62 protein-coding genes, 2 pseudogenes and 1 riboswitch (1 of these 65 running past the window's edge) are annotated in these 55,226 nt (G+C 69.1%); of the genes and pseudogenes, 34 read left to right on the plus strand and 30 right to left on the minus strand.

The window, feature by feature from the left end; all coding sequences use genetic code 11:
- Nucleotides 1-285: 285 nt before the first annotated feature.
- Both TN53_RS30295 and TN53_RS30300 read left to right on the plus strand, forming a co-directional pair.
- The gene (locus tag TN53_RS30295; RefSeq protein WP_046261915.1) at nt 286-1,347 is read left to right on the plus strand and encodes an adenosine deaminase; all 1,062 of its coding nucleotides are present in this window, start codon (nt 286-288) and stop codon (nt 1,345-1,347) included.
- A 41-nt stretch (nt 1,348-1,388) separates the two neighbouring features.
- Nucleotides 1,389-2,078, plus strand: a complete 690-nt coding sequence (locus TN53_RS30300) for a glycerophosphodiester phosphodiesterase (RefSeq protein ID WP_046261916.1) — start codon at nt 1,389-1,391, stop codon at nt 2,076-2,078.
- Nucleotides 2,079-2,270: 192 nt separating this feature from the next.
- Here the strand turns inward: TN53_RS30300 and TN53_RS30305 are convergent, their stop codons facing one another.
- Nucleotides 2,271-2,864 carry an NADPH-dependent F420 reductase gene (locus TN53_RS30305; protein WP_046261917.1) on the minus strand — a complete coding sequence of 198 codons (594 nt, stop codon included), beginning with the start codon at nt 2,862-2,864 and terminating at the stop codon, nt 2,271-2,273.
- Here TN53_RS30305 and TN53_RS30310 point away from each other — a divergent pair.
- Nucleotides 2,863-3,246: a winged helix-turn-helix transcriptional regulator gene (locus TN53_RS30310; protein WP_046261918.1), complete on the plus strand. Its 384-nt coding sequence runs from the start codon at nt 2,863-2,865 to the stop codon at nt 3,244-3,246. The two genes, TN53_RS30305 and TN53_RS30310, sit on opposite strands and share 2 nt — an antisense overlap.
- On the opposite strand, the gene TN53_RS30315 is transcribed toward TN53_RS30310, so the two are convergent.
- Nucleotides 3,228-4,877, minus strand: coding sequence for an RNA polymerase sigma factor (locus tag TN53_RS30315; RefSeq protein ID WP_046261964.1), 1,650 nt, complete (start codon nt 4,875-4,877; stop codon nt 3,228-3,230). The two genes, TN53_RS30310 and TN53_RS30315, sit on opposite strands and share 19 nt — an antisense overlap.
- Before the next feature lie 278 nt (nt 4,878-5,155).
- Between TN53_RS30315 and TN53_RS30320 the strand changes: the two are divergent.
- Nucleotides 5,156-6,304: pseudogene (locus TN53_RS30320) on the plus strand (serine hydrolase domain-containing protein).
- On the opposite strand, the gene TN53_RS30325 reads toward TN53_RS30320, so the two are convergent.
- From TN53_RS30325 to TN53_RS30360, 8 genes are all read right to left on the minus strand, one after another.
- Nucleotides 6,297-6,812 (minus strand): hypothetical protein, encoded by a 516-nt coding sequence (locus TN53_RS30325; protein ID WP_046261919.1) that lies wholly within the window; start codon nt 6,810-6,812, stop codon nt 6,297-6,299. The pseudogene TN53_RS30320 and the gene TN53_RS30325 sit on opposite strands and share 8 nt — an antisense overlap.
- Nucleotides 6,813-6,868: 56 nt before the next feature.
- The gene (locus TN53_RS30330; protein ID WP_046261920.1) at nt 6,869-7,303 is read right to left on the minus strand and encodes a hypothetical protein; all 435 of its coding nucleotides are present in this window, start codon (nt 7,301-7,303) and stop codon (nt 6,869-6,871) included.
- Nucleotides 7,287-7,778: an RNA polymerase sigma factor gene (locus TN53_RS30335; protein WP_046261921.1), complete on the minus strand. Its 492-nt coding sequence runs from the start codon at nt 7,776-7,778 to the stop codon at nt 7,287-7,289. The genes TN53_RS30330 and TN53_RS30335 overlap by 17 nt, the downstream gene beginning before the upstream one ends.
- Complete coding sequence (locus TN53_RS30340) at nt 7,775-8,386, minus strand: class F sortase (protein WP_046261922.1); 612 nt, start codon at nt 8,384-8,386, stop codon at nt 7,775-7,777. Before TN53_RS30340 ends, TN53_RS30335 begins: the two co-directional genes overlap by 4 nt.
- Nucleotides 8,383-8,739, minus strand: a complete 357-nt coding sequence (locus TN53_RS30345) for a hypothetical protein (RefSeq protein ID WP_046261923.1) — start codon at nt 8,737-8,739, stop codon at nt 8,383-8,385. The genes TN53_RS30340 and TN53_RS30345 overlap by 4 nt, the downstream gene beginning before the upstream one ends.
- A 111-nt stretch (nt 8,740-8,850) precedes the next feature.
- Nucleotides 8,851-10,041: a polyamine ABC transporter substrate-binding protein gene (locus TN53_RS30350; RefSeq protein WP_046261924.1), complete on the minus strand. Its 1,191-nt coding sequence runs from the start codon at nt 10,039-10,041 to the stop codon at nt 8,851-8,853.
- Between the two features lie 82 nt (nt 10,042-10,123).
- On the minus strand, nt 10,124-11,302 hold the full coding sequence (locus TN53_RS30355; protein WP_046261925.1) for a sensor histidine kinase: 1,179 nt from the start codon (nt 11,300-11,302) through the stop codon (nt 10,124-10,126).
- Nucleotides 11,302-11,955, minus strand: coding sequence for a response regulator transcription factor (locus TN53_RS30360; protein ID WP_046261926.1), 654 nt, complete (start codon nt 11,953-11,955; stop codon nt 11,302-11,304). The genes TN53_RS30355 and TN53_RS30360 overlap by 1 nt, the downstream gene beginning before the upstream one ends.
- A 119-nt stretch (nt 11,956-12,074) precedes the next feature.
- Between TN53_RS30360 and TN53_RS30365 the strand changes: the two genes are divergently transcribed.
- A complete protein-coding gene (locus TN53_RS30365; protein ID WP_052745335.1) occupies nt 12,075-12,566 on the plus strand; it encodes a hypothetical protein in 492 nt (163 codons plus the stop codon).
- 166 nt (nt 12,567-12,732) lie between these two features.
- On the opposite strand, the gene TN53_RS30370 is transcribed toward TN53_RS30365, so the two are convergent.
- Nucleotides 12,733-14,181 carry a gamma-aminobutyraldehyde dehydrogenase gene (locus TN53_RS30370; RefSeq protein ID WP_046261927.1) on the minus strand — a complete coding sequence of 483 codons (1,449 nt, stop codon included), beginning with the start codon at nt 14,179-14,181 and terminating at the stop codon, nt 12,733-12,735.
- 170 nt (nt 14,182-14,351) lie between these two features.
- Here TN53_RS30370 and TN53_RS30375 point away from each other — a divergent pair, with 170 nt between their 5' ends.
- The 7 genes from TN53_RS30375 to TN53_RS30405 all read left to right on the plus strand — a co-directional run bounded on the left by TN53_RS30375 (nt 14,352) and on the right by TN53_RS30405 (nt 21,065).
- Nucleotides 14,352-14,867 carry an Lrp/AsnC family transcriptional regulator gene (locus TN53_RS30375; RefSeq protein WP_046261928.1) on the plus strand — a complete coding sequence of 172 codons (516 nt, stop codon included), beginning with the start codon at nt 14,352-14,354 and terminating at the stop codon, nt 14,865-14,867.
- Between the two features lie 19 nt (nt 14,868-14,886).
- The gene (locus TN53_RS30380) at nt 14,887-16,251 is read left to right on the plus strand and encodes an aspartate aminotransferase family protein (RefSeq protein WP_046261929.1); all 1,365 of its coding nucleotides are present in this window, start codon (nt 14,887-14,889) and stop codon (nt 16,249-16,251) included.
- A 205-nt stretch (nt 16,252-16,456) separates the two neighbouring features.
- A complete protein-coding gene (locus tag TN53_RS30385; protein ID WP_046261930.1) occupies nt 16,457-17,197 on the plus strand; it encodes an ABC transporter ATP-binding protein in 741 nt (246 codons plus the stop codon).
- A complete protein-coding gene (locus TN53_RS30390; protein WP_046261931.1) occupies nt 17,179-18,516 on the plus strand; it encodes a hypothetical protein in 1,338 nt (445 codons plus the stop codon). Before TN53_RS30385 ends, TN53_RS30390 begins: the two co-directional genes overlap by 19 nt.
- Before the next feature lie 118 nt (nt 18,517-18,634).
- Nucleotides 18,635-19,054 (plus strand): VOC family protein, encoded by a 420-nt coding sequence (locus TN53_RS30395; RefSeq protein WP_046261932.1) that lies wholly within the window; start codon nt 18,635-18,637, stop codon nt 19,052-19,054.
- 34 nt (nt 19,055-19,088) lie between these two features.
- Nucleotides 19,089-20,210 carry an LOG family protein gene (locus tag TN53_RS30400; protein WP_046261933.1) on the plus strand — a complete coding sequence of 374 codons (1,122 nt, stop codon included), beginning with the start codon at nt 19,089-19,091 and terminating at the stop codon, nt 20,208-20,210.
- A gap of 147 nt (nt 20,211-20,357) precedes the next feature.
- Nucleotides 20,358-21,065: an LAETG motif-containing sortase-dependent surface protein gene (locus TN53_RS30405; RefSeq protein WP_046261934.1), complete on the plus strand. Its 708-nt coding sequence runs from the start codon at nt 20,358-20,360 to the stop codon at nt 21,063-21,065.
- Between the two features lie 70 nt (nt 21,066-21,135).
- Here TN53_RS30405 and TN53_RS49640 read toward each other — a convergent pair whose 3' ends face one another.
- From TN53_RS49640 to rlmN, 6 genes and pseudogenes are all read right to left on the minus strand, one after another.
- Nucleotides 21,136-21,453 carry a hypothetical protein gene (locus TN53_RS49640; RefSeq protein ID WP_420719140.1) on the minus strand — a complete coding sequence of 106 codons (318 nt, stop codon included), beginning with the start codon at nt 21,451-21,453 and terminating at the stop codon, nt 21,136-21,138.
- Nucleotides 21,393-21,932, minus strand: a pseudogene (locus tag TN53_RS30410) (maleylpyruvate isomerase N-terminal domain-containing protein). Before TN53_RS30410 ends, TN53_RS49640 begins: the two are co-directional and overlap by 61 nt.
- Before the next feature lie 25 nt (nt 21,933-21,957).
- Nucleotides 21,958-22,980, minus strand: a complete 1,023-nt coding sequence (locus TN53_RS30415; protein ID WP_046261935.1) for an ABC transporter ATP-binding protein — start codon at nt 22,978-22,980, stop codon at nt 21,958-21,960.
- Nucleotides 22,980-24,581 (minus strand): ABC transporter permease, encoded by a 1,602-nt coding sequence (locus TN53_RS30420; protein WP_046261966.1) that lies wholly within the window; start codon nt 24,579-24,581, stop codon nt 22,980-22,982. Before TN53_RS30420 ends, TN53_RS30415 begins: the two co-directional genes overlap by 1 nt.
- Before the next feature lie 44 nt (nt 24,582-24,625).
- Nucleotides 24,626-25,714 carry a thiamine ABC transporter substrate-binding protein gene (locus TN53_RS30425; protein ID WP_046261936.1) on the minus strand — a complete coding sequence of 363 codons (1,089 nt, stop codon included), beginning with the start codon at nt 25,712-25,714 and terminating at the stop codon, nt 24,626-24,628.
- A 78-nt stretch (nt 25,715-25,792) separates the two neighbouring features.
- Nucleotides 25,793-25,900: riboswitch (TPP riboswitch) on the minus strand.
- 23 nt (nt 25,901-25,923) lie between these two features.
- Entirely contained in the window at nt 25,924-27,030 is a 1,107-nt protein-coding gene (gene rlmN / locus TN53_RS30430; protein WP_046261937.1) for a 23S rRNA (adenine(2503)-C(2))-methyltransferase RlmN, read from the minus strand.
- A gap of 265 nt (nt 27,031-27,295) precedes the next feature.
- On the opposite strand from rlmN, the gene TN53_RS30435 reads away from it, so the two are divergent.
- The 3 genes from TN53_RS30435 (at nt 27,296) to TN53_RS30445 (ending at nt 29,604) form a co-directional block, all read left to right on the plus strand.
- The gene (locus tag TN53_RS30435) at nt 27,296-27,517 is read left to right on the plus strand and encodes a hypothetical protein (RefSeq protein ID WP_046261938.1); all 222 of its coding nucleotides are present in this window, start codon (nt 27,296-27,298) and stop codon (nt 27,515-27,517) included.
- 30 nt (nt 27,518-27,547) lie between these two features.
- Nucleotides 27,548-27,973 carry a DUF6233 domain-containing protein gene (locus tag TN53_RS48530; RefSeq protein WP_046261967.1) on the plus strand — a complete coding sequence of 142 codons (426 nt, stop codon included), beginning with the start codon at nt 27,548-27,550 and terminating at the stop codon, nt 27,971-27,973.
- Between the two features lie 377 nt (nt 27,974-28,350).
- Nucleotides 28,351-29,604: an IS701 family transposase gene (locus tag TN53_RS30445; RefSeq protein ID WP_046261939.1), complete on the plus strand. Its 1,254-nt coding sequence runs from the start codon at nt 28,351-28,353 to the stop codon at nt 29,602-29,604.
- A gap of 317 nt (nt 29,605-29,921) precedes the next feature.
- On the opposite strand, the gene TN53_RS45730 is transcribed toward TN53_RS30445, so the two are convergent.
- From TN53_RS45730 to TN53_RS45740, 4 genes are all read right to left on the minus strand, one after another.
- Nucleotides 29,922-31,046: a pentapeptide repeat-containing protein gene (locus TN53_RS45730; RefSeq protein ID WP_234441729.1), complete on the minus strand. Its 1,125-nt coding sequence runs from the start codon at nt 31,044-31,046 to the stop codon at nt 29,922-29,924.
- A gap of 458 nt (nt 31,047-31,504) precedes the next feature.
- Complete coding sequence (locus TN53_RS30450; RefSeq protein ID WP_046261940.1) at nt 31,505-31,858, minus strand: signal peptidase I; 354 nt, start codon at nt 31,856-31,858, stop codon at nt 31,505-31,507.
- A 3-nt stretch (nt 31,859-31,861) separates the two neighbouring features.
- Entirely contained in the window at nt 31,862-33,439 is a 1,578-nt protein-coding gene (locus tag TN53_RS45735; RefSeq protein ID WP_095046815.1) for a transcriptional regulator, read from the minus strand.
- Between the two features lie 142 nt (nt 33,440-33,581).
- Entirely contained in the window at nt 33,582-33,932 is a 351-nt protein-coding gene (locus TN53_RS45740; protein ID WP_095046816.1) for a GntR family transcriptional regulator, read from the minus strand.
- A 532-nt stretch (nt 33,933-34,464) separates the two neighbouring features.
- Here TN53_RS45740 and TN53_RS30455 point away from each other — a divergent pair.
- The 17 genes from TN53_RS30455 (at nt 34,465) to TN53_RS30535 (ending at nt 46,147) form a co-directional block, all read left to right on the plus strand.
- A complete protein-coding gene (locus tag TN53_RS30455; RefSeq protein WP_046261941.1) occupies nt 34,465-34,833 on the plus strand; it encodes a hypothetical protein in 369 nt (122 codons plus the stop codon).
- Nucleotides 34,834-34,922: 89 nt separating this feature from the next.
- Nucleotides 34,923-35,153, plus strand: coding sequence for a hypothetical protein (locus TN53_RS30460; protein ID WP_046261942.1), 231 nt, complete (start codon nt 34,923-34,925; stop codon nt 35,151-35,153).
- Nucleotides 35,154-35,158: 5 nt separating this feature from the next.
- The gene (locus tag TN53_RS30465; protein WP_046261968.1) at nt 35,159-35,608 is read left to right on the plus strand and encodes a DUF3307 domain-containing protein; all 450 of its coding nucleotides are present in this window, start codon (nt 35,159-35,161) and stop codon (nt 35,606-35,608) included.
- Nucleotides 35,609-35,709: 101 nt separating this feature from the next.
- Nucleotides 35,710-36,000 carry a hypothetical protein gene (locus TN53_RS30470; protein WP_046261969.1) on the plus strand — a complete coding sequence of 97 codons (291 nt, stop codon included), beginning with the start codon at nt 35,710-35,712 and terminating at the stop codon, nt 35,998-36,000.
- Complete coding sequence (locus TN53_RS30475) at nt 35,997-36,872, plus strand: hypothetical protein (protein ID WP_046261943.1); 876 nt, start codon at nt 35,997-35,999, stop codon at nt 36,870-36,872. The genes TN53_RS30470 and TN53_RS30475 overlap by 4 nt, the downstream gene beginning before the upstream one ends.
- Nucleotides 36,872-37,279 carry an RRQRL motif-containing zinc-binding protein gene (locus TN53_RS30480; protein WP_046261944.1) on the plus strand — a complete coding sequence of 136 codons (408 nt, stop codon included), beginning with the start codon at nt 36,872-36,874 and terminating at the stop codon, nt 37,277-37,279. Before TN53_RS30475 ends, TN53_RS30480 begins: the two co-directional genes overlap by 1 nt.
- Before the next feature lie 2 nt (nt 37,280-37,281).
- Complete coding sequence (locus tag TN53_RS30485; protein ID WP_046261945.1) at nt 37,282-37,605, plus strand: hypothetical protein; 324 nt, start codon at nt 37,282-37,284, stop codon at nt 37,603-37,605.
- Nucleotides 37,602-37,766 (plus strand): pRL2-8, encoded by a 165-nt coding sequence (locus TN53_RS30490; protein ID WP_234441730.1) that lies wholly within the window; start codon nt 37,602-37,604, stop codon nt 37,764-37,766. The genes TN53_RS30485 and TN53_RS30490 overlap by 4 nt, the downstream gene beginning before the upstream one ends.
- Nucleotides 37,763-38,068 (plus strand): hypothetical protein, encoded by a 306-nt coding sequence (locus TN53_RS30495; RefSeq protein WP_046261947.1) that lies wholly within the window; start codon nt 37,763-37,765, stop codon nt 38,066-38,068. Before TN53_RS30490 ends, TN53_RS30495 begins: the two co-directional genes overlap by 4 nt.
- 99 nt (nt 38,069-38,167) lie before the next feature.
- Nucleotides 38,168-40,285 carry an FtsK/SpoIIIE domain-containing protein gene (locus tag TN53_RS30500; protein ID WP_046261948.1) on the plus strand — a complete coding sequence of 706 codons (2,118 nt, stop codon included), beginning with the start codon at nt 38,168-38,170 and terminating at the stop codon, nt 40,283-40,285.
- Nucleotides 40,286-40,489: 204 nt separating this feature from the next.
- Nucleotides 40,490-40,966, plus strand: a complete 477-nt coding sequence (locus tag TN53_RS30505; protein ID WP_046261949.1) for a hypothetical protein — start codon at nt 40,490-40,492, stop codon at nt 40,964-40,966.
- Between the two features lie 95 nt (nt 40,967-41,061).
- Nucleotides 41,062-41,787: a DNA cytosine methyltransferase gene (locus TN53_RS30510; RefSeq protein WP_046261950.1), complete on the plus strand. Its 726-nt coding sequence runs from the start codon at nt 41,062-41,064 to the stop codon at nt 41,785-41,787.
- Complete coding sequence (locus tag TN53_RS30515; protein WP_234441731.1) at nt 41,784-42,689, plus strand: bifunctional DNA primase/polymerase; 906 nt, start codon at nt 41,784-41,786, stop codon at nt 42,687-42,689. Before TN53_RS30510 ends, TN53_RS30515 begins: the two co-directional genes overlap by 4 nt.
- Nucleotides 42,686-43,093: a hypothetical protein gene (locus TN53_RS30520; protein ID WP_234441732.1), complete on the plus strand. Its 408-nt coding sequence runs from the start codon at nt 42,686-42,688 to the stop codon at nt 43,091-43,093. The genes TN53_RS30515 and TN53_RS30520 overlap by 4 nt, the downstream gene beginning before the upstream one ends.
- A complete protein-coding gene (locus TN53_RS30525) occupies nt 43,090-44,529 on the plus strand; it encodes a DNA primase family protein (RefSeq protein WP_046261951.1) in 1,440 nt (479 codons plus the stop codon). The genes TN53_RS30520 and TN53_RS30525 overlap by 4 nt, the downstream gene beginning before the upstream one ends.
- 53 nt (nt 44,530-44,582) lie before the next feature.
- Nucleotides 44,583-44,828, plus strand: a complete 246-nt coding sequence (locus TN53_RS30530) for a helix-turn-helix domain-containing protein (RefSeq protein WP_046261952.1) — start codon at nt 44,583-44,585, stop codon at nt 44,826-44,828.
- Between the two features lie 86 nt (nt 44,829-44,914).
- On the plus strand, nt 44,915-46,147 hold the full coding sequence (locus TN53_RS30535; protein ID WP_046261953.1) for a tyrosine-type recombinase/integrase: 1,233 nt from the start codon (nt 44,915-44,917) through the stop codon (nt 46,145-46,147).
- 537 nt (nt 46,148-46,684) lie between these two features.
- On the opposite strand, the gene TN53_RS30540 is transcribed toward TN53_RS30535, so the two are convergent.
- Nucleotides 46,685-47,218, minus strand: a complete 534-nt coding sequence (locus tag TN53_RS30540) for an NUDIX domain-containing protein (RefSeq protein ID WP_046261954.1) — start codon at nt 47,216-47,218, stop codon at nt 46,685-46,687.
- An 84-nt stretch (nt 47,219-47,302) separates the two neighbouring features.
- Here TN53_RS30540 and TN53_RS30545 point away from each other — a divergent pair, with 84 nt between their 5' ends.
- The gene (locus tag TN53_RS30545) at nt 47,303-47,764 is read left to right on the plus strand and encodes a hypothetical protein (RefSeq protein ID WP_420719141.1); all 462 of its coding nucleotides are present in this window, start codon (nt 47,303-47,305) and stop codon (nt 47,762-47,764) included.
- A gap of 117 nt (nt 47,765-47,881) precedes the next feature.
- On the opposite strand, the gene TN53_RS30550 is transcribed toward TN53_RS30545, so the two are convergent.
- The 6 genes from TN53_RS30550 to rpsB form a co-directional block, all read right to left on the minus strand.
- On the minus strand, nt 47,882-48,331 hold the full coding sequence (locus TN53_RS30550; RefSeq protein WP_046261956.1) for an SRPBCC family protein: 450 nt from the start codon (nt 48,329-48,331) through the stop codon (nt 47,882-47,884).
- A 134-nt stretch (nt 48,332-48,465) separates the two neighbouring features.
- Nucleotides 48,466-49,599: a phosphatidate cytidylyltransferase gene (locus tag TN53_RS30555; protein WP_095046817.1), complete on the minus strand. Its 1,134-nt coding sequence runs from the start codon at nt 49,597-49,599 to the stop codon at nt 48,466-48,468.
- Nucleotides 49,599-50,156: a ribosome recycling factor gene (gene frr, locus TN53_RS30560; protein ID WP_046261972.1), complete on the minus strand. Its 558-nt coding sequence runs from the start codon at nt 50,154-50,156 to the stop codon at nt 49,599-49,601. Before frr ends, TN53_RS30555 begins: the two co-directional genes overlap by 1 nt.
- 170 nt (nt 50,157-50,326) lie before the next feature.
- Nucleotides 50,327-51,085, minus strand: coding sequence for a UMP kinase (gene pyrH / locus TN53_RS30565; protein ID WP_046261958.1), 759 nt, complete (start codon nt 51,083-51,085; stop codon nt 50,327-50,329).
- Nucleotides 51,086-51,265: 180 nt separating this feature from the next.
- Nucleotides 51,266-52,102, minus strand: coding sequence for a translation elongation factor Ts (tsf, locus tag TN53_RS30570; protein ID WP_046261959.1), 837 nt, complete (start codon nt 52,100-52,102; stop codon nt 51,266-51,268).
- A gap of 95 nt (nt 52,103-52,197) precedes the next feature.
- Nucleotides 52,198-53,148 carry a 30S ribosomal protein S2 gene (gene rpsB / locus TN53_RS30575; RefSeq protein ID WP_046261960.1) on the minus strand — a complete coding sequence of 317 codons (951 nt, stop codon included), beginning with the start codon at nt 53,146-53,148 and terminating at the stop codon, nt 52,198-52,200.
- A gap of 245 nt (nt 53,149-53,393) precedes the next feature.
- On the opposite strand from rpsB, the gene TN53_RS30580 reads away from it, so the two are divergent.
- Nucleotides 53,394-54,008, plus strand: a complete 615-nt coding sequence (locus tag TN53_RS30580) for a murein hydrolase activator EnvC family protein (protein ID WP_046261961.1) — start codon at nt 53,394-53,396, stop codon at nt 54,006-54,008.
- Here TN53_RS30580 and TN53_RS30585 read toward each other — a convergent pair.
- The gene (locus TN53_RS30585) at nt 53,980-54,537 is read right to left on the minus strand and encodes a TetR/AcrR family transcriptional regulator (protein ID WP_046261962.1); all 558 of its coding nucleotides are present in this window, start codon (nt 54,535-54,537) and stop codon (nt 53,980-53,982) included. The genes TN53_RS30580 and TN53_RS30585 overlap by 29 nt on opposite strands.
- 93 nt (nt 54,538-54,630) lie before the next feature.
- Nucleotides 54,631-55,226: the 3' portion of an RNA polymerase sigma factor WhiG gene (whiG, locus tag TN53_RS30590; RefSeq protein WP_046261963.1), read on the minus strand. 244 nt of this gene lie beyond the right edge of the window; only the last 596 of its 840 coding nucleotides appear in the window; its start codon lies off the right edge, out of view — the gene reads right to left on this strand; its stop codon occupies nt 54,631-54,633.

Raw genomic sequence — 55,226 nt, forward strand, 5'->3', positions numbered from 1 at the left:
GTCCAACCCCACCCGCGGAGCCGTCAGCCCGTCCCGCTCCCCCTCGGAAGCGACCGCCTCGCCCCGCTGCCCCCCGGAAGCCGACGGAGTCGACCCGTGCGCCTCGCCTGCCGGCTGCCGCGCCTCGTCGGACATGCTCGGGACCCCCTCCGTCGTATGCCCGTCATGCTACGACCAGCGTCCCTCCCCCCGCCCGGTCGGCCTACGATGATCCCCGAGTCATCGATCAGCCGATCACCCGCGCCCGCCGCACGCCGGCCGAGGGCGCCGTTCCGGGGAGGAACCTTGACCGAGCACCTCATCGACCCCAGCGTCCCGCGCGACCTGCACGCCTTCATCGCCTCGCTGCCCAAGGCCGAACTGCATGTCCACCACGTGGGCTCCGCCTCCCCCCGGATCGTCTCCGAACTGGCCGCCCGCCACGCCGACTCCAAGGTCCCGACCGACCCCGAGGCCCTGGTCGACTACTTCACCTTCACGGACTTCGCCCACTTCGTCGACGTGTACCTGTCCGTCGTCGACCTGATCCGCACACCGGAGGACGTACGTCTGCTGACGTACGAGGTGGCCCGCGACCTGGCCCGGCAGCAGGTGCGCTACGCCGAGCTGACCATCACCCCGTTCTCCTCGACCCGCCGCGGTATCGACGAGCGCGCCTTCATGGACGCGATCGAGGACGCCCGCAAGGCGGCGGAGGCCGAGTTCGGGACCGTGCTGCGCTGGTGCTTCGACATCCCCGGCGAGGCGGGCCTGGAAGCCGCCGAGGAGACCGTACGGCTCGCCACCGACGACCGCCTGCGCCCCGAGGGCCTCGTCTCCTTCGGGCTCGGCGGGCCCGAGATCGGCGTACCGCGGCCGCAGTTCAAGCCGTACTTCGACCGCGCGATCGCGGCCGGCCTGCGCTCGGTGCCGCACGCCGGTGAGACGACCGGCCCGGAGACGGTCTGGGACGCGCTGACCCATCTGCGCGCCGAGCGCATCGGACACGGCACCAGCTCGGCGCAGGACGAGAAGCTGCTCGCGCACCTCGCCCAGGAGCGGATCGCCCTGGAGGTGTGCCCGACCTCCAACATCGCCACGCGCGCGGTGCGCCACCTCGACGAGCACCCGATCAAGGAGTTCGTGAAGGCGGGCGTCCTCGTCACCATCAACTCCGACGACCCGCCCATGTTCGGCACCGACCTGAACAACGAGTACGCCGTCGCCGCCCGCCTCCTCGACCTCGACGAGCGCGGCCTGGCCGACCTCGCCAAGAACGCGGTCGAGGCGTCCTTCCTCGACGAGCCCGGCAAGGCCCGTATCAGGGGCGAGATCGACGCGTACACCACGGCGTGGCTCGCGCCCTGACCCCACCGCGAACCGGTACCGGCCACCAGCACAATGGGCCCATGCAGAAGCTGACGGCAGTGGCCCATCGCGGCGACCCCTACCGCGTCCGTGAGAACACGCTCGACTCCCTGCGTGCCGCGCTCGAACTGGGCGCGGACGCCGTCGAGATCGACGTACGCCTCACCCGGGACGGCGTCCCCGTGCTGCTGCACGACCGCACGCTGAAGCGGCTGTGGGAGCACGACCGGCCGCTCGTGTCCCTGTCGTCGGACGAGGTCCGCGGCCTCACGGACGGCAGGGTGCCGACGCTGGCCGAGGCGCTGGCGGCGGCCGAAGGGGCCCGGCTGATGCTCGATCTGCCGGGCACGCCGGACGTGAAGGCGGCCCGCCGGGTCGTCGACGTCGTACGGGAGGGCGGGGCCGAGGACCGCGTGTACTACTGCGCGGGCGCCCCCGCGATGCTCGCCGTGCGCGCCGCCGACCCGGCCGCCGAGATCGCCCTGACCTGGACGTCGCTGGCCCCGCCGCGCCCCGCGCTGCTGGAGGCGGTCCGCCCACGCTGGCTCAACTACCGCTTCGGGCTGGTCGACAAGGCCCTCGCCGAACGCGTCCACCGCGACGGCTGCCTCGTCTCCGTCTGGACCCCCGACACGGTCCGCTCGATGCGCCGTCTCATCGCGGCGGGCGTCGACTCGATCACCACGAACCGCGTCGACGCCCTCTGCGCCCTGCGCGACGAAGGGTCCTAGGGCCCTTCTGACGGATCAGCGTGGGCCGAGGAGCGGCGTCCGGTGCGTGCGATCGCCGTGCGGGGTGGAGGGTCATGTGGCGGAGCCACCTGGCCGTTCGCCCCGTGCGGCTGAGGGTCCCCCCACGCCCTTCAGGCAGTGGGGCAGTGCGTGCCGGGCGTCGCGACGCCGCGATGATCCGTCAGAAGGGCCCTAGGCCCACTGGAGCGGGGGCGCGATGGCCCGGGCGTCCGCTCCCTCCCCCACCCACAGGCCGATCAGCAGCGCCGCCGTCGCCTCCACCAGCCCGGCCCGTTCCAGCCCTCCGGCGTTCAACGGCTCACAACCGAGGTCGCGCACGAGTCGTCGTACGACATCCAGGGCCTCCTCGTCGTCCCCGCACAGCGGCACCGCGAGCGGGCGGCCGTCGAAGACCGGCGGGGTCAGGCGCCAGACGTCCTCGTGGCAGAGGTTGAAGGCCTTGACCACCCGAGAGGCCGGTGCGGCGGCCGCGATCCGTTCGGCGGCCGACGGGCCGCCCGCCGTGAGCAGCCTGAAGCCGGGATGGCCCACCGGATTGGTGCAGTCGATCAACACCCGTCCGCGCAGCACCCCTTCGAGTCCCGCGACGACGTCCACCGCCGCCTCGTAGGGCACCGCGAGCAGCACCGCGTCCGTCCCGAACCCGGCCGCTTCCCGCACCCCTCCCCGCGACCGGCTCCCGGCCACCACCTCGTGCCCCGCGCGCCGCCACTGCGTGCCCAGCGCGTCCGCCATTGCGCCCGTACCGAGAATCCCTATTCGCATGGGCAGGACTGTAGGGAGCCGCTCGGGCACCATTCGGTATGTGACGTACCTCGCCGACTGCCGCGCCCGCCTCGCCTTCGACCTCCTCTCCAACACCTGGAACGCCGTGGTGCTCTGGGCGCTGAGGGACGGTCCCGTGCGCCACGGGGAGCTGAAGGACCGCATCGGCGGCATCAGTCAGAAGGTGCTCACCGAGACGTTGCGGCGGCTGGAGTTCAACGGGCTGGTCCATCGCCGTGCGTCCGAGGGAGCCCGTGTCGCGTACGAACTCACCGGCCTGGGACGGACCTTGCTCGCCCCGATCGACGCCTTCGGCGCCTGGGCCTTCGAGCACGGCGACGAGGTGATGGAGGCGCAGGACCGCTACACGCGGGAGCGCTGAGCCACCGTCGCCGGATCGGCGGGGCTCTCGCGGGTGACGTACTGCGGTACCGGCGCCGTGTCCTTGCCGTTGTCGCGGACCAGGCCGTAGCGGATCGCGCCTTGCGGGGGGCCGTAGTTGACGTCCTTGTCCGCCGCCTCCCAGCTGGAGGGGAAGACGGTCAGGCCGTAGGAGGCGCCGCGTTCGTTCACGGTCAGGTCGACGCTGCCGTCGAGATAGAAGTACTCGTTCTGCCACATCTGCTGGGTGCCGTTCGGCAGCACCGTGTATCCGGTGTCCGGGCCGCCCATGCCGGTGGTGTCGGGGCCGGTGGCGTCGTCCATGCGGCGGCCGCCACCCGAGGCGACATGGAAGAGCCTGCCCTTGAGACCGGTCCAGGTGGGCATGGTCAGGCCGCCCGGCCGGTCCTGCGGGGCGATCTGCCAGCGCACCAGCACGTATCCCTGCCCGCTCAGCGTCACTGTCTCACCGCGGTGCTGCATGACGGCCTTCGCGCCCCAGGTGCTGGTGATGCCGGACTCGGGGCGGTGCGGCAGGGCGGCGGGCCGGGCGTCGGGGTCGGGGGCCCGGTCGACGGTGTCGACGACCGTGCCGTAGAGATCGACCTTCTTCGGTGTGGGGGACGGTGACAGTGACGGCGTCGCCGACGGGGAGATCGTCACCGGTGGGCGGGCCGTGCTCGCCGCCGTGGGACTGGCGACCACGCGCGGCGGCGGGCTGTCCGGGGCCTGCGTGACGACGTACGCACCGCCCGCCACGATCGTCGCCCCCGCCGTCACCGCGACGAAGGGCTGGGTGAGCGCGGCCATCGCCTTGGCGGACCAGCCCACGGAGGCGGCCCCCGCCGCCGCTGCCGCCGTCTTGCCGCCGAAGGCCAGGGAGAGGGTGAAGCCGACGGGGAGCGGGACGAGGGCGATACCGACGAGCAGGCGTTCCGCCGGTACGACGGCCTCGCGGGTGTCCCCGCAGTAGCCGCAACCCCGGATGTGCCGGGCCAGCCGCTTGCGCCAGACGGAGTCGGGCCGTCCGTTCCAGCGGCCGGTCAGTTCTCGCAGGTCCGGGCAGGCGCCGTCGAGGGCCCGCACGATGCCGCGCGCGGTCTCCACGCGCTCCTTGAGCCGCTGGACGCGCACCGCGGCGTGCTGTCTGCTGATACCGGCGGCGGCCGCCAGGTCGCGCCGGGTCAGCTCGCCCGCGACCTCCAGCCACCACAGCGACAGCAGCTGCCGGTCCTCGTCGTCGAGCCAGCGCACCGCCTCCGCGACCTCGCGCCGCTGGCCCTCCAGCTGGAGCCTGAGGACGGTGAGTTCGGCGAAGTCGGCGGCGTCGCTCGCGGTGGCCTCCGCCAGCGGGGCGGGGGCCGTGCGGCGCCGGGCCCGGTCCCGTATCTGGCGCATGGCGATGGCCACCAGCCAGGACCGGAAGCTGTCCGGGTCGCGCAGCGCACCGAGGTTGTCGACGGCCCGCAGCATGGTCTCCTGGACGACGTCGTCGACGTCGGCGTGACCGTTCAGGGCGCGGCCGACGATGTTGTAGACCAGCGGCAGCCAGCCCGCGACGAGGTCGTCCAGCGCATGCCGGTCACCGGCCTGCGCGGCCGCGATGGTGTCGCGCCATTGCCGCGTGTCCACGTCGTTCCGTCCCTCGGTTCGGTTCTGCACGCACCCTCTCAGGCGGCCCCGGGGTCCTGGCTATGCCGGAGATCACAGCGTGGAGACGGAGTGAAGGCTTCCGGGATAACAGTTTTTCGCGCGCCGGGGCCTCCCTTAGGGGCGAGCCCGCACAACCCCCTTACTGAGCAAGGAAGTTGCTCAGGGTTCCGCCAGGGTGCGGTGCCCTCCTCGCCGACGATCCCGGCGGGCGTGAACCGGCAGACGATGATCACCACACCGATCGCTTGGAGCATCAGATGCGCACCCGTACGTCTGTCGTCACCCTCTCCCTGGCTCTCGCCCTCGCGGCCGGACCCCTCGCGGCCCCCGCCTTCGCCGCGGCGCCGGCCGCCTCCGAGTGCGCCTCGGACGCGCCGGACGCCAAGGCCCTGAGCGCCGCGCTCACCGGGCTCCCGAACACGGACGCGACCGCCGCGCTCGTCCGGGTCGGCGGGTGCGGCGGCAGCTGGCGCGGCAGCTCGGGCGTGCACGACCTGGCCAGCGGCCGGGCGGCGGACCCGGACGCGCGGTTCCGGGCCGGGTCGACGACCAAGGTGGTGACGGCGGCGGCCGTGCTGCGCCTGGCGGCCGAGGGACGGATCCACCTGGACAAGCCGGTTCAGCACTACCTGCCCGGCCTGCTGGGCAGGCAGTTCCGGCCCATCACCGTACGGCGGCTGCTCGACCACACCAGCGGCATCCCGGCCGGCGACGGCCTCGGCGACACGTTCGAGGAGGTGTACGCCCACCGCTTCGACACGCTCGCCCCGCAGCGGGTCGCCGCGTCGGCGGGCGCGAAGGAGCCGGAGTTCTGCCCGGGGTAGCAGCAGCACTACCTCAACATCAACTACACGTTCCTCGGTCTGCTGATCGAGAGGGTGACCGGGCGCCCGTACGCCTCCGAGGCCACCCGACTGGTGCTCGCGCCGGCCGGAATGCGGGACACCTACTTCCCGGGTACCGACCCCCGCATACGCGGCCCGCACAACCTCGGCTACCAGAGGGTGGAGCGGGCGGACGGGACCACCGGGTTCCTGGACGTCACGGAGTGGAACCAGGCGGACCGGTTCGCGGCCGGGGACATGATCTCCACGACCGCGGACCTGGAACGGCTGATCACCGCGCTCTTCCAGGGGCGGATCGTGCCGAAGTCCCGGATGAAGGAGGTGTTCGCGGTCCCGACGGACGTCACCGGCGCGAGCTACAGCGCGGGCGGCCTCCAGCGCTTCGAGACCGAGGGGACGGTCTACTGGGTCAAGTCCGGCGGCCGGTACGGCTACAGCTCGGCGATCGCCGCCACCAAGGACCTCAGCCGCACCGTCGCCTACTCGGTCAACGCCACCGACGCGAAGAGCGCGGACGCGAACCCGGTCGTCACCGGGATCATCATGGCCGCGGTCAAGTAGCGGGCACGGCCCGGGCGTTGCCCGGGGTGAGCGCCTCCAGCCGCTTGATCTTCCCGCGGACGACGTACAGGGGGATCACCCCGAACACCCCGAACGACATGTCGATCACGCTCCACCAGAACGGGATCCCCCGGATCGGCCCGCAGATCAGCGCGAGCGGAATGATCCCGGCGCAGGCGATCATCCCGAACTCGACGACCCAGATGTTGCGGACGGGGTCGCGGTAGGCGCCGTAGAAGGCGACCGCGATGACGAGGTGCGCGAAGGCCAGCCAGTCGGTGCCGTAGAGGAGGAAGGGGTAGTCGGTGTCGGCGGTGTCGAGGCCCTGGCGGACCCGCACGATCCAGTCCATCAGGGGGTCGGGGGTGGGCAGGTGCCGCAACAGGTCCTCGGTCCAGCGCAGTTCGTGGACGAGAGGGAAGGCGGTGGCGCCGCTGAGCACGAGGCACACGACGAACAGGACCAACCAGGCGCGAATGCCCTTGAGCAGGGCGGCTCTGTCGCTCATGGCAGGAGCGTACGCCTGGAATTGAACATGTTCAAAACATCTTTCGGCGGCCGCTTCTACGGGTGCTCCGTGGGCGTCGGCTCAGCGGTGGCGGTGGGCGCCGCGGACGGCGAGGCCGAGGGGGTGCCGGGGTTGACGGGTACCGACGTCGCCGGCGAAGACGGCACGGCCGACGGCTGCCCGTCCGAAGGGGGCAGGGTCGAGGGCGGCGCAGTCGGGGAACTGCTCGCGGGTGGCGGTGCGAGCGGGACCGTCGGGGACGCGGGGGCCTCGGACGTCGACAGCCTGAGCGGCAGCAGGACGGCGGCGGCGAGACCGCAGACCACGGCGGTTCCGGCCGCCGCGCGCAGCAGCTTGCGCCGGGTCGCGCCGCGGCGGATCGCCTCGTAGCGGCCGAGGGGCGGGCCGAGGTGGTCGGCGGGGGGCCGCAGCAGGATGGTGAGCGGGTCGTCCGGGTCGAGGTCCGGGTCGTCGTCAGGGCGCGTGATCAAGGCTTCTCCTCAGGTGGGCGCGGAGCAGTTCGCGGGCCGCGTGGAGGTCGGCCTTGACGGTTCCTTCCTTGCGTCCGGTCAGCACGGACACCTCTCGGATCGGCATGTCAGCGTAGTAGTGGAGCAGGATCGGGACGCGCAGTCGCTCGGGCAGGGACTGGACGAGCAGTCGTACGGCGGGGTCGGCCTGCTCGTTGTACGGGCTCACCGCGGCCTCGTTGCCGGCCCGGCGCACGGCCCGGCGCTCGCGCTCCAGCTTGCGCCAGTGATCACGGACGAGGTTCGCCGCAGTGACGTAGAGGAACCCGCGCGGTTCCTCCACGGCCGTCCAGCGTGCCCACAGCCGGGTGAAGGCCTCCGAGGCGATCTCGTGGGCCGTCTCGTCGTCGTCGACGAGCCGGCGGCACCAGCCGGCGAGGCGTGGGTAGAGGGCGGCGAACAGCTCGGACGCCGCCCTCTCTCGGGACCGTTTCAACGTTCTCCTGCAGAGATGGACGCGGCGAAGACGATCACGTTGTCGCGGTACCCGGCACCGGTCCGGGGTCCGCCGCAGGTGATGAGACGCAACTCGGGCCGGTCGACGTTCCCGTACACGGCCCCGGCCGGGAAATCGGCCTTGTCGACCGTACGGACCTCGGTGACGGCGAAGGCCGCCGTGCCGCCGTTCTCCAGGCGCGCCTCGACGCGGTCACCCCGGCGCAGTTCCCCCAGCCGCCGGAAGACCCCGTCCCCGTACGAGCCGACCGTGACATGGCCGAGGAGCACCGACGGCCCGGTCTGCCCCGGCGTCGGCGAGTGCTCGTACCAGCCGGCCCGGTCGTGCGCGGTGACAGGGGGCACCTGCACCGTGCCGTCCGGGGTCAGCCCCAGCCGCATGACAGGGGTGTCGACCCCGATCTCCGGTATCCGCAGCCGCACCGGAACCGAACGGCCCAGCGGAGTGGCTGCCTTGGTGGACGACGGCGTACGGGAGGCGCGGCCCTCTGTCGTGGTCTTCCCGCTCGTGGCCCCCGGGCCGCCGCACCCCGAGAGCAGCGTGGTCAGCGCCGCCGCGGTGAACGCGCGCCTGGAGAGCGGGCTCATGCGCCGGTCGCCCGCCGACGTCGTACGAGGAGGACGGCCCCGCCGCCCAGGACGACGGCCGAGGCGGCGCCCCCGCCGACCAGCGCGCCCGTGCCGCCGGACCCGGACGAGGCCACGCCGGTGTCGGGCGCCCCGCTGGGCACGACGGAGACCTGGTCCGAGGCCGGCGCCTCGGTCGGAGCGGCAGTCGGTTCGGCACTGGGGTCGGTGGACCCGCTCGGCGCCGCGCTCGGAGCGGTCGTGGCGCTGGGGACGGCGCTTGGGGTCGCGGTCTCGTCGGCGAACGCGGGCACCGCGCCCGCCAGTACGGCGGCGCACGCGAGGGCCAGGGCACTGAGGCCGGTTCGGCGCATCAATCGCTCTCTTTCGTCGGTCCGCCCGCGGGGTGCGGGACGGATCGAGCGGAGAGACGAGGCAGCGACCGAGGAGGTTGTAAAGAGATGGCAAAGCCGTGGAGGGGCGGCCTACAACCCCACGATGGCGTTCCACCGCTTCGCGAACCCCACCCGCTCCTCCGCCGTGATGTCCCTTGCGATCACGAGCCGTTCACGCATCTCGTCGTCGGGGAAGATCAGCGGGTTCCCGGCGAGTTCCGCGGTGTCCTTGTCGTCGGACGCGGCAAGGATCTCCCGGGCCGCCGGGACCGGGCAGACGTAGTTGACCCACGCGGCGAGCTCGGCGGCGACCTCGGGCTCGTAGTAGTAGTCGATCAGCCGCTCGGCATTCGCCTTGTGCAGGGCGCGGTCGGGGACCATCAGGGAGTCCGACCACAGCTCGGCGCCCTCCTCGGGGACCACGAAGCGGATGTCGGAGTTGTCGGCCTGCAGCTGGACGACGTCGCCGGAGTACGCCTGGCAGGCCAGGACGTCGCCGGTGACGAGGTCCTTGGTGTAGTCGTTGCCGGTGAAGCGGCGGATTTGGCCGCTGCGGACGTGCTGCTCGACCTGGTCGCAGACCTTGTCGAAGTCGGCCGCCTTCCACTTCCTGATGTCGACGCCGTTGCCCTGCATGAGCAGTGCGAACGCCTCGTCGAGCCCGGAGAGCAGGGTCACCCGGCCCTTGAGGTCGCTCGCCCAGAGGTCCTTGACGCTCCGTATCTCGCGGCCCAGCCTGCGGTGGTCGTACGCGATGCCGGTGATGCCCGACTGCCACGGCACCGTGAACGTGCGGCCCGGGTCGAAGGCGGGCGACCTCAGCAGCGGGTCCAGGTACTTCGTGACGTTGGGCTGGTTCGCCCGTTCCATCTCCTGGACCCAGCCGAGCCGGACGAACCGGGCGCACATCCAGTCGCTGATGACGATCAGATCGCGGTCGGTCTGCTGATGGTTCATCAGCGCGGGGCTGATCTTGCCGAAGAACTCGTCGTTGTCGTTGATCTCCTCGACGTAGTCGACGGTGATCCCCGTCTTCTTCCCGAAGGCGGCAAGCGTCGGCCGCTTCGTCGAGTCGTCGTCGTCCGTGTCGATGTAGAGCGGCCAGTTCGCCCACGTCAGCCGCCTGTCGGTGGCGGACCGGTCGGGGACGGCACGGTCACCGGCGGACACGTACGCGGCGGGCACCCCGCACCCGGCGAGGGCGCCCAGCGCCGCGCCACCGCCGAGCGCGCGCAGCAGGGAGCGGCGGGTGAGCCGGGGCTTCTGCAGTGGGAGGGCCATTCCGGCAGCATGCCGCGCGCACCTGTGGCCGGACAATCGACGCTGCGTCGAGCCATGGAACAGGTGGCGGACACTGTGTCGATCAGCCGCCGGGGAGCGCGGGAGCCGACGGCGGCAGACCGACCTCCACCGTCAGTCCCCCCTGCGGGCGGGTGGTGGCCCGCACCCAGCCGCCGTGCGCGGCGACGACGGCCGCGACGATGGACATGCCGAGCCCGAGCCCGGCCCGCTTGCGTACCCGCTCCGGCCCGAGGCACCGGAACGGCTGGAACAGCCCGGCCGCCTGGTCCGCCGGGATGACCGGCCCGCTGTTCTCGATCCGCAGACCAGGTCGGCCCATGACGTCCACGCCGGTCCACACACGCACCCAACTCCCCTCGCCTTCCGCCAGGTTGTGCCGCACGGCGTTGTCGGTGAGGTTGACGACCAGCCGCTCGATGAGCTGCGGATCCCCGAGCACGGCCGCGGGCTCCAGCCGGGCCTCCACCCGCACCCCCGCCTCCGGCAACCGCTCCCGCACCATCGCCGCGAGGTCGACGAACTCCTGCCGCTCCAAGCCCTGTTGGCTTCGGGCGAGGGTCAACAGGGCGTCGATCATCCGCTCCTGCTCCTCCCCCGCCGCCCGCACCCGAAGCAGCGCCGCCCGCAGCGTCTCGACGGAGGCGTCGGGGTCCGCGAGGGTCACGTCGACGACGGCCTGCTGGAGGGTGAGCGGGGTACGCAGCTCGTGCGAGGCGTTGGCGACGAAGGCCTTCTGCGCATCGAACGCGCCCTCCAAGCGCGCGAGTACGGCGTCGATGGTGTCCGCCATCGCCTTCAGCTCGTCGTCGGGTCCGGCCACTGCGAGCCGCTCGTGCAGATTGTCGGCGGAGATACGGCGGGTGGCCGCGGTCATGGTGCGCAGGGGGTCCAGGACCCGCCCGGCCATCAGCCGGCCCAGGGCCAGCGAGAAGACGGTCATCACCGCCAGCGCCAGGGCCGATTCGATCAGCAGCTCGTGCAGCTGTTCGGAGCGCTGCACCGACAGCCGCTGTTCGACGTACGACGCGACCGTGGGCGGGTCCGGCGTGCTTGGACCCTCGGACCGCTCGGTCAGCCGTGGTGGCGAGCCCGCGGTGAGGGACGGCTCGGAGTTGGCCACGAGCACATAGGTGAAGGCCAGCAGCACCGCCCCGGCGACGACGAACAGCACGCTGTAGAGCAGGGTGAGCCGCCACCGGATGCTGTGCGGGCCGCGTACCCGCCAAGTCGGGAGCCGCATCAGAGCCGGTACCCGGCCCGCTCGACCGTCTCGATCAGCGGCGGCTCGCCCAGCTTCCGCCGCAGCCGGCTCACCGTGACCTTCACAGTCTGGCTGAAGGGGTCCGCGGCCTCGTCCCAGGCGCGTTCGAGCAGCTCCTCCGCGGAGACGACCCCGCCCTGCGCGGCCATGAGGAGTTCGAGTACCGCGAACTCCTTGGGGCTGAGCGGCAGTTGGCCCCCGGCCCGGGTGACGGTACGCCGGGCGGGGTCGAGCCGCAGTTCCCCGCGGACCAGGACCGGCGGCAGCGCGGGCTGCGCACGCCGCGCCAAGGCCCGTATGCGGGCGACGAGTTCGGTGAACGCGAAGGGCTTGGGCAGATAGTCGTCGGCCCCCAGGCCCAGCCCCGACACACGGTCGGCCACCGTTCCCGACGCAGTCAGCATCAGCACCCGCGCCCGGCTGCCGCCCTCGGCGAGCGTCCGGCAGACCTGGTCCCCGTGCACGCCGGGCAGGTCACGGTCGAGCACGACGACGTCATAGCCGTTGACCTGGGCGCGCTCCAGCGCGGTCGGTCCGTCGAAGGCGAGGTCGACCGCCATCCCCTCCCGGCGCAGCCCCGAAGCGACGGTCTCGGCGAGCTCTTCGTGGTCCTCGACCACCAGCACACGCATGCGCTCAGTGTCGCGGGCAGGGGGTTACACGGCGGTAAGGGCGGCCGTTCCCGTGCTGTAACCACGTCGGCGGTTGGCTGAGGGCCGTGAGCAACTCCCTGCACCGACCGGAGGAACACATGCCCGCTCTGTCGCCCCGACCACGGCGGCTCGCCCTCGCCCTGGCCGCGATCACGGCCCTCACCCTCGGCACGGTCAGCGCGTCGGCGGCGACCGCCTCCGAATCCACCGACGACCCGCCCCGCGCACGACCGGGCCTCGCTATCGGCTACGAGCCCACCGAGAACGCCCCGGACGACCTCAACGAGGCAAACGACGAGTTCGCCGCGTGCATGCGCGGCGAGGGCCAGACGGTCTTCCCCGACTTCCACGCGGAGAAGGGCGAGGACGGGGGCATCCGTCTGCAGGTACGGATGAAGCTCGAGAAGGGCGACGAACCGACCCTGCTCGGCAGGGCCTACCGCAAGGCGACCAAGAAGTGCGCCCCGATCCTGAAGGAGGCGGGCCTCACCCTCCCGAAGACCCCGGACACGATCCGCCCACCGGACCTGCCGGGCCACCCGGGCGAAGACGAACTCCCAGGGCTCCGCAAGCACATAGAGAAGGCCTGAACACCAAGGAGGGGGAAACGCAGTGGCCCCGAATGGGAGTTCATCTCCACGCGGGGCTACTGCAACCCACCTAGGGGCGCGGGGCTGTGTCAATTTGCGGCTCCGCCGCGTGGGCGCGACCAGCCACAACGGACCCGCAGCCGAAAACGGCTCCCCCAGCGGAGCGTCACGCGTCCAACGAAGTCATCACGTGCTTGATCCGCGTGTAGTCATCGAACCCGTACCCCGACAGGTCCTTGCCATAGCCGGACTTCTTGAAGCCCCCGTGCGGCATCTCCGCCACCAACGGAATGTGCGTGTTGATCCACACACACCCGAAGTCCAGCTTCTTGGACATCCGCATGGCCCGCCCATGGTCCTTGGTCCACACGGACGAAGCCAGCGCGTACTCGACCCCGTTGGCCCACTCGACGGCCTGGTCCTCGTCCGTGAAGGACTGGACGGTGATGACGGGCCCGAAGACCTCGTTCTGCACGATCTCGTCGTCCTGCTTGAGCCCGGACACGACGGTCGGCGCGTAGAAGTACCCCTTCTCCCCGACCCGGTGCCCACCGGCCTCGACCTTCGCATGGGCCGGCAGCCGCTCGATGAACCCGGTGACCTGCTTCAGCTGGTTCGGGTTGTTGAGCGGACCGAACAGCACGTCCTCGTCGTCCGGCTGCCCCGTCTTCGTGTCGGCGGCCGCCTTCGCGAGAGCCTGCACGAACTCGTCGTGGATGCCCTCCTGTACGAGCACGCGCGTCGCGGCCGTACAGTCCTGCCCGGCGTTGAAGAAGCCCGCGACGGAGATGTCCTCGACGGCCTTGGCGATGTCGGTGTCGTCGAAGACCACGACCGGCGCCTTGCCGCCCAGCTCCAGGTGAACCCGCTTGAGGTCCTTGGACGCGGACTCGGCGACGGACATGCCCGCACGCACGGACCCGGTGATCGAGGCCATGGCCGGGGTCGGGTGCTCGACCATGAGCCGCCCGGTGTCACGGTCACCCGTGACGACGTTGAAGACACCCTTGGGCAGGATCGACCCGATGATCTCGGCGATGAGAACCGTCGAGGCCGGAGTGGTGTCCGACGGCTTCAGCACGACCGTGTTGCCCGCCGCGATCGCCGGCGCGAACTTCCACACGGCCATCATCATCGGGTAGTTCCACGGCGCGACCTGGGCGCAGACACCGACCGGCTCACGGCGGATGATCGAGGTCATCCCCTCCATGTACTCACCGGCCGAACGGCCCTCGAGCATGCGGGCCGCACCGGCGAAGAACCGGATCTGGTCCACCATCGGCGGGATCTCCTCGGACCGCGTGAGCCCGGTCGGCTTGCCGGTGTTCTCCACCTCGGCCGCGATCAGTTCCTCGGCGCGCTCCTCGAACGCGTCCGCGATCTTCAGAAGGGCCTTCTGGCGCTCGGCGGGGGTGGTGTCGCGCCAGCCGGGGAAGGCGGCGGCGGCCGCGCCCATCGCGGCGTCGACGTCGGCCGCCCCGGACAGCGGCGCGGTCGCGTACGCCTCGCCCGTCGCGGGGTTGACCACCTCGGTGGTCCGTCCGTCGGCGGCGTCCCGGAACTCGCCAGCGATGTAGTTCCGTAGGGTGCGCAGCCCACGCGGCTCGGTGCTCACTGCCGGCCTCCTGTGTCGGGTCGAACTGTCCATTGGTTGAGACACCCACCCTAATCGCCTCACCCACGTTTTCAACACCCCTGATCGCACTGTGGCTGCGAAATCCGCAGTACTCACTCCCATAAACAACGAATTTCATTGCCGTGGCCTTGCGAAACCATCGAGACGTCGTGCACAGTGAGGTCGTGGCCAGTCGAAGCGCAGAGCACAGGGACTCCCGCGAGTCCAGGAACGGCACTCCTCATCTGGATGCCGTCTCCCTCGCCATCATCGAACAGCTCCAGGAGGACGGCCGCCGGCCGTACGCCGCCATCGGCAAGGCCGTCGGCCTCTCCGAGGCCGCCGTGCGCCAGCGCGTCCAGAAGCTGCTCGACCAGGGCGTGATGCAGATCGTCGCCGTCACGGACCCCCTCACCGTGGGGTTCCGGCGCCAGGCGATGGTCGGGATCCATGTCGAGGGCGATGTCGAGTCCGTGGCCGACGCGCTGACCTCCATGGCCGAGTGCGAGTACGTGGTGATGACCGCGGGCTCCTTCGACCTGATGGTGGAGATCGTCTGCGAGGACGACGACCACCTCCTGGAGGTCATCAACCGACGCATCCGCGCCATCCCCGGCGTGCGCTCCACCGAGAGCTTCGTTTACCTGAAGCTCAAGAAGCAGACCTACATGTGGGGAACCCGATAACCGTGAGGACCCGATAACCGTGAGCTCCAAGGACCTCAGCCAGACCGCGTACGACCACCTGTGGATGCACTTCACCCGCATGTCCTCGTACGAGAACTCCCCGGTCCCCACCATCGTCCGGGGCGAGGGCACCTACATCTACGACGACAAGGGCAAGCGCTACCTCGACGGTCTCGCGGGCCTGTTCGTGGTCCAGGCCGGCCACGGCCGCACCGAACTCGCCGAGACCGCCTTCAAGCAGGCGCAGGAGCTCGCGTTCTTCCCCGTGTGGTCGTACGCCCACCCGAAGGCCGTGGAGCTCGCGGAGCGCCTCGCGCACGAGGCGCCGGGCGACCTCAACAAGGTCTTCTTCACCACCGGTGGCGGCGAGGCGGTCGAGACCGCATGGAAGCTCGCCAAGCAGTACTTCAAGCTCACCGGCAAGCCGACCAAGTACAAGGTCATCTCCCGCGCGGTCGCCTACCACGGCACCCCGCAGGGCGCCCTGTCCATCACCGGCCTGCCGGCCCTGAAGGCCCCCTTCGAGCCGCTGGTCCCGGGCGCGCACAAGGTCCCGAACACCAACATCTACCGCGCCCCGATCCACGGCGACGACCCCGAGGCCTACGGCCGCTGGGCCGCCGACCAGATCGAGCAGCAGATCCTCTTCGAGGGCGCGGACACGGTGGCCGCGGTCTTCCTGGAGCCGGTGCAGAACGCGGGCGGCTGCTTCCCGCCGCCGCCCGGCTACTTCCAGCGGGTGCGCGAGATCTGCGACCAGTACGACGTGCTGCTCGTCTCGGACGAGACGATCTGCGCCTTCGGCCGCCTCGGTACGACGTTCGCCTGTGACAAGTTCGGCTACGTCCCGGACATGATCACCTGCGCCAAGGGCATGACCTCGGGCTACTCCCCGATCGGCGCCTGCGTCATCTCCGACCGGCTGGCCGAGCCGTTCTACAAGGGCGACAACACCTTCCTGCACGGCTACACCTTCGGCGGCCACCCGGTCTCCGCGGCGGTCGGCATCGCCAACCTCGACCTGTTCGAGCGCGAGGGCCTCAACCAGCACGTGCTCGACAACGAGGGCGCCTTCCGCGCCACTCTGGAGAAGCTGTACGACCTGCCGATCGTCGGCGACGTCCGCGGCAACGGCTTCTTCTACGGCATCGAGCTCGTGAAGGACAAGACGACCAAGGAGTCCTTCACCGACGAGGAGACCGAGCGCGTCCTGTACGGCTTCCTCTCCAAGGCGCTGTACGACAACGGCCTGTACTGCCGTGCCGACGACCGCGGCGACCCGGTCGTCCAGCTCGCCCCGCCGCTGATCTCCAACCAGGAGACGTTCGACGAGATCGAGCAGATCCTGCGCGCGACGCTGACGGAGGCGTGGACCAAGCTCTGACCCTCGCGCACCGATCTTCCGTCTGGATGATCAACAACGGCCCCGGTGCCGCCCGTTCGAGTGAGAAACGGGCGCCCGGGGCCGCGTGTGTCCGACCTCGCATGGCGGACTCCCTAGCGTGCCCAGTGACCGATCGGCCCTGTCTTCGTTCCCCCGCACGGGGGATCACTCGCAGGGAAAACGGATCAGAACGAGGTGTACGCGTATGCAGGCCCCGCCCGACAACGACGTTCTCTGGGCGCGCGCCCTGCACTTCACCTACAAGGACGGCTCACCCGGCCTCGGCGGTGTCTCGCTCGGCATCCAGGAGGGCGAGATCCTCGCCGTCAGCGGCCCGCGCGGCAGCGGCAAGTCGACCCTGCTGCACTGTCTGTCCGGACTGGTCCCGGCCCAGCGCGGCGAGGTCTGGTTCAACAGCGTGCCGGTCCACACGATGGGCCCGATGACCCGTGAACGCCTGCGCCGCGACCGCTTCGGCTGGATCGACCCGGCCCCGGTCCTCGTCCCCGAGCTGAACGTCTGGGAGAACGCCGCGCTCCCGCTGATGCTCCGCGGCACCAGCCGCCGTCGCGCCAAGACCGCCGCCCTGGAGTGGCTGGAGCGCCTCGACATCGGCGACAAGACCCGCATGCGCCCGCACGAACTGCACCAGGCGGAACGCCAACGGGTCTGTATCGCGAGGGCGTTGGCCCCGGCACCGACGGTGTTGTTCGCGGACGAACCAACGGCCCCGCTGCACCGCGCGGACCGGGCCCACGTACTGCGCACCCTGACCACGGCGGCCCGCTCGCACGGCATCACCGTAGTCCTGGCGACCCACGACGCGCAGACGGCGGCCCTGGCCGACCGCACGGTCTCGCTCCTGGACGGCCGCCGGGTGAACACGGTCCATCTCCCCCCGGTCGCCGAGTCGGAAGGCCGGGCCGCGTGCTCGCTCTCCGTCTGACCCGCGGTGCCAAGCCGGCCGTACAGCTGCGTCGCCTGCTGGTGGCCATGGCGGCGGCGGGCACCGGATTCCTCCTGCTGTGCACCCTCGGCTACGCGATCAGCCACCCGGACGACCCGACGGGTTCCTTGCTCCGCCTGGCGTGGTGCCTGACACCACTGGCGGCGACGGTCTACTTCGCGGTGGCGGTGGCCCGCACGGACCCCGGCACCCGTCCCCGCCCCGGCCTCGCGGCGATCGGCCTGGGCCCCGCCCGTCTGATGGCGGTCTCGGCGGCGACCACGGCCCTCTCCTGCACGCTGGGCTCGATGCTGGCCCTGCTCTTCTTCCTCCACCTGCGAGGCGACCTCACAGGGATGCCCTTCGACGGCGCGGCAGCGGAGTTCCTGGCGGCGGACGCCTCCCTGCCCCTGCCCGCGGCCCTGACCCTGCTGGGCCTGGTCCCGGTGATCGCGTCGGTCGCGGTGGCCCTGGTACACCGCCCGAAGGACACCCGCACGGCCACGACCCGGCGGGCCGCACGGTCCTACGGCCGCTTCGGGGCGTACGGCCGGACGGGGACGAGGGAAACGTTCGGCGCGTACGGACGGTTCGGCTCACGGCTACGGCGCGGGGGCGCGGCCGACCCTCAGCCGGAACCGACGGACGACCCCATCCCCGCAGAGACCCCCGCCCCGGAGAACCAGCCCCACGATCCGGCCCCCCACAATGTCCCCCAGCCACCCCGAGAAGCCCCGAAGGACCTCCCCTGGGGCATCGCGGTCCTGGCCGCGGGCCTGGCGGTGGGGGCCTATGCGGCGGAAGCCTCGACAACCCCCCTCACCATCCCCGGCGGCCCCACCCCCGTCCTCCTCGGCTGGCTCCTCACCGCGGCCGGCCTCGCCCTCGCCGGCCCCGGCCTCACCCACCTGTGCGGCCGCCTCCTGCAAGCGGTCCGCCCAGGCGCCCTGCGCCTCCTCGCCGGCCGGGTCCTCATGGAGGAAGCGACCCGCATCGGCCGCCCCCTCGGCGTGGTCTGCGCGGTCGCCTCCGCCACCTACGCCATGGCCGAGCTCCGTCACCCCGGCACCGACCCCTTCGGCCCCCTCACCACCCTCGGCGCCCTCCTGGTGACCGGCTGCACGGTGGCGACGCTGCTCACCGCGGCCGTGGAGGCGAAACACGCCCGCGCGGACACCACCGCCGCCCTCCTGCGCCTGGGCGCCCCCGCGACCATGCTCCGCAGCGCGGCCGCCCTGCGCGCGGGCGCGATCCTGGCCCTCTTCGGCCCCCTCACCCTCCTCGTCGCCGAGCTCGCGGCGATGCCGCTGGCCCGCTGACCCCCTCATCGACCGCGCCGAAAAACTCGTACGAAAAAAATGACCACCGCCGATGAGTTCCGCTCGGCGCCCCGGTCTACCCACCGAACACCACGACCCCGATGGGAGAGATCCAGACATGACCTCCACCGCGTACCAGCAGATGATCTTCGTCAACCTGCCGGTCAACGACCTCGACGCCGCGAAGAAGTTCTTCACGGAGCTCGGCTACTCGATCAACCCCCAGTTCAGCGACGAGAACGCGGCTTCCGTGGTGATCAGCGACACCATCGTCGCGATGCTCCTCACCAAGTCGTTCTACTCGACCTTCACCAAGAAGGAGATCGCGGACGCCGCGACCACCAGCGAGGTGCTGATCTGTCTGAGCGCCGAGAGCCGCGAGAAGGTCGACGAACTGGTCGAGAAGGCGGGCGCCGCGGGCGGCACCGTGTCGGACACGGTCCAGGACCCCGGCTTCATGTACGGCCGCGCCTTCGACGACCTCGACGGCCACACCTGGGAGGTCGTGTGGATGGACCCGGCCGCGATCGGGGGCTGAACGCCCGCCGCAGGAGCTGTGCCAGCATGGGCGGGTGCAGACGATGCCCGCCCATGCGGCCCACCACGACGACCGCGAGATCGAGAGCCTCGACGAGTTCGACGCCACGGTCTCGGCCCGCGGCACTCTCGCCGGTTTCCGCGTCCAGGCCGTCGATCTGACGGACCGCACACGGGAGTTGCTCGCCACGGACACGAAGGGCGCCATCTTCCTCGGCTGCCCGATGCGCGAGGACGCGGCCGCCAAGATCCGCGCGGACGGCGCGATGGTCTTCCCGCCCGTCCCGGACCTGCCGTTCGACCCGTACCGCGGCCTCCTCTACTCGCCGGACGAACTCTTCGCGGGGCTCGGCAAGGGCTACGAGGAGACGCTCGACGCCCGTGCGTACGCATGGTTCCAGCAGACCAAGGCCGACGGCGACATACTCGCCTCGATGCTGCGGGCGATCCACGACGACGCGGTCTCGGACGCGCTCGACGAACTCCTCAGGGACACAGGGGTCGTGGGCGTGATGGGCGGCCACGCGATGGGCCGCGGCACGGAGGCCTACGCCGGTGCCGCACGGCTCGGCCGCGAGCTGACCCGCGCCGGCCTCACGGTCGCCACCGGAGGCGGTCCGGGCGCGATGGAGGCGGCGAACCTGGGCGCGTATGCCGCCCCCTTCGACGACGAGATGCTCACCGAGACTCTGCAACTCCTCGCCAAAGCACCGAAGTTCACGCCCTCGATCACCGACTGGGCGGCGGCCGCCTTCGAGGTGCGCACCCGCTGGCCGCGGGGCGGCACCTCCGTCGGTATCCCGACGTGGTTCTACGGCCACGAGCCGCCGAACCCCTTCGCCTCGCACATCGCCAAGTACTTCGCCAACGCCACCCGCGAGGACGGACTGCTGGCCCGCTCCACCGCTGGTGTGGTGTTCCTGCCGGGCGCCGCCGGCACCGTACAGGAAATCTTCGACACCGCGACGCCCAACTACTACGAGTCACGCGGCGAGCCGACGCCGATGGTGCTCGTCGACCGAGCGCACTGGACCGAGAAGCTGCCCACGTGGCCGTTGTTGCGGTCACTTGCCCGGGAGCGGTCGATGGAGTCGCGAATCGCCCTGGTTGACCGAATCGAGGAGGCTCCCGAGGCGTTGAAACGTCTTGGTGGTTAATAAGACGGCAAAGGCAACGCCCAGGACGCGTCTACACGTTGACACTACTTACGTCACGCTTATAAACCTGTGAGTCTCGTGGGGATCGTGATGTCACATCACTTCTCCCTCAACCCCCCGCATTTGCGCATCCCGTAAAGGACAAACGTGGCAGTTCTGTCCATATCCCGCCGCACCGTCGCACGTTCCGTGCGCATCCTCGGTGTCGCCTCCGCCTCGGCCGCGCTCGCGCTCGGCGCCGCCGGCAATGCGCTGGCATGCAACATCAACGAGTTCTCCGCCGAAGCCAAGTGCGACGGCACGAACGGCGTCATCACCGTCACCGACGTCGACAAGGCCGGCGTCGAGGCCACCGTCTCCGTGTATCTGGTGGACAACAACGCCGACGTCCGCAAGGTCGGCGAGCAGACGGTGAAGGGCTCCAAGGACGGCACGACCATCACCTTCGAGGAGGACTGGGCGCCCAACGCGGAGTACCGCATCCACGTCGAAGCCCTGCCTTACATCAAGGGCGAGGACATCAAGCCGAACCTGACCACCCCCTCCACGGCCTGCAAGCCGGAGGAGGAGTCCCCGACCCCGACGGCCACCCCGTCCCCGTCGGACTCCGCCACCCCGCCGGCCGAGGAGGAGAGCCCCAGCCCGACCCCGTCGGCCTCCGAGAGCGAGAGCACCGCCCCGGCGTCCTCGCCGAGCAACGCGCCGACCCCCGCGGCCGGTGACTCCAACCTCGCCGAGACCGGTGCGAACTCCAACACCGGTGTCATCGCCGGCATCGCGGCGGCCCTGGTCGCCATCGGTGGCGGCGCGGTCTTCTTCGGCATGCGTCGTCGTGGGGCGAGCAACACCCGCTGACGTCTCGTGAGCAGTACGGCTGCGGCCCGTCCTTCGTCAGGGGACGGGCCGCAGTCGTGTCGGGGGACCGTCACCCGAACGTGGCCCGCTCCAGCCAGAACTCCAGCAGCTCCCGCTCACCGAGCACCTCCAACTCCGGCCCGTCCAGCGGCAGTCGACGGTAGAAGGCGAGCAGTACGGCGGTCAGCGGACCCCTGAGCACGACCGTCGCCTTCTCATGCCCGCGCCGCCAGACGATGACGTCGTCGGTGAGCTCGACAAACCACTCGGCGCGGAGCGCGGGAGCGCCGTCGGTGGCGTGCAGTTGAATGCTGCGCCCCGCGCCCCTCAGCTCCCCAGCCTCGACATGCGGCATGGTCCGCTGCGCGAACTCCACAACTGCAGCCATTCGTCGATCGCGTCGGCGGCGATGTCGGGCGCGACCTCGTAGGGCAGCCCTGCGGCGAGGGTGGCGTCGGCGCGGTGGACCGTGAGCTCGTGGGTCATCCGGCGGGCCCAGAAGCCCGAGGTGGGAATCCCGGCCCAGGCCCACACCTCCGTGTCCGCCCCGGCCTTGCGGAGCGTGCCGACGAGCATCTCGCCGGTCTCGGCGAGCCACGCGTCCAGCGCGGCGGCGTCTCCCGTGGCCTCGGGCCCCGCCCCCCAAGGGCACCTGTTCGTCGGGGACTTCGGCCTCGGCCCTGGTGCGCACCATCAGCTCCACCAGCGCAGGGCCCCACCGGCGTGCCGTACCAACTGCTCCAGCGACCAGTCGGGGCAGGTCGGCACGGTGCCGGACAGATCTGCACCCGAGGTCACCACGGACCTCAGCAGGCCGACCTGGTGGGCGATCTCGTCGCAGTACCGGTCATGGGCGAGCAGCGTCATGCCCCGCACCCTAGGGGGCCCTGGATCAGCCGAGCACGACGATTTCGGCCGCGTCGAACTCCACGCCGACCCGGTCCCCGACCTCCGGCGCCTCCCGCAGGGCGCACGCCGCCTCAAGGCGCGGCGCGTCCCCCTCCGGCCGCAGTCGTACGGCGACATGCGTGCCCTTGAACGTGCGGGCGGCGACCGTGCAGGGCAGCCCCTCGTCGGCGCCCACGAGCCGCACGCCCGCGGGCCGCACCAGCAGACTCCGCGGGCCCTGAGCGGAGTCCACGGGGACCGGCAGCTTGCCCCACGGCGTGTCCGCGGCCTCTCCGCCGACCATGCCCTCCACGACGTTCTCGAAGCCGAGGAAACGGGCCACGAACTCGTCCGCGGGCCGCTGCCACACCTCAAGGGGCGTACCGGACTGGGCGATCCGCCCGTCCCGCATCACGACGACCCGGTCGGCGAGCGCGAACGCCTCGCCCTGGTCGTGGGTGACCGCGAGCACGGTCGTCCCCAACCGCCCGAACAGCTCACGCAGTTCGACGACGAGCCGCTCCCGCAGCGAGCGGTCCAGCTGCCCGAGCGGCTCGTCCAGCATCAGCAGCCGCGGCCGGGGCGCGAGGGCACGGGCCAGCGCGACCCGCTGCTGCTCCCCACCGGAGAGCGAGGCGACGGCACGCCGACCGGCGCCCGGAAGCCCGACGAGGTCGAGCAACTCCCTTACCCGCGAGCCCTGTTCGACTTTGGAGGCCCCATGCATCCGCAGCCCGAACGCCACGTTCCCGCCCACGTCCCGCTGCGGGAACAGCTGATGATCCTGGAACATCAGCCCGACCCCGCGCTTGTGCGCGGCCACCCCCACCTGATCGCGCCCGTCCAGCCACACCCGTCCCTCGTCCAGGTGTTGCAGCCCGGCCACCGCCCGCAGCAGCGTCGACTTCCCGCTCCCGCTGGGCCCGAGCACACACACGATCTCGTGCTCGGCGACCGACAGGTCGACCCCGTCCAGCACCGCCCGCCCGCCGAAGCGGACCGTCGCGCCCTCGAGGCTCAGCAGCATCAGAACTCACCCGTCCGATCGGTCCGCAGCCGCTCAAGGACCAGCAGCGCCACCGCGCACACCACCATCAGAATCGTCGAAAGGGCCATCGCCTGCCCGTAGTTGAGCTCACCGGCCCGCCCCAGCAGCCGCGCCACCGCGACCGGCAGCGTCGGGTTGTCGGGCCGCGCGATGAACACGGTCGCCCCGAACTCCCCCAGCGACACGGCGAACGCGAACCCGGCCGCGATCAGCAACGCCCGCCGTACCAGGGGCAGATCGACCTCCCGCCACACCTGCCAGGGCGACGCCCCGAGCACGGCCGCGGCCTCCCGCAGCCGATGGTCCACGGCCCGCAGCACGGGCAGCATGGTCCGTACGACGAAGGGCACACCGACCAGTGCCTGCGCGAGCGGCACCAGGATCCACGAGGCCCGCAGATCCAGCGGCGGCTCGTCGAGGGCGATCAGGAACCCGAACCCGACGGTCACCGCGGACACCCCCAGCGGCAGCATCAGCAGCGCGTCGAAGCCCCGTACGAACCGCCCCGCGTCCCGCCGGGTCAGCGCGGCCGCGGCGAGGCCGCCGATCACCACCGCGATGGCGGTGGCGGCGACGGCGTACGACAGGGAGTTGCCGATCGCCTCGATCGGGGGCACCAGGAACACTCCCCCGTCGGACTTCGTCAGCGCCCGGTAGTACCCGAAGTCGGGGGCGTCGAGCGAGCGCTGCACGAGCACGGCGAGCGGCAGCAGCAGGAGCACGACGACGGTGAGCAGCACTCCGGCAAGGAGCGCCCACTGCCCCGCCCCGCGCGGTCGCCGGGCCGTCACGGACGCGTCCACCAGCCGCAGCGCGGTCTCCCGCCGCCGTACGGTCCAGGCGTGCAGAGCGAGGATCGAGCCGACGGCCACGAACTGGATGATCGTGAGGACCGCGGCCGTGGCGAGGTCGAAGATGTCCGAGGTCTGGCGGTAGATCTCCACTTCGAGGGTGGAGAAGGTCGGTCCGCCGAGGATCTGCACCACGCCGAAGGAGGTGAAGGTGAACAGGAACACCATGAGGGCGGCGGCCGCCACGGCGGGCCCGAGCGCGGGCAGGGTCACCCGCCGCCAGGCCGCGAGGCGCGAGGCGCCCAGCATCCGGGCGGCCTCCTCCTGCCGCGGGTCGAGCTGTGACCAGAGCCCGCCGACCGTGCGTACGACGACCGCGTAGTTGAAGAAGACGTGCGCGAGCAGGATCGCCCACACGGTGGTGTCCAGCCGTACGCCCCACAGCTCGTCGAGCAGTCCCCCACGCCCGACCAGTGCCAGGAACGCCGTACCCACCACGACCGTCGGCAGCACGAACGGCACCGTCACGACCGCCCGCAGGATCTGCTTGCCCGGGAAGTCGAAGCGGGCGAAGACATAGGCGCCCGGCAGCGCGATCAGCAGGGTGAGCGCGGTGGAGGCGAGGGCCTGCCAGGTGGTGAACCACAGGACGTGCCGGATGTCGGACTGTGCGAGCACGTCCGTGATCCGGCCGAACTGCCACGCGCCGTCGGCCTTGAGCCCGCGCGCCACGATCGCGGCGACGGGCCAGGCGAAGAAGACCCCGAAGAACGCGACGGGCAGGGCCATGAGCCCGAGCCGCGTCACGTTCCCCTTGAGGCTCCCGCGTGGGGCTACTTCAGTACGAGCGAGGTCCACGACTTGACCCACTGGTCACGGTTGCCGGCGATCTTGGCGGGGTCGAGGGTCTCGGGGTCCTTGGCCTGCGGGCCGTACTGCTTGAACTCCTGGGGCACCTCGGCGGCCTCCCGCACGGGGTAGACGAACATGTTCAGCGGCATGTCGTCCTGGAACTGCTTGGTGAGCATGAAGTCGAGGAGCGCCTTGCCGCCCTTGCCGTTTCCGGCGTTGCTCAGCAGGCCCGCGTACTCGACCTGCCGGAAACAGGTCCCCTCGGCGACCCCGGTCGGCGCGGTCGTCGGCTTCGGGTCGGCGTAGATGACCTCGGCGGGCGGCGAGGAGGCGTACGAGACGACGAGCGGCCGGTCGGCCTTGGCCTTCTTGCCGCCGGCGGACCCCGAGAACTCCTCGTTGTAGGCCTGCTCCCAGCCGTCGACGACCTTCACGCCGTTGGCCTTGAGCTTCGTCCAGTAGCCCTCCCACCCGCTGTCGCCGTACTTCGCGGCGGTCCCGAGGAGGAATCCCAGCCCGGGCGAGGAGGTGGAGGCGTTCTCGGTGACGAGGAGGTTCTTGTAGGCGGGCTTGATCAGGTCGTCGAACGAGCTCGGCGGGTCCAGCTTGTGCTCGGTGAAGTACGCCTTGTCGTAGTTGACGCAGATGTCGCCGGTGTCGATCGGCGTGACCCTGTGCCTGTCCTCGTCGACCCGGTACTCGGGCAGGATCAGGTCGGATCCCTTCGCCTCGTACGACTGGAACAGCCCGTTGTCCAGCGCCCTCGACAGCAGGGTGTTGTCGACGCCGAAGAAGACGTCGCCCTGCGGGTTGTCCTTGGTCAGGATCGCCTTGTTGACGGCCTGCCCGGCGTCGCCGTCCTCGAGGACCTTGACCTTGTACCCGGACTCCTTCTCGAACGCGGCGAGCACGCTCTTGGAGACGGCCCACGAGTTGTGGCTGACGAGGGTGACGGTCTTGGAGTCGCCGTCGCCGCTGTCACTGTCGGACGACCCACACCCGGACAGCGCCGGGAGCGCGACGAGACCGAACCCGACGGCGAAGACCGTGGCCTTCTGGGTGATGCTCACTGGATTCCTCCTGGGTTGACCAGGAAGAGACGCGGCCCTGCCCGGAGCCTCTGAAAGGCTCCGGGCAGGGCGCAACAGCTTGAGTAACGACCGATCTCCCTACCCAGAATGACCTGGGCCAGGTTCGGAGGGTCTGCGGCCCGATTGCCGCACTCTCAGCGCTGTGGCGCTCCCCTGTCGGAATATGAAGATGTACGTACGGGCTCAGGTTACCGCTCGCCCGCCGCCAGCTGACCGCAGGCCCCGTCGATCTCCTGCCCCCGGGTGTCCCGAACGGTGACGGGCACCCCGTGCGCGGCGATGGCCTCGACGAAGGCCTTCTCGTCCTCCGGCCGGGAGGCGGTCCACTTGGACCCGGGAGTCGGGTTCAGCGGAATGAGATTCACATGCACGGGCTTGCCCCTGAGCAGCCGCCCGAGCCGGTCACCACGCCAGGCCTGGTCGTTGATGTCCCGGATGAGCGCGTACTCGATGGAGAGCCGGCGCCCCGACTTCTCGACGTACTCGAAACCGGCGTCGAGCACCTCGCGCACCTTCCACCGCGTGTTCACGGGTACGAGGGTGTCGCGCAGCTCGTCGTCCGGCGCGTGCAGCGAGATCGCGAGCCGGCACTTGAAGCCCTCGTCGGAGAACCGGTGGATGGCCGGCACCAGACCGACGGTCGAGACGGTGATGCCACGCTGCGAGATCCCGAGGCCATCGGGGGCGGGGTCGGTGAGGGCCCGGATGGACTGCACGACCCGCTTGTAGTTGGCGAGCGGCTCACCCATGCCCATGAAGACGATGTTGGAGAGCCGCGCGGGCCCACCGGGCACGTCCCCGTCGCGCAGCGCCCGCATCCCGTCCACGATCTGATGGACGATCTCGGCGGTGGACAGATTCCGGTCGAGCCCGGCCTGTCCGGTCGCGCAGAAAGGACAGTTCATCCCGCACCCGGCCTGCGAGCTGATGCACATGGTCACCCGGTCCGGGTACCGCATCAGCACCGACTCCACGAGCGTCCCGTCGAACAGCCGCCACAGCGTCTTGCGCGTGGTCCCCTGGTCGGTCGACAGATGCCGTACGACGGTCATCAGCTCAGGAAGCAGCGCCTCCTGCAGCTTTCCGCGAGCACCGGCCGGGATATCGGTCCACTGCTCCGGATCGTGCGCGTACCGCGCGAAGTAGTGCTGCGAGAGCTGCTTGGCACGGAACGGCTTCTCACCGATCTCGGCCACGACATCCTTGCGCTCGGCAGGCGTGAGATCGGCAAGGTGCCGCGGCGGCTTCTTGGCTCCGCGGGGGGCGACGAAAGTGAGTTCTCCGGGCTTAGGCATGGCTAGACCAGTGTCGCAGATCGAATCATGTGACCTGCGCTGCGAGCCGTGCGAGGTGGTCGTTGCTGGTCGCTCCTGGTCGTCGTGGGGCACCCTCGGACGGCCCACAGACGGCCCGGGTCTCGGCCTACTGTGAGCACATAGGTGCAGGTCGGGGCCGCCTACCTGCGCTCGGCACGCGCCGGGCCGGGAGGCCCACCCCTCAATCCAGAGTGCGACCGGTCACCGCTCGCCAAGTAAATCGAACACATGATTGAATTTGGCCATGCGACCGTTCCCCGACGACCTCGTCCAGGCACAGCAGGAGTGGGCGGCTGTCTACCGTCAGCTCGCCAAAAGACCTGGTGACACCGGGCTTCGGCGTCGCCTCTACCAGCTGTCGACCGCGGTGTTGTTCCACGCGCACTGGCAGGAGCGCGGCGGCCGGACACCCGGGGCCTTGCGGGAGCTGCGGAGCCTCGGGCAGGGAGAAGGGGGCCGGAGGTGACGAGCTGCAACGCGGCCGGCGGTGCGGACCATGTCCGCCCTACCGCCTGACGTCCCTCGCCTCCGAGCGATCCTGCGACACCTGGAGCAGCAGATTGCGGAGAACGAGACCGTAGGCGTGTACCTGCGCCTTCAGCGCGAGGCCGTTGCTGAGGCACTGGCCCATACAGAAGGTCAGGCAGCACAGCAACCACCTTCAGTGCGCGGGCAGCGGCCGGCCGCCCCGACCGGCTTCACGAGCAACGCCCGCGGGCCCAAGGGGACCGGCTTCGCCGTGGAACGACAGCGGAGGGCGATCGGACCAGAGCCCGCCCGCATCCACATCGACGACTGTGGGAACGCCGGCCCCGCGCACCCGGTGACCGCACAGGACGCCCGCGCGGCACTGCTCGACCCCATGGTGGAGGCTTGCCCGTTCTGCCGCCCAGACGCAGAGCTAGGGATCGATGTCGACTGAACCATGCAGGGCGTGGAGCTGAGCGGCTAGACAATCTGCTCCCGCTCCCCTACCGGCGGATTTGCAGTGGAGCGCGCTTAGCGGACTTGACCTGCTTCATACGCTTCCAGCCTCTCCGGGGGACGCGTGAGGGAATGAGGCTGCATGTAAGTCGACCCAACCGACGTGCGCTTGCTAGCGCCCGCCCGCGCCCGGCTCCCGCCTGACGAGTTGTCTAGTCCTAGTACTCCAGCAGGATTTCGCTGTCTGACCTGGTCTTTTCGCCGAGTGGCGGGAGTGTAGCGGTACTTCGACCGTGCAGGGCGGTCTCATGGAGACCGCCCCTCGATCGTGCGACAACGCCGCAGGAAGTGACAGCGGCGGGGCAGCCTCCGAGGGTGATCACCGAGTCTGCCGCCGCGCTGTGGGACCTCGAACTGGACGACCTCTTCCTGACCATCGGGCACCGCTTCGGCCGGGTCGAGCTCCGCCGCCGCATGCGGGATTACGTGCGCGGGCTGCTCGCCCCGGTGGCCCGCAAGAACAGCTGGCAGCTGGCCGAACAGGCCGGCCACTCCACCCCTGACGGCCTGCAGCACCTCCTCGCCGGAGCGAAGTGGGAACCCGACGAGATCCGCGACGACCTCCAGGGATACGTCGCCGGCAAGCTGGGCGAGACCGGCGGCGTCCTGATCATCGACGACACCGGGTTCATCAAGAAGGGCACCATCTCAGCCGGGGTTCAGCGCCAGTACTCCGGAACCGCCGGCCGGACCGAGAACTGCCAGATCGGTGTCTTCGCCGCCTATGCCTCCTCCAAGGGCCGCGCGCTGGTGGACCGCGAGCTCTACCTCCCGAAGTCCTGGACCGAGGACCGGGAACGCTGCCGCACCGCAAAGGTCCCCGACGAGCGGGAGTTCGCCACCAAAGGCCAACTGGCTCGGCACATGGTGCTGCGGGCCCTGGCCTCGCCTCTGCCCATCGCCTGGGTCACCGCAGATTCCGCCTACGGCCAGGACAACCGATTCCGTCGGCTGCTGGAGCAGTCGGGGGTCGGCTACGTGCTGGCCGTCCCCAAGTCCCAGTTCAGCGTGGGCTGTTCACGGATCGAGGGCCTGTTCGCGCAGGCTCCGGAAGAGGCATGGGAGAAAGTCTCCTGCGGCGACGGTGCGAAGGGGCCCCGCGTCTACCACTGGGCCGCGGTGCGGCTGCCAGCCGTCGCCGAGTTCGACTATCAGGGCGAGGTCCCTCACCGGATGCGGTGGGCACTGGCCCGACGCAGCATCAGCAGGCCCGACGAGATCGCTTACTACCTCGCCTACGCGCCCCTTCAGGTCACCGTCCAGGAGCTGGTGAGGGTCGCCGGGGCACGCTGGGCGATCGAGGAGTGCTTCCAGGCCGCGAAGAACGAGTGCGGCCTGGATCAGTACGAGGTCCGCCGCTACGTGGGCTGGTATCGGCACGTCACGCTGGCCATGCTCGCTCACGCTTTCCTGGCTGCTACGGCACACCAGCCCTGGGAAAAGGGGGCGGAACAGGTGAGACACCCGGGGCAATCGGGCTCACAGTGGCGGAGGTTCGGCGACTCCTGGCAGCTTGTCGTCCCCGGCCCTCCCACCTGCGCGGACATCGAGGACGGCGTCACGCGCTGAGCTGGTCGAACTGGCGCCGCCGACGCCAAGCAGTCGCCCGCCGCTGTCACTTCCTGCGGCGTTGTCGCACGATCGAGGGGCGGTCTCCATGAGGCCGCCCTGCACGGTCGAAGTACCGCTACACTCCCGCCACTCGGCGAAAAGACCAGGTCAGACAGCGAAATCCTGCTGGAGTACTAGCCCGGCGGTGCCTCCAAAACGCACCCCACTACCTGGCCGGACAACCTGCCAATCTCCAGCGGACATCGACGAACCACCCTGCATCATGCGGCTGCGGAGCTTAGAAGGAAGACACGTCATCCCTCCAAGGTCGTGTCTCATCCCAAGGTCGACAGCCAGTGAGCGGGGAGTAGCAAGTTGGCAGGCGCGGACGCGCCCCTGGGGGGCAACAGGCCGGTCGGCGCTGCCCCCTGCACCTCTTGAAAAGAAAACACAGCAGTGGGAAACCAGGTTCCCACGAAGGAAACGTCACACCCGTTAAATATGGCTCGCTTAAATGATGCAGAACCGCCATGGAACTGCGCAGCCTTAAAGGAGAGGCTACCGTCACTGAACTGAGCTTCATCGAAGGATACTGTAGTGTTTTTGAATAGCGCTCTGTCGAATTCAACCACCGCCCCTTCAAGCTTGATGCGCTCAAACAGAAGTCCGCCCCCCAAGAACTGCACTTGCCTGAGAGAGCCCACTCTAGAGATGAAGGAGACTAAACCGGCAGTGAAGCGTGCACCCGTAAAATAGGCGGAGCAGTGAGCAAAATCCGTATCACCGAATCGCACCGTGGCACCATTAAAGTGAGCGCCTACAAAGTTGGCCATCTTATCGAAGCGAGCGTAAGCGAAGGAGACTATACCCCCGTCAAAATACGCCCCGGAGAAGGATGTTTTCCATCCCTTGAACTGGACAGAGTCAAAAGAAACTCTACCACTAGCGAACCGCACGCGATCGAAACTCGTTCGCTCACCAGAGAAGACCGACTTGCTGAAATCTCCTCCATCAAAGGTGGCACCGGTGAAATCGAAATCCCTGCCTCGCCAAGAGTGAGGATTTACGGACTCAGGCTGTAAATGGTCACGTATCAGGCGAATGATGGTGTGCCTGACTTCCCGCAACGATAGATATTCGTGATGAGCCGCCTGATCCTCCGGCCCGGGGTCAGGCACATACGGCATCCGCAAGTAGGCGCAGAGCACGTCGATGCAGGTCTGGCGAAGCTCTAGGGCGGGGGCATCGTCAGCAAGGGCGGCCAAGGCGTGCACGCCCCCTAACCGGACCGCAGGCGAAGGATCCCCGAGTTGCGTAACCGCGGTCGTGAACCGTTCGGTATGAAGGCGCGTGGCCTCGCGTTGAGCACTTTCTTCATCGACGCGCTGCTTGCGATAAGCCACGACCAGGGCAACCAGGGCGCCAGCACCAGCGACGACCCCAAATGACAACTTCACCATGTCAAATAGGGTGCTGGCCGTCAGGAGCGTCTCAGTCCTTAACTGACGCACTTCCAGCAAGTCTACGAGGGCCCAAAACACGCCCCCTGCAATGACGACCGCGCCAGCGAACGCCAAGACCAGAGCTCGCCCCATAGGCCATAGACGTGACCTCTGGTCTTGATCTGCCCGCTTGTGAAACCACGATGGACTCCCCACAGGACGTGACTGTAGGCGCGTTCTTTCCTGGGCACACCCACCTTCCGAAGATCACCGAGCGAGTGAGGGTGCCACTTCGGCTAGCAGCAGTCGACTAATGAAGCCTTCACGGCATAGCTGCTCGCATGGTTCAGGGGTTTGGCCTGCGGTTTGCTTGCCTCGGGCGGAATGAAACAGGTGCGGTAGCAGGGTAGCCAACGCCTGAACGGGGCCGCCAGAGCACCACGAGGGGCCTGGTCCGTCAGACCGGGCCCCTCGATTCAGACGATAGACGGCCAGCGGACTGTGACGACTACAGAGTCTTCTTCTGCCTGCCACGAGTGATCAATACCGGGCCCCCACACCACGTAGTCGCCTTGCCTTTCCAACGTGACGCTACCCACGCTGAGGTCAAGCCGGAACTTGCCGCTCACGAGAAGGAGCATGGCAGTCCGCTGATCATCAGCAACCCATTCCGGCCGCTGGTCGCCGGCCGGGTGGATACCCCACTTAACTTCCAGTGCCCCCGTCTGGCGCACCGCACTCTTGCCGGGGTCGATGAAATGTCCCAGAAGCCAGCCGCGGTGCTGGTCTGAATCGGCGTTCGCGTTGCCCGTATACCAGTTATCAGCCACGGCCTAAGACTCCAATTCGATTGAAGGCATCCGAACACGTTGCCCACCTATTTGGGCGAGTCGCCGACACCCTTGAGTGAATGCGAAGAGACCTTCATTACTCCAGCGTGGGTCAAGCGCCAACGATTCCAGCCGCACAGTATCGACACTGGAATAGCGATGCAGGCCGCTCGATTCCCAGTTCGCTCTGACCTGCCCGCCGTACTTGACCCACCACTCTTCGTCATCAATGACGATCAGGTTCGCGAACTCATAATTGCCGCTCACGAGGTTGACACCTACTGCTGTGGATTCCATTCGCCAGGCGCCGCTGTCTTGCCGGTCCATGAGCCAACGCATCGGGGCAGATAGAAGACTGGGGTGCATCGGATCAGCATGAAGTTGATCGCCGACAGTCGAGTCCACATCAGTCCGCCCGAAGAGCTCCTCTTCCATTTCTCGTTCGAGCGTCGCCGAGAAGTGGGCGTCCTCGCCGTAGTCAGCCATCGGCCCGTGGAATGCCTTGGGGATGACCGCCAAACGTCGGTTCGCGTTTAGCACACTGCCAGACCGCTCTTGAATCAAGAGTAGATAGTCAGCGTCATGGCTCCGTCCACCTGGCCGTGCGATCGCAGTTAGGGCGAGCGCTCCGCCTGCGCAAACACGCCCACCGAAGTCCAGAACCGCCGCCACGTCAGGTAGAAGTTCGTCTCGTATCGGCATAGCTGGTGACCGGTTGGACTCTTTAATGGCGATCGACCGCATAAGCTCACCCTCCAAGAGGTTGAGCGTCAGGGCGAATTCAACAAAATCGATGACGCCGACACTACCGGATATTGTTCCGCGCTCAATATCCAAGGAAGTTAGGTTGTAGATCTCAGAATTGACGATCTGACTTCCCTTTTCAATGGATTCCGTCAAGCTTCGCACGGCTTCTTCTGCCACATCGCGACTAAGCTTCTTTTCGTGCCGCAAGTTGGGCAGAAACTGGAAGTTGCCCCGTCCGCTACTCAAAGGCTGTTCCAGGTCAAGCCACGAATCTTGAGTCAGGATCGTTGTCGCAAGCACCTGACCGGCTAGCCGTGCTTTATATGGACGCCACTGGCCGAACCCTGCCTGGTAATAGCGCCGCGCCGCCTCGGCGGCCTGCTCCCGAGACACCTGCGCGAACCGTCGCGCCTGTGCTTCCACAGCGCGCGGGTCCAACGCTGCAAGTTCTTCCGCTACTAGCTCTCGCGCGCTCCTAGGAGCCCAAGTAAAGCTTGATTCGAGCCAGGCCAAGGCGGCTGCGATGTGACGGTCTTCCGCTAAACGCTGTTGCGCCGCCGTCTGGCGAACTGCGGGGACTTGCTCGCTCGCACTTGGGGCGCGGCTCCCGACCAAAAGGGCAAAGCGCCCCTTAACGTCGTCCGCCGCCTGGAAGAGTAGCGTGTCCAAGGCGCGCTGAATCTCCACTGTTGGAACCAGTTGCGGACTAGCACTCCATGCAGCGACAGTCCTGACTGATGTGCCAAGACGACCGGCAAATCCCTCGTTCGTGTCGCGAAACGCCCTCTTCAGAGCACTGGCGTTCTGACCAGTCCACGCCTCAACGACGTCCAATGAGTCCCCCTGCTGTCAGCGGTCTGCACTGCGGCTGCACTCTGACTGCACTATCACTTCATTTTGATTCACCGAGTCGTGCGATTGACTTCTCTCATGAACAAGCAGAAATCCAAACAGTCGAAATCCCGAGACCATCGCACTAACTCGCACCGCTTTCGAGGCGACTAAGGCGTTCTTTCACTTCTTCGAGCTCTGTGCGCAACGATGCGAGCTGCTCAGTCAGACCTTCGCTGTCGTTCGCTCCGACCGAAGCCGCCTCCTCTAGGGGCAGGACGAAGGTCCCCTTGCCGCTCACAGAAACGATCAGTTTTTCCTGCTGTAGCACTTTGACGGCGTCGTGCACCGTAACCTGTGCCGTTTCGTAGTGCTTGGCCAGCGATCGGAGTGAAGGAAAAGTCTTTTGCTCAAATTCGCCAGCCCGAATCCGCTGTCGCAGGTCGCTTGCGATCTGAAGGTGTAGCGGGCTGGGGGCATCTCTACTGATCGGCACCTAGTCACCGTACCAAGGTCACAACCACCGCACTAGGGCGCATCACAAGAAGGGCTTGACGGGGCATCAGTCCACTGTCAGAGTGATGCGCATCAGGGCGCCCTAGGGCGCACTTCTACTGCATGAACGCACAGGGCGGGGACGCTGCAATCCCGCTAAAGGCCAGATGGAACAGGGCTTCGGCCCGTACTGGCGAGGTGGCCCGGCGACCGCGAGCAACGGCCGGAGAGTGGGGACAAGGTCCCCCTTGCAGTGCAAATCCCCTGTTCAGCGGCCTGAAGGAGTCTCAGTGAGCCGACGAAAGCGACGGGCGCGGCCGTGATCGACCGGCACGGCGGCGCCGCTCCATCCCACCGCCCGTGAGCACCTCGCAGTGCTGCGGACGACCGGTCAGCGTCCACCGAACCGCGGCGGCTAGCGCCGCGCCGGTTGCTCGCCCCGCGCGTCCGGGCGCTCTGCGGAGCGGTCCCGTACGGGCGGGGTTGAGAGGAGCCGGAGCCCCGGTGTCCACCACATACGAGGGGGAACTTCCATGCTGCTCGCCATCGGTGACGTCGTCCGCGTCCGCAGTGACAAGGCCCTGGGAACGGTGGCCGGCGTCGCCGCCCACCACTCCGGGAACGTGGTCGACGTACAGCTGAACGGCAACACCCTGCGCCCGGTGCACCCGGCCGACATCGAGCTGGTCGCCCGCGCCACCAAGCCGATGACCACTGGCCGCGCGCTCGCCACGCTGCTGTTCCTGGTGCTCGGCATCGCCGCAGCTGTCGTCAACGGCCACTACGTCCGTGACCTGGGCGCGAGTTGGGCCCTGACGGTCTTCGTGGCGTTCACCTCGGTCACCAGCCTCGCCGGGGGCCTGGTCAACGTCTTCAACCGGCCTCGCCGGGTTCGCGTCTGACCCCGCCGCTACGCCCTGCGAGGCGGTCGCCTCTCGCCAAGGACCGCGACCGCCTCGCCTTCATGTCCTTCGACAACAGGAGAAGATCCGTGAATCAGCGCGACCTCGACGACATCGCCCGCCGCATCGCATCTGCCGCGGCCCAGTACGCCCCCTCTCACCGGCCGACCGCCGCTCAGGTGGCCGATGCCGCTTCGGTTCTGCGGGACATGCTCAAGGCGGTTGAGATCCACGGCGTGACGTTCGCGCACCTTGACAGCGTCGCCGACTTCCCGCGGCTGGCCATTCAGCTCGTGCAGGCCCGCGACGAGAGTCGGTGACCGCCGTGACCGCTGAAGTCTTCGCCGCCGTGTTCGTCGCCCTATACGTCGCCCACAGCGTGGGCGATCACTGGGTGCAGACCTCGCACCAGTCCGCGCATAAGGGCCGCCCCGGTTGGGTCGGCCGTCTCGCCGACGCCCGGCACGTCGCCACCCTCACCGCCACCAAGCTCGCCGTCCTGCTGCCGCTCGTCTGGCTGCTGGACCTGCACGTGTCCGTGCTCGGCATCGTCGCCGGTCTCGGCACCGACGCGGTCACGCACTGGTGGGCCGACCGGCGCACCACGCTCGCCCGGCTTGCCGAGGCGCTCGGGTTGGGCGGGTTCTACCGACTCGGCACCCCGCGCGCCGGACACGACGACAACCCGCACATCGGCACCGGCGCCTACGCCCTTGACCAGTCCTTCCACCACCTGTGGCTGCTCATCGCCGCGCTCATCATCGCCACCGTCTGACTCCCGGTTCTTCGTGGGGCGGTCGCCTCTCGCCAAAGACCGCGACCGCCCCGGTCCCTTCCCCGCATTTCTGACAGGAGAGATCCATCATGCGTTCCACCATGCGCACCTTCGTCGCGGGTCACGAGGCCTACGACGAGACGGAGTTCGCGGAACTGGCGCTCGGCATCGACATCGAGCTGTTCCGTGGCCCGCTTCAGTCCGAGACGGAGTTCGAGCGTGCGGCCCGCGAGGACGCCGCCCGCGACGTCCTGCGAGACCTGCGCGAACAGGCCTGGGACGGCGACGAGATCGCCGCCTGGGACTCCCTGTACGCCGACGCCCTCACCCGCACCGTGCCGTTCCTGCGCGCCGCGAACGGCCACCGGTCGGGAATGGAGGCGGCGGCATGAGTGCCAAGTCCACCAAGACCGTGTTGCCCGCTGTCGCGATGACGGCGGTGTCCATGGTGTTGACCCTGGCCGTGGTCGTGATGTGGCTCGGCACGGCCGTGCCTTGGCTCGTCGCCGTGGTCGTGGGTCTGGGTATCGACGGTGGTTGGCTGGCCACCCTCGCCTATGAGCGCCGTCTGGCCGCGCAGGGCGACCACAACCGCGTGGTCACCGCCGTGGGTTGGTTCTTCGGTCTGATCGCCTCCGGGGTCCTGGTGGCGCATGCGCTGACCGCCCAGACGTCCGCCCATGCGTGGCTGGCCGTGGCCTGGCTGCCGATCGCGGCCAAAGCGCTGTGGCTGGTGCACGGGTTGTGGGAGCGCACCGCGCTGACCCCGATGGCGCTGGACGCGATCCGGGGCATCCAGCAGGAGGCGCGCGACGAAGCGGCCGTGGCCCGTGCTCGGCTCCGGTCGGAGGCCACCAGCGAGGAGACCCGGCTGACCGCTGTGACGTCGGCCGGCGCCCGCGTGGCACGGGTGCAGGCCAAGACTGCCAAGTCCCTTGCCGGGGCGTGGTCGACGCTGGAGGAGGCGCGGCAGGGCGAGGACACGTCCAGGGCACTGACCAGCGTGACGAGCCGCGTCACACCCGGCGTCACACCCTGGGAGCTCCCCGTCTGGGGTCCCGTAGAGCCGGTGACCGTGCTCTCGCTGGAGTCGGCACCCGCGCTCACGGACGCGGCGCTTGACGCGCTGGTCGAGGAGATCCGCACGAGTGAAACTCCCGCTCTGTCCTACCGCGAGATGGCCAAGCGTTTCCGCGCGGCCGGGCACTCGGCATCGGAAGTCCGCCTGCGGGCGGCGTGGAACCGTGTGACGGCGGTGGCCTGATGCCCACCGCATGGGCCAAGTGCTACGACCCCAACGGTGCCCGCTACGGCATACCCACCTATCCGTGGAAGCTCGCCCCGGACGGACTGGCCACCCGCCGGCAGTTACGGGCCAAGGGGCTTCGTCCGGGCGGTCAGGAGGTCGTTGCGCAGGTCATGCGCATCAACCGCCGCGCCGGCGGTCCGCGGGTGGCCTACCTGTACCGCGAGGACCTCGCCAAACCGGTACGGCCGATGACCTCACGCAAGTGGGGCGCGCTCGCGCTCGCGATGCTGGCCCGCCGCACCTGCCCGGTCTGCCAGATCACCTACAGCTACTGCCTTCCGACCTCGCTCGGCTGTTGCGTGCTGTGCGCCTACCCCGACACCACCCAACCCGCCAACTGCGCTCCCCCGAGGAGGAGTTGACCATGGGCAAGCCCAACACCAAGCGCCTGGACAAAGAGATCGAGCACACGCAGCGGAAGATCGAAGCGGTCCACAACGACGAGTGGTGGCCGCTGACCGGCGCCGAACGCCGCCAGGTCATGGGCGCCCTCGCCGGAGGCTCGTACCGGGCGGTGCGCGGCAAGGGCACCGACCGCGCGGAACGGCGGCTGGAGTCGGCCAGGCAGTCGGTGCTGACCCGGCTCACCGCCGAACTGACCGCGTTGCAGAGCGAGCGGCAGCGCATCGTGACCGAGGCCGCCACCGCCAAGGCCGCCAAGAAGTCTTCTGGGGGGTGGCTCTGGTGAAGCCGACCCCTCCGGGTGAGTGCCCGCAGTGCTGGCAGCACGCCTACGACCGGAGCATTCACCGCCGCCTCAAGCCGCGTGAGGACTGCAAGCCGTGCGTGGACCACCTGCGCAACGGCTGCCCCTACCTCGTGCCCAAGCAGAAGGCGGGCCGGCGGTGAGCAGCAACGGCCGGTGCCCCGCCGCGCACCCGCAAGATCCCACGCCCTGTGTCGGGCCGGTCGTGGTGACCGTGCTGGACGCCACCCGCGCGGGGGCCGATGGGTGCGAGCACCACGGCGCCCGTCTGCTGGCCAGTCTCGACACCGGATGGGTCTACGCCCTGCCCGGCGCCCCGCACGGTGCCGCCATCCGCGTGTTCAAGGCCGCTGACGGCATCCGCCCGTTCTGCTGGATCGACGGCCCGCGCACCGCCCCGTCGCAGCTCAGCCGCGCCGAGAACCGCGCCCGCCACAACCGCTGACCCCCCGCCGGGGTGGCCCTTGTCTGCCAGGACCCGGCCACCCCGGCGCTCTCCCTCTCAACTCCCGCCCCGATCGGGGCAGTCAGGAGCAGTTCCAGCATGTCTGAGAACGTCGTTCACCTCTACAAGGACCCCGACCCCGAGGACCACGGCACACCCCCGATCCCGCTGACCGTCGCCGCCGACGCGCCGGACGGGCCGGCCGTTCCCCTGTGGGTGCGCTCCGGTCGGGCGCTGCGGACGTTGGCCACGCACGAGCGCACTACGACCGTCGGCCGTGCGGTCGTCCGGCACAGTCTCTACACGTTCAACGGCGGGCGGATCGTGGCCCGCCGGACCTGGGACAGCCGCACCGGCGCCCGCTACGAACGCATGCTCCGCGCCGCTGAAGCCCAAGGCAACTACGAAGTTGCGGAGGAGTGGGAGGAGCGTCTCCAGCGCTTCCGCGACGCCCGCCACCGCCGCCGCATGGACCTGCTCCACTCGCCCCTGGACGCAGCCAAGGGCGTCGCTGTCGGCACCGGGATGAGCATCGGTGTGCTGGTCGCGCTCGGCATCGTGATGGCCCTGAACACCAAGGATGTCGGCGACGTCATCACCCCGCTGAAAGCCACCATCGAGTTCATCGCCACGCTGATCCGGATCGTTCAGATCATCTGGCCCACCGCGGTCGTCGTCGGCCCCTTGCTGGCCCTGCTGGCGATGTGGACGGTCGGCAGCAAGCAGCAGGCCGCCCCACAGTGGGCCCTGCCCGCCAACATCCGTTCCGGCGAGGGCGAGCCGATCACCCCGTCCATCGTGGTCAAGGCCCTGCGCGACCTCGGGGTGCCCGCACTCAGGAACGCCATCAAGGAGATGGGCGACGCCGGCGCGTCCATGCTCGGACCGATCACCATCGCCGGATGCGGGGTCGAGGTCGACGTCACGCTCCCCTCGGGGGTCTCGACGAACGAGGTGCAGAACCGGCGCCGCAAGCTCGCCGAAAACCTGACCCGGCACGAGCACGAGGTGTTCATCACCATCCCCACCGCTGCCCGCACGGTCCGGCTGTGGGTGGCCGACTCCGGCGCGCTCGATGAGCCGATCGGGCCGTCCCCGCTGGTCACGGACGAGTCGATGACCGCCGACTACGCCAAAGGCCGCGCCCCCTGGGGGCAGGACCTGCGCGGCGATGCCGCCGCCCTGTCGCTGTATCAGCGCCACCTGCTGATCACGGGTCTGTCCAACCAGGGCAAGACCGTCGCCCTGCGCTCTCTCGCCCTGTGGCTGGCGCTCGACAGGTCGGTGCAGTTCCTGATCGGTGACCTCAAGGGCATCGGTGACTGGGGCATGTTCGACGGCCTCGCCGACGTCCTGATCCAGGGCCCGACCGATGAGCACGTGATCGAGGTGACCGAGATGGTGGAGAGCGCGGTCGACGAAATGAACCGCCGCATCCAGGAACCGCCCGGAACACAGTTCCCCGCGCTCATCGTGCTGGTCGACGAGGCGCAGATGGCGTTCATGTGCCCGGCCAAAGATGACGAGAAGCGCCCCTACGGCGGCTCCAAGGCCAACTCCCGGTACTTCATGGCGGTTCGTAAGATCCACAACCAGGGGCGTGCGGTCAACGTGCTGATGTGGCAGGGCACCCAGGACCCCACCAACGAGAACCTGCCCAAGCTGGTCCGCGAAGGGGCACACACCCGTGCCTCGCTCGCGCTGGGCACCGAGTCACAGGCCCGAATGGCGTTGGGAGACAAGGCGGTCGACGGGGGCGCGGCTCCCAACCTGCTTCGCCCGGGGCTCGATCAGGGCACGCTGGTGCTCGCGTCGTCCGGGATCGACATCCCGGCCGGACAGGCGTCCATCACGGTCCGCACCCACTACATCGACGACGACGCGGCCGAAGCCATCACCGAGCGCGCCAAGGCACTCCGCGACGGCGTCACCACTTTGACCGTGATCGAACGCGGCGAGGACCGCGATGCGCTCGCCGACATCGCGCACGTGATCGGCGACGCATCGCGGCTGCTCACCCTCGACATCCTCAAGCGGCTCGCCACGCTCAACGAGGACGCCTACGGCGCCTGGACGTTCGGCGACCTCAAGCGCGTGCTGGAGGACGCAGGCGAGGAGCCCAAGAAGTCCAACGGACGCATGGTCGTCCACCGCGATCACGTCCTGCGCGCCCTCGCCAACCGCGACGCAGACGGTTCCGCTTCCGACGCCGGATAGCAGGGAGACACACCCTCCCGGGTCAGGGATGCGGGGATACACCCCCAACCCCCTCCCTGGCCCGCCTCCCTCGCCCTGACCTGCACAAATGATCAGCCAGGGAGGCAGGGAGGCAGTGCAGGTCAGCCCCCGAAAACCCCCTCCACAGCGCCCCCGCAAGGGGGTGTCCCTACCTCCCTGAACCATGTTCGGAAGGGATTCCGCATGCACCCCGACACCACCCCCCAACCCGCCTCCACGGGCGCCGGACTGAGCGCGGTTCAGGCCGAGACCGAGGCCCGGCGGATCATCGCCGACGCCTACCGGCCCACCGCCTACCGCGACGAGACTCCCGTTCCCGCCCACGGCGATGCCCCGCCCGTCGTCCAGCCGGGCCGGCCCCCGATGAGCCAGGGCGCCACCGACGCGAGCGTCCTCATGCTCGCCGGCGGCACCGCCACCGCCATGGTCGGCGGCACGGCGGCGGTGCTCATGTACGTCTCACAGTTCGCCGACCCGCTCGTATGCGGACTCGTCTTCGGCGCCCCCACCGCGCTCGTGCTCGCCCTCGCCCGGCTCGCCGCGCGAGCCAAGCCGGCGCCGGACGTCCACCACCACTACGAAGGACCCGTCTACCAGGACCGGCGCAACGTCCACACCCGCACGACCGGCGTGTGGGCCAAGACCAACAACCACCAGTGAATTGCGCTGAGAAACAGATGGGGCGGTCGCCTCTCGCCAAAGACCGCGACCGCCCCGGTTCTCCGTCCCTTCGACAGAAACAGGAGACCTCCAGCATGACCCATCCCACTCCCATCCGGCGAGAGCGGACCCGGCCGCGCCTGTTGGACCTGTTCTCGTGCGCCGGCGGAGCCGCCGTGGGCTACGCCCGCGCCGGTTTCGACGTGGACGGCTGCGACCTCGCCGACCGTCCGAACTACCCCTTCCCGTACCACCAGGGCGACGCCCTCGCCTACCTCGCCCGCCTGGTCGCATCTGGCGAGATCCAGCGGTACACGTTCGTCCACGCCTCCCCGCCGTGCCAGCACGGATGCGCGCTGACCGTGGGCACCAACGCTTCCCAGGGGTGGGGCCGCGCCCACGTCGACCTGGTGGCGCCCACGCGCGACCTGCTCGACAGGACCGGGTTGCCGTATGCCATCGAGCAGCCCAACGGCCGCGCGGAGATCCGCAAGGACCTCACCTTGTGCGGCGAGATGTTCGGCCTTGGAGTCATCCGCCACCGCAACTTCGAGTTGGGCGGCTGGACGGCCGAGCAGCCGACGCACGTCCCGCATCGGGGCCGCGTGCGCGGTTACCGCCACGGCCGCTTCTACGACGGCCCGTACGTCGCCGCCTACGGCAGCGGCGGCGGCAAGCCGACCGTCCAGGAGCTTCAGGCTGCGATGGGTATCACGTGGACCGACGTGCGCGAGGAACTGACCGAGGCCATTCCACCCGCCTACACGGAGTTCATCGGCCGCGCCCACCTCGCCACGATCGCGCTGGGGGTGGCCGCGTGACCGAGCACCTGATGCACTCCGCGCTGGAAGCCGCCGAACGCGGCTGGCACGTCTTCCCGATCCGCCCCCGCATGAAGCGCCCGCCCGCCCTGCACGGCGCGGATACCTGCCCCGGTACCGGCCCGTGCGTGAACGGGCACCTGACGTGGGAGCAGCGCGCCACCACCGACCCGGACCGCATCCGTGCCGCCTGGACGCACGCGCCGTTCAACGTCGGCATCGCCACCGGCCCCTCCGGGCTGGTGGTCGTCGACCTCGACAAGCCCAAGCCCGCACACGACATGGACAGTTCGGACGCGCCTGACGGCGCGGCAACCTTCCAAGCGCTCTGCGAGCGCGCCGGGCACGCCGTCCCCGACACCTACCGAGTGCGGACCGCGAACGACGGACAGCACCTGTACTTCGCCGCTCCCAATGGCGTGCGGATGGCCAACACAGCCCGCACCATCGGTGAGTTGGTCGACACCCGTGCATGGGGCGGTTACGTCGTCGCAGCGGGCAGCACCACCCCGGCCGGACCCTACGAAGCCCTGTGCGAGCCTGTGGCCGCATCTCTGCCCGTATGGCTGCGCAGCATCCTCGTACCGGCCCCCAAGCCGTCTCAGGCCCCTTCGATGGCCGTAACGGCGCAATCTAGCCGATATGCGGATGTAGCGCTCGCCGAGGAAGCCGCGAACGTGGCCCGCGCCGTGGAGGGCGAGCGGGAAGCGACGCTGTTCCGCGCGGCGCGCGCCCTGGGGCGCTTCGTGGCGTGGGGCGACCTCCCCCGGCACGTGGTTGAGCAGGCTCTTCAGGAGGGGGGCGAGCGGGCCGGACTGACCGTTGCCGAGTGCCGCTCCACCCTTCGCAGCGCCCTGAACTGGTCCATCGCCCACAACCAGAGCAGGAGGACCGCGGCATGAGCACCCCCCGCCCCCTCCTGAAGAGCATCACGGCCACCCCACCGGTGCCGACCGACGCTCCACAGGCTGTGGACACGACGGCCGTGGGCGAGCCGACAGGCGTCGCCCGTCAGGGCGTCCGAACTGCCCTTCGCCCTGACGCGCAGGAAGGCACTCCCGGCAACCCCACGCCGGAGCGGCCCGGCATCCGCATCTACGCCCCGCCCGTCTACCGCCACCACTACGACGGCGCCCGCTGGTCCAAGCGCTACGGCGACACCCCCACCGCCGCCTACGCCTGCCCCTGCGGACAGACCGACACCGCCACCGGCCGCGACAGCGTGGCCGACCTGGTCGCCGACTACGACTACCACCGCACCACCTGCCCGCGCCTGAACCCCCAGCAAGGGAGGCGAGCCGCATGACCGACGACCTCGAAGAACTGCCCGCACCCTCCAACCCGTTGGCCGTCGCCCGGCGTCTCCTGCCGGACTGGCAGACCGAGGACGGACGCCTGGTGTGCCGGCGCTGGCGCGCCTCCTGGATGCGCTGGACGGGAACGTGCTGGCGGGAGATGGACGACGCACAGGTGCGCGCGGCCATGTACACCCGCCTGGAACACGTGGTCTACGTGACCTTGGGCAAGGACAACAAGCCCGAGGTGCACGACTGGGCACCCACGAAGCAGAAGATCAGCAATCTTCTCGACGCGTTGGGCGCCATCACCCTGCTGCCCACCGAGACCGATGCCCCCACCTGGATCGAGGGCGGGGATATGGCGGACGACGGGCCGATCGTGGCGTGTGAGAACGGGCTGTTGCGCATCCGGGACCGCGGGCTGCTGCCGCACGGGCCCGGGTTCTTCAACCTGGTCTCCGTCCCCTTCGCCTACGACCCCACCGCGACCGCGCCGACGTGGGAAGGCTTCCTGGCGCAGATCTGGCCCGAGGACCCCGATGCCGTCGCCGCTCTTCAGGAGTGGTTCGGCTACGTCCTGTCGGGCCGGACCGACCAGCAGAAGATCCTGCTCATCGTCGGCCCGTCCCGCTCCGGCAAGGGCACCATCGCCCGCGTGCTGAAAGAGCTGGTCGGCAAGGAGAATCTCGCCGGGCCCACGCTCGCCGGACTCGGCACCAACTTCGGACTGTCCACGCTGATCGGCAAGCCGCTCGCGGTCATCTCCGACGCCCGCCTGTCCGGCAACGACAACAGCCAGGTCGTAGAGCGGCTGTTGACGATCTCCGGTGAGGACACCATCGACATCGACCGCAAGTACCGCGCGGTGTGGACCGGCAAGCTGCCCACCCGGCTGGTGATCCTGTCCAACGAACTGCCGCACTTCGGTGACTCCTCCGGCGTCATCGCCCGCCGCTTCGTCCTGCTCAACATGCGGGTGTCCTGGCTGGGCAAGGAAGACCCCACCCTCTTCGACCGGCTCACCGCGGAGATGCCCGGCATCCTCAACTGGGCCCTGGAAGGCCTCGCCCGCCTCCAGCAGAGGGGCCGGATCACCGAACCGGTCTCCAGTCGCGAGGCAGTCACCACCATGCAGGACACTGCCTCCCCCACCTCCGCCTTCATCCGGGAACGCTGCACCACCGGGCCCATGTGCAGCGTGCCCGTGGACGCCCTGTGGACCATCTGGCGCGAGTGGGCCGAGGACAACGGCGTCCGCCCCGGCACCAAGCAGGTGTTCGGCCGCAACCTGCTCTCCGTGGTCCCGCAGCTCAGCCGCTCCCGGCCCCGCGACGCGTACGGCCGGCAGGTGGTCACCTACACCGGGATCACGCTGAACGTGTCCGAACCACATTTGCCTGAGTCGCGACTCATCGCGTCTCAAAACCCCTCTGAGTGCCGCTGAGTGCCGATGAGTCGCGACTCAGAGCAATGTGAATCCAACTCGCGGAGGACAACGTGAGCGCGCCCGCCCCCGTCCAGACCGACCCCCGCGCCACCCTCCGGGGCGGCCTTCCAGACCGGTACCTCACCCCCGACGACATCGCCGAGATGTTCGAGGTGCCCCTAGAGACCGTCTACCAGTGGCGCAAGAAGCGGACCGGCCCGCTCGGCTTCCGCGTCGGCAAGCACCTTCGCTACGACCCCGCCGACGTGCGCGCCTACGTCGCCCAGCGCAAGAGCGCGGAGCAAGACGCCGCCTGACACGGCTCAATCGCACAGCACAACTCCGTGGGGAGGGTCACGCCGTGGCCCTCCCTTCCTCATGCCCTGAAGGGACCACGCCCCAGATGGCAGGCCACATCCAAGACCGCTGGTACAAGACCGAGACTGACTCCCACGGAAAGACAGCCAAGGTAAAGACCGATCGCCACGGCACCGGCATGCGCTACCGCGCCCGATACGTGGGCCCCGACGGTAGCGAGAAATCCAAGAGCTTCCCTGACGGGCAGAAGCGGCTCGCCGAAAAGTGGCTCACCAACATTGCGGCCGACTTGTCACGCGGGCAGTACATCGACCCCCATGCAGCCCGGATCACCTTCAAGAACTACGCCGTGAAGTGGCTGAACGCCCACGCTATCGACCCGGCGAGTCAGGTTGTGATCGAACAACGGTTGCGTTTGCACGCGTTCCCAATCCTGGGCACGCGTCCACTCGATTCGTTCCGCCCCGAACACATCCGCGAACTCGTCAGTGGCCTAGAGGCCAATATCGCCGTGAGCGGTGGATACGCGCGCAACATCTACGGCGACGTTAGAGCAGTTCTGAGCGCAGCTGTGGACGATGGCCTGCTCGCTCGGAATCCGTGCTCCGCAAAGTCCGTCCGTCCGCCAACAGTTGAGCGTCGACGCGTTGTGCCGTGGCTGCCCGCGCAGGTGTACGCAGTTCGTGAAGCCCTCACTCCGCGGTACGAGGCCATGGTGGACTTGGGGGCTGGGTGTGGGCTCCGTCAGGGCGAGATTGTCGGCTTGGCTGAGGATGCGTTGGACTGGGAAGACGGCATCGTCCATGTACGTCAGCAGGTGAAGATGATCCGTGGGAAAGCTGTATTCGCCCCGCCGAAGTGCAACAAGGAGCGGGACGTACCGCTGCCGTCGTCGGTGGCTGCTGCCCTGCGTGCCCACATGGACGAGTACAAGCCCGTTGAAGTCACGCTCCCGTGGCGGAGGCCAGATGGCCCGATGGCTTCGGCTCGTCTGCTGTTTACGAATACAGCCAACGGGGTTGCCTGGCGCAGTAACTTCAACATCCAGGACTGGAAGCCAGCTCTTGCAGCCGCAGGCCTGATTGCGGAGGCCGATGAGAAGGGCAGGTACGAGTCCGCACGGGAGCACGGTATGCACGCGCTGAGGCACTTCTACGCCTCGGTTCTGCTGGACGCCGGGGAGAGCATCAAGGCCGTCAGCCAGTACCTGGGGCATGCCGACCCGGCGCTGACGCTGAGGGTATACGCGCACTTGATGCCCTCAAGTCAAGAACGCACAAGAAAGGCAATCGACCAGGTACTCAAATCAGAAGAGTAAGCAACTGTGCCCGATCAACGTGCGCTTGGGCGTACCGTAGCTGCACCGCGCATACGGCCCAAAAGGCAAACGATGTGCCCTTGTCACGGTCTATCGATCCCGTCCAAAACGCCCGGCCTCCTAGTCGTGACCGACAACGACCCTCAAAAACCTACGGCAGTTATGTGACCAATCGGGAACGAAAACTGTGGGCTATCGCGCTCGCTCTCACTCTCTCCGTTGTCCTAGCGCTCGTCACCGGCATCCTGCTCAGGTGTCTTGGCACGACGCCTACTGACTGCGCGACAGCTGGAGGGGCCACGTTCATCGCCACAGCAACTCTCGGTATCGGCATCCTGGTGTTGATCTTCACCGATAGTCGCTAGAGGACTGGGCGACGAACCAGACGGCCCGGAGACGGCCCAGAGCCCCAACGAAGGCCCCCTGTCGACGTCAAAGACGCAGATAGGGGGCCTGTTCGCTCCTGACGCCTGCCAGTTCTCCGGGCTTGGGCATGGTCATACCAGTGTCGCAGATCAACCGGAGTGCCCCAGTCGACTACCGCCACGCCCAGAGATGGGCGGAAACCACCCCGTCGCCGGCCTCCCTGGTCCAGAAGTTCCACGAGGAGAGACCCGGCACCTGGACGTCGACCTCATGGAAGACGTATTCGGACGCCAGACCGGGATACGACGGGGACGAGTCCCGGCGCAGACGCCGTTCGGACACGGGGCCCACGACGACTCCGGGGCCTTCGACTCCGAGTTCCTCGGCCAGGCACCGCCGTGCCGTGTCGGACGCTTCCTCTCCGGGCTTCATCTTCTCGGCGGGCGCCTCGTCCCTGGGGCGCCAGCTGCCGTCGGCCATCAGCTGCGCGATCTCCACGAGTTCCTTGCCACCCTGCCGGATCCGCAGGGTGACGACGGTGACGCGACGCAACGGCGGCTCGGAGTCCAAGGTCGTCTCCCCCGCCTCGATCTCGTCCCACAGGTGCTGTACGGACTTGGTCCCCTCGGTCCCCCACGACTCCAGAGGAATGCTGTTCCTCTCCAGCCACTCCCGCAGTCGGTCCAGGCTGTCCGGAACCCACATACGCCCCGCCCCTCACGGTGTAGTCCGCTCCACCACCCATACGGGAGGCAGCTTCCTCGTCGCAGGGGACCCTACGGCGGAATCGTGGACGGCACACAGATCGCAGCAGCGCCCTGTGCCTTCCAGGAGGGGACCCGTTCCATGGCCGCCAACCGCCGACGCGGACGCCGTATCGCCGCCATCGCCACCACCGTCGCCGCCGTCACACTGACCGCCGGGCTCCTCACCGGCTGCGAGAACACCGACGACGCGCTCGACTGTCTCACCAACGCGGACACGATCGCCGACAGTCTCAAGGCGATCCACGAGGCGGGCTGGGACGCGGCGAAGGACCCGTCGAAGACCGACGAGTCCATCGACACCATCGAGAAGAACCTCGACAAGATCAACGACGGCACGGACGACGGCACGGTCGACAAGGCCGTCGACGACCTGAACAAGGCCATCGAGGACTACAACAAGTCCATCCTCGACGGCGACACCGACCCGGACAGCAGCCGGATCGACGCCGCCGCGAATGAGCTCAAGGACGTCTGCACGTCCTAAGCGGGTCGGGTGAAGTCCTCTACGGTTCGGCAGCGCCCTGAAGGGGCGCGGGGAACTGCGCGACCAGCCACGACGGCGCCGCGGACAGCCGACGGCACATCGCTGCCCGCGGAGCGCTTAGGTGGTGGGGCGCTCCAGGCATTCCTTGAGCAGCTGCTCGTCCCGTGGAAGCTCCTTGCGGACCTGCGGGCGGACGACGAGGGGAATCAGGGCTTTGCCGAGGCCGTGCCCCTCGAAGTCGATCTCTATCGTCACGCGGGAACGGAGCCCGTCGTCGAGCGACTCGATCTCGCCATGGGTACGTGGCCTGACCGGGCCTTCGATGCCGTGCAGATCCCAGCTGTACGGAGGGTCGAGCCTGTCGAACTCGACGGTCATCGGAATCTCACGGTTCCCGATGCGCCGGGTGACCCGGACCCGGGAGCCGGCGTGGACGGGCCCCTCGTCGAGCGGCTCGGCCTTGACGGCGCTCAGCTGCCATTCCGGCAGGTGGGAGGGGTCGGTGATATACGCGTAGACGTCTTCCGGACTGCGGTCGACGTCGATCACTTCACGGATGGCGGACATGACGCCCTCCTTCCAGGGCGATCCCCTTCGAGGGCTTACAGGGGAATCGTCCCACTGGACCAGCCGGTAGAACAGGACCGCCGGAACGGAAGAAGCCCCCGCCGAAGCGGGGGCTTCTCCCTGTACGGAAACGATCAGCCGGAACCGACGAACAGCACCAGCAGCAGCCACACCACCGGCGCCGTCGGCAGCAGAGAGTCCAGCCGGTCCATGATGCCGCCATGGCCCGGCAGCAGCGTGCCCATGTCCTTGATGCCCAGGTCCCGCTTGATCATCGACTCGCCGAGGTCGCCGAGTGTGGCGCTGGCAGCGACCGCGAAGCCCAGCAGCAGACCCTGCCACCAGGCGCCGTCGTCGATCAGGAAATGCATGCACAGCGCACCCGCGACCATTGCGAACGACACGGCGCCGAGCAGGCCCTCGCGGGTCTTGCCGGGGCTGATGCGCGGCGCGAGCTTGTGCCTGCCGAAGCGCCAGCCGACGGCGTACGCCCCGGTGTCGCTGACGACGGTCAGGACGAGGAACGTCATGACCCGGAACGCACCGTCGTCCGCGGTGAGCATCATCGCGACGAACGTCGCCAGGAACGGCACGTAGAACGCCGCGAAGACCCCCGCGGTGACGTCCTTCAGATAGCCCTCGGGGGGCTCCGTCATCCGCCAGACCAGGACGGCCAGCGCGGTGAGCGCCATCGCGACCCAGGCGCCCTCGGCGCCCCGGACGTATCCGGCGACGACCATGGCCGCACCGCCGACCGCCAGCGGCACGAGGGGCGCCTTGATGCCCTTGCGTTCCTCGAGCCGGGACGTCAGCTCCCACAGACCGACGACGACGGCGACCGCGATGACGCCGAGGAAGACGGCCTTGACGACGAACAAGGACGCGACGATCACCGCACCGAGCCCGACGCCGACCCCTATGGCCGCACCCAGGTCCCGCCCCGCGCTCTTCTTCTGCGGCGCGGGAGCCGGCTGCGGGGCGTCGGGCATGGGCTCCGGATTCTGCGGCGCCGCCGCACGGGGCTGCGCCGACGTGGTCTCGTCGCGGAACAAGGGGCCGCTCAGCCGAGCGGCCCCCCGGTCGTCATCCTGGTCGTCGCCGTATCGGGGCACGGCAGGTCCGTCAGGCACGATGGGCATGGGGCGAGTGTGCTGCGCCTCAGGCGCATCGTACGCGGGACCCGCCGGGGCAGCCCCCTGGACAGGCCCCTGGTCGGACGGCCCCCAGTACCCGGCTTGTGGCGGCGCTCCCCAGGAAGAGTCGTTCATCAGACCTCGAGAAGCTCCGCTTCCTTGTGCTTCAGGAGCTCGTCCACCTGGGCGACGTACTTGTGCGTAGCGTCGTCGAGCTCCTTCTCCGCACGGCGGCCCTCGTCCTCGCCGACCTCGCCGTCCTTGACGAGCTTGTCGATCGCGTCCTTGGCCTTGCGGCGGACCGAGCGGATGGACACCCGGGAGTCCTCCGCCTTGCCCTTGGCGACCTTGATGTAGTCGCGGCGGCGCTCCTCGGTCAGCTCGGGGAACACCACACGGATGATGTTGCCGTCATTGCTCGGGTTGACGCCCAGGTCGGAGTCGCGGATCGCCTGCTCGATGTTGCGCAGGGCCGTCTTGTCGAACGGGGTCACTACCGCCATGCGCGGCTCCGGCACGGAGAACGAAGCCAGCTGGTTGATCGGCGTCGGCGCACCGTAGTAGTCGGCCACGATCTTGTTGAACATCGCCGGGTGCGCACGACCGGTACGGATCGCGGCGAAGTCCTCCTTGGCGACCACGACGGCCTTCTCCATCTTCTCCTCGGCCTCGAGGAGGGTCTCTTCGATCACCACTTGCTCCTGCGTGTCTTGAGTGAGGCCCGGCTGCGGTTCCTTGGTGAGGGGCGGCGGCCGGCTGCGTCGCGTCTTCTTCCTGCACGGTTCCCGACCGGCAGGACATTGTCCATCCCCCGGTCAGGGTCCGTCCCGTCCGTCCCCCGGACGGGTTGGTCGCCGGATCGTCAGTCCCGGCTGCCCTGGTCACCCACGAGCGTGCCGATCTTCTCACCCTTGACGGCACGGGCGATATTGCCCTCCGCCAGGAGCTCGAAGACGAGGATCGGGAGCTTGTTGTCGCGGCACAGCGTGATGGCGGTCATGTCGGCGACCTTGAGGTCGCGGGTGATGACCTCGCCGTAGCTGAGCGAGTCGAACTTGACGGCCTCGGCGTTGGCCTTCGGGTCGGAGTCGTAGACCCCGTCCACGCCGTTCTTGCCCATGAGCAGCGCCTCGGCGTCGATCTCCAGGGCGCGCTGGGCGGCGGTGGTGTCGGTGGAGAAGTACGGCATGCCCATGCCGGCGCCGAAGATGACCACGCGGCCCTTCTCCAGGTGGCGCACGGCGCGCAGCGGGATGTACGGCTCGGCGACCTGACCCATGGTGATGGCGGTCTGTACCCGAGACTGGATGCCCTCCTTCTCCAGGAAGTCCTGGAGGGCGAGGCAGTTCATCACGGTGCCGAGCATGCCCATGTAGTCGGAGCGGGCGCGGTCCATGCCGCGCTGCTGGAGTTCGGCGCCGCGGAAGAAGTTGCCGCCGCCGATGACGACCGCGATCTCCGCGCCGTCACGTACGACTGCCGCGATCTCGCGGGCGATCTTGTGCACCACGTCCGGGTCCACGCCCAGGCCCCCGCCGCCGGAGAAGGCCTCTCCGGACAGCTTCAGCAGAAACCGGCCGCTCACTTTGCCGTCGTCGCTCTTCTGGGCCTTGGTGGTCATCGGATTCTCCTCATGGTGCACATACGAAGAAGGCCATTGCCGATGGGAACTGGTTCGTATCCCATGCGCGGCAATGGCCTCCTCGTCAGATCTGCTGTCGTCCGCCACGCGCGTGCGTGGCGGCGTACCGGACGACTACTGACGACCCTATAGGGCCCGTACGTCGCTCGCGGTACGGACTCAGATGCCGACCTTGATGCGCGTGAAGCGCTTCAGGGTGACACCGGCCTCGTCCAGAACCTTCTGGACCGACTTCTTGTTGTCCAGCGCGTACGGCTGGCCGAGCAGCGTGGCGTCCTTGAAGAAGCCGTTGACGCGACCCTCGACGATCTTCGGCAGGGCGGCCTCGGGCTTGCCCTCGGCGCGGGTGGTCTCCTCGGCGACGCGGCGCTCGGACTCGACGACCTCGGCCGGCACGTCCTCCTTGGAGAGCCACTTCGGCGCGAAGGCGGCGATGTGCTGGGCGACACCCTTCGCCAGGTCGGCGTCGGCCTTGTCCAGCTCGACCAGGACACCGATCTGCGGGGGCAGGTCGGGCATGGTGCGGTGCATGTAGGCGAAGACGAAGCCGTCGGCGAACTGCGCGAAGCGGTCCAGGACGATCTTCTCGCCGAGGTTGGCGTTGGCCTCGTCCACGAACGCCTGGACGGTCTTGCCGGCCTCGATCTCGGAGGCGAGCAGGGCGTCGAGGTCGGCCGGGGAGGTGGCGGCGACGTGCTGCGCGATCTGGTTGGCGACGGCCTGGAACTTCTCGCCCTTGGCGACGAAGTCCGTCTCGCACTTCAGCTCGACCAGGACACCGAAGGTGTTGTCGTCGGCGATGACGGAGACCACGGCGCCGTTCTCGGCGGAGCGGCCCTCGCGCTTGGCGACGCCCTTCTGGCCCTTGATGCGCAGGGCCTCTACGGCCTTGTCGACATCGCCCTCGGCCTCGTCCAGGGCCTTCTTGCAGTCCATCATGCCGGCGCCGGTGAGCTCGCGGAGCTTCTTGACGTCGGCGGCGGTGTAGTTCGCCATGATTCCTGGAATCTCTCTCGAAGTCTGAAGATCTACGGGCTTGACGGCGGGGGCTGGTCGGCCCCCGCCGTCAAAAGACCCGAAGGGGTGAGGGGTCAGGCCTGCTCGGCCTCGGCGGCCGGAGCCTCGACAGCGGCCTCGGCGGGGGCCTCGGCAGCGGGCGCCTCGTCGGCGGCAGGGGCGGCCTCATCGGCGGCGGGGGCCTCGGCAGCAGCCTCGGCGGGCGCCTCGGCAGCGGCCGGAGCCTCGGCGGCCGGGGCCTCCTCGGCCTTCTTCTCGCCCTCGAGCAGGTCGCGCTCCCACGCGGCGAGCGGCTCGCCCGCGCCCTTGTCACCCTTGTCACCGGTGGCGACGCCGGAGCGGGAGATGAGGCCCTCGGCGACGGCGTCGGCGATCACGCGGGTGAGCAGGGTGACGGAGCGGATCGCGTCGTCGTTGCCCGGGATCTTGTAGTCGACCTCGTCGGGGTCGCAGTTGGTGTCGAGGATGGCGACGACCGGGATGTTGAGCTTCCGGGCCTCACCGACCGCGATGTGCTCCTTCTTGGTGTCCACGATCCAGACGGCGCTGGGGACCTTGGACATCTCGCGGATACCACCGAGGGTCTTCTCGAGCTTGGCCTTCTCACGCGAGAGGACCAGGAGCTCCTTCTTGGTGAGGCCGGACGCGGCCACATCCTCGAAGTCGATCTGCTCGAGCTCCTTCAGGCGCTGCAGGCGCTTGTAGACGGTCGAGAAGTTGGTGAGCATGCCGCCCAGCCAGCGCTGGTTGACGAAGGGCATGCCGACGCGGGTCGCCTGCTCGGCGATGGCCTCCTGCGCCTGCTTCTTCGTGCCGACGAACATGACCGTGCCGCCGTGGGCGACGGTCTCCTTGACGAACTCGTAGGCGCGGTCGATGTACGACAGCGACTGGAGCAGGTCGATGATGTAGATGCCGTTGCGCTCCGTGAAGATGAATCGCTTCATCTTCGGGTTCCAACGACGGGTCTGGTGACCGAAGTGGACGCCGCTTTCCAGCAGCTCCCGCATCGTGACGACGGCCATGGCCGTTCTCCTTGTTTCTCGGTTATGTCCTGACGCCCACATGCGCCGTGCCACTAAGGACCGAGGGGCGCTGACCGGGACCGTTGCCGGCCGCCGTGTCGGGGCGTGCGAAGTCGACCCGGTGACCCGGATCGCCAGTAGAAGTGTACGGGACCCACGGAGCACCGGGTGACGCCGCTGTCCACAACCGGGGAGCGGTCCACAGCTCCCGGCCATGATCACGGCTTTTCCCGCAGGCTTCCGGCATGCGAGCGATGCGATGTGTGAGCGGGGGCGGCGCGGCGTTGCTGCTGGCCCTGGTGCTGACGGTGCTGGCCGCGGGCCCGGTGTCGGGCGGTCCGGCCCCGCCCCCGCCGGCCGCCCCGGACCCTTCGGTTCCGGCCATCGGCCGCGCCTGGCCGGTGGGGGTTCGCCCGTCGGTTCTACGGGGCTGGGAGCCCCCGGCGACGGCGTACAGCCGCGGCCACCGGGGTGTGGACCTCGCGGCAGCACCGGGCACACCTGTACGAGCGGTGGCGGCGGGGCGGGTGCTGTACGCGGGGCGGGTGGCCGGAAAGGGCGTGGTCTCGGTGGAACTCACCGGCACGGACCTGCGTACGACGTACGAACCGGTGACGGCGTCGGTCGAGAAGGGCGACGAGGTGGCACCGGGCCAGATGCTCGGCACGGTGGAGGCGACGGGCTCGCACTGCACGGCTCCGTGCGTGCACTGGGGCCTGCGGAAAGGGGCGGTCTACCTGGACCCACTGTCACTGCTGCCACCGTGGCTGCTGCACAGGGGCCCATCGAGACTGCTGCCGGTACTGGGAGTACCGCTGCCGAACCCTGACGTCAGCCCCGGACGCCCCGTAGAGCCATAGCCACAGCGGCGTCGGTAATGGCCGAAGGATCCTCCGCGGCCCCCAGCTCGATCCGCCGCACCGCCGCGTCCACGACCCCTTGCAGCAACATCGCGGCAAGTCGGGGTTCCGAGTGGCCCATCTCCCCGAGCGCCTGCCCGATCATCGCCACGAGCCCGCCGTGCGCGGCCCGGATCTTCTCCCGGGCCCCCGCGTCCAGCTCACTGGCGGAGATGGCAACGACAGCCCGGTGCCGCCGGTCCCCGACCAGGGCCAGCTGCTGCCGCACATACGCCTCGACCTTCGCCTCGGGCCCCTGGGCCGCGGCCATCGCCGCCGACACCTCCGCGGCCCAGACCGGGAAGTCGACCTCGCACAGCTCCTCGACCACCGCGGCCCGGGACCGGAAGTACTCGTACACGGACGACCGCGCCAGCCCCGTCCGCTCGGCGAGAGCCGGAAACGTCAGCGCCTCCGTCCCACCCTCGGACAGCAACGACCGAGCCGCGTCCAGCAGGGCGGCTCGCTGCATCGACCGGTGCTCGGCCACGGAGGCCGCTCGAATCCTTGGCACGTCGTCCACTTTACGGACGCACCACCCCCGGCGGGAGTCACTCGTCCCGACGCTCGTCATTCGGCCAGGTCACCGACCGAAGCCGGCCAGTTTCGCGCGCAGTTGCAGCACCGACTTGGTGTGGATCTGACTGACCCGGCTCTCGGTCACACCCAGCACGTTCCCGATCTCGGCGAGCGTGAGCCCCTCGTAGTAGTAGAGCGTGACCACGGTCTTCTCCCGCTCGGGCAGCGTGTTGATGGCCCGCGCCAGGAACCGTCTGAGCTCCCGGTCCTCGGCCACCTCGACCGGATTGTCGGCGGCGGTGTCCTCCAGCGTGTCCATGACGCTGAGCCCGTCCCCGCTCTCGCCCCCGACATGCAGCAGCTCCTCCAGTGCCACCACGTTCGCCAGCGACAACTGACTGAACACCGCGTGGAGTTCGTCCACCGCGATCCCCATCTCGGAGGCCACCTCACCCTCGCTGGGCGTCCGCCTCAGCCGCGCCTCCAGCGTCGCGTACGCCCGCTCCACGTTGCGCGCCTTCTGCCGCACCGAGCGCGGGATCCAGTCCAGCGCCCGGAGCTCGTCGATCATCGCGCCCCGGATCCGCGTGATCGCGTACGTCTCGAACTTGATCTCCCGGTCGATGTCGAACTTCTCGATCGCGTCGATGAGCCCGAAGA

The sequence above is a fragment of the Streptomyces sp. WM6386 genome, assembly GCF_000972385.1.
Taxonomy (GTDB): Bacteria; Actinomycetota; Actinomycetes; order Streptomycetales; family Streptomycetaceae; genus Streptomyces.

Coding starts and splice junctions, on each gene's coding strand:
- TN53_RS30300 (WP_046261916.1), top strand. CDS start 1,389: ATGCAGAAGCTGACGGCAGTGGCCCATCGCGGCGACCCCTACCGCGTC.
- TN53_RS30310 (WP_046261918.1), top strand. CDS start 2,863: ATGGGCAGGACTGTAGGGAGCCGCTCGGGCACCATTCGGTATGTGACG.
- TN53_RS30305 (WP_046261917.1), bottom strand. CDS start 2,864: ATGCGAATAGGGATTCTCGGTACGGGCGCAATGGCGGACGCGCTGGGC.
- TN53_RS30325 (WP_046261919.1), bottom strand. CDS start 6,812: ATGAGCGACAGAGCCGCCCTGCTCAAGGGCATTCGCGCCTGGTTGGTC.
- TN53_RS30340 (WP_046261922.1), bottom strand. CDS start 8,386: ATGAGCCCGCTCTCCAGGCGCGCGTTCACCGCGGCGGCGCTGACCACG.
- TN53_RS30345 (WP_046261923.1), bottom strand. CDS start 8,739: ATGCGCCGAACCGGCCTCAGTGCCCTGGCCCTCGCGTGCGCCGCCGTA.
- TN53_RS30350 (WP_046261924.1), bottom strand. CDS start 10,041: ATGGCCCTCCCACTGCAGAAGCCCCGGCTCACCCGCCGCTCCCTGCTG.
- TN53_RS30355 (WP_046261925.1), bottom strand. CDS start 11,302: ATGCGGCTCCCGACTTGGCGGGTACGCGGCCCGCACAGCATCCGGTGG.
- TN53_RS30360 (WP_046261926.1), bottom strand. CDS start 11,955: ATGCGTGTGCTGGTGGTCGAGGACCACGAAGAGCTCGCCGAGACCGTC.
- TN53_RS30365 (WP_052745335.1), top strand. CDS start 12,075: ATGCCCGCTCTGTCGCCCCGACCACGGCGGCTCGCCCTCGCCCTGGCC.
- TN53_RS30385 (WP_046261930.1), top strand. CDS start 16,457: ATGCAGGCCCCGCCCGACAACGACGTTCTCTGGGCGCGCGCCCTGCAC.
- TN53_RS30395 (WP_046261932.1), top strand. CDS start 18,635: ATGACCTCCACCGCGTACCAGCAGATGATCTTCGTCAACCTGCCGGTC.
- TN53_RS49640 (WP_420719140.1), bottom strand. CDS start 21,453: ATGGCTGCAGTTGTGGAGTTCGCGCAGCGGACCATGCCGCATGTCGAG.
- TN53_RS30415 (WP_046261935.1), bottom strand. CDS start 22,980: ATGCTGCTGAGCCTCGAGGGCGCGACGGTCCGCTTCGGCGGGCGGGCG.
- TN53_RS30420 (WP_046261966.1), bottom strand. CDS start 24,581: ATGGCCCTGCCCGTCGCGTTCTTCGGGGTCTTCTTCGCCTGGCCCGTC.
- rlmN (WP_046261937.1), bottom strand. CDS start 27,030: ATGCCTAAGCCCGGAGAACTCACTTTCGTCGCCCCCCGCGGAGCCAAG.
- TN53_RS30435 (WP_046261938.1), top strand. CDS start 27,296: ATGCGACCGTTCCCCGACGACCTCGTCCAGGCACAGCAGGAGTGGGCG.
- TN53_RS48530 (WP_046261967.1), top strand. CDS start 27,548: ATGTCCGCCCTACCGCCTGACGTCCCTCGCCTCCGAGCGATCCTGCGA.
- TN53_RS45730 (WP_234441729.1), bottom strand. CDS start 31,046: ATGGTGAAGTTGTCATTTGGGGTCGTCGCTGGTGCTGGCGCCCTGGTT.
- TN53_RS30455 (WP_046261941.1), top strand. CDS start 34,465: ATGCTGCTCGCCATCGGTGACGTCGTCCGCGTCCGCAGTGACAAGGCC.
- TN53_RS30470 (WP_046261969.1), top strand. CDS start 35,710: ATGCGCACCTTCGTCGCGGGTCACGAGGCCTACGACGAGACGGAGTTC.
- TN53_RS30475 (WP_046261943.1), top strand. CDS start 35,997: ATGAGTGCCAAGTCCACCAAGACCGTGTTGCCCGCTGTCGCGATGACG.
- TN53_RS30480 (WP_046261944.1), top strand. CDS start 36,872: ATGCCCACCGCATGGGCCAAGTGCTACGACCCCAACGGTGCCCGCTAC.
- TN53_RS30485 (WP_046261945.1), top strand. CDS start 37,282: ATGGGCAAGCCCAACACCAAGCGCCTGGACAAAGAGATCGAGCACACG.
- TN53_RS30500 (WP_046261948.1), top strand. CDS start 38,168: ATGTCTGAGAACGTCGTTCACCTCTACAAGGACCCCGACCCCGAGGAC.
- TN53_RS30505 (WP_046261949.1), top strand. CDS start 40,490: ATGCACCCCGACACCACCCCCCAACCCGCCTCCACGGGCGCCGGACTG.
- TN53_RS30510 (WP_046261950.1), top strand. CDS start 41,062: ATGACCCATCCCACTCCCATCCGGCGAGAGCGGACCCGGCCGCGCCTG.
- TN53_RS30520 (WP_234441732.1), top strand. CDS start 42,686: ATGAGCACCCCCCGCCCCCTCCTGAAGAGCATCACGGCCACCCCACCG.
- TN53_RS30525 (WP_046261951.1), top strand. CDS start 43,090: ATGACCGACGACCTCGAAGAACTGCCCGCACCCTCCAACCCGTTGGCC.
- TN53_RS30535 (WP_046261953.1), top strand. CDS start 44,915: ATGGCAGGCCACATCCAAGACCGCTGGTACAAGACCGAGACTGACTCC.
- TN53_RS30540 (WP_046261954.1), bottom strand. CDS start 47,218: ATGTGGGTTCCGGACAGCCTGGACCGACTGCGGGAGTGGCTGGAGAGG.
- TN53_RS30550 (WP_046261956.1), bottom strand. CDS start 48,331: ATGTCCGCCATCCGTGAAGTGATCGACGTCGACCGCAGTCCGGAAGAC.
- TN53_RS30555 (WP_095046817.1), bottom strand. CDS start 49,599: ATGAACGACTCTTCCTGGGGAGCGCCGCCACAAGCCGGGTACTGGGGG.
- pyrH (WP_046261958.1), bottom strand. CDS start 51,085: ATGACCACCAAGGCCCAGAAGAGCGACGACGGCAAAGTGAGCGGCCGG.
- tsf (WP_046261959.1), bottom strand. CDS start 52,102: ATGGCGAACTACACCGCCGCCGACGTCAAGAAGCTCCGCGAGCTCACC.
- rpsB (WP_046261960.1), bottom strand. CDS start 53,148: ATGGCCGTCGTCACGATGCGGGAGCTGCTGGAAAGCGGCGTCCACTTC.
- TN53_RS30580 (WP_046261961.1), top strand. CDS start 53,394: ATGCGAGCGATGCGATGTGTGAGCGGGGGCGGCGCGGCGTTGCTGCTG.